Consider the following 56,719-nt stretch of genomic DNA (forward strand, 5'->3'; position numbering starts at 1 on the left):
CGGTGTACGAGCCGATCGGAGTGGTCGGCGCGATCACGCCGTGGAACTCGCCGATCGCCAGCGACGCGCAGAAGATCGCGCCCGCGCTGGCCGCGGGCAACGGCGTGCTGCTCAAACCGGCCGAGGCGACCCCGCTGGTGTCGCTGGCGCTGGCGCGGCTGGTGCTGGAGGCGGGGGTGCCGGCGCCGTTGCTGTCCGTGCTGCCGGGCCCGGGGTCGGTGGTGGGGGATGCGATCGTGCGGCACCCGCTGGTCGGCAAGGTCGCGTTCACTGGCGGCACCTCGACCGGGCGGGCGATCGGGCGGATCGCGGCGGAGAAGGTCATGCCGGTGACCATGGAGCTGGGCGGCAAGTCACCGACGATCGTGTGCCCGGACGCGGCGGTGGAGCAGGCGGTGGCCGGGATCCTGTACGGGATCTTCTCCTCCAGCGGCCAGAGCTGCATCGCCGGGTCGCGGATCTTCCTGCCGGAGTCGCGGTACGCCGAGTTCCGGGACCTGCTGGTGGCGGGGGCGTCCCGGCTGAGGATGGGGCCGGGCACCGCGGCGGACACGCAGGTGGCGCCGCTGGCGACGGTCGCGCACCGCGACCGGGTGGCGTCGCTGGTGGACCGCGCGCGGGAGGAGGGGGCGCGGGTGCTGTGCGGGGGAGAGGTGCCGTCCTCGGTGGGCGCGTACTACCCGCCGACGCTGCTGGAGGGGCTGCCGAACTCGTCGAAGACGTGCCAGGAGGAGATCTTCGGCCCGGTCGGGGTGCTGCTGCCGTACCGGGACGAGGAGGACCTGGTGGCGCAGGCGAACGACACGGTGTACGGCCTGGCGTGCGGCATCTGGACCGCCGACTACCGCCGCGCGTGGCGCCTGGCGCGGCGGATCGAGGCCGGGACGGTGTGGATCAACACGTACAAGCAGTTCAGCATCTCGACGCCGTTCTCAGGCAGGAAGGAGAGCGGGCTGGGCGTCGACAAGGGCCGCGAGGGGATCCTCGGGTACCTGCGGCAGAAGAGCGTGTACTGGGGCCTGGACGAGGAGCCCCTGCCCTGGGCGGGCTAGGGCGTACCGCGCCAGGGACCGCGCCTCAGCCGGCCGGCGGACCGGGGACTGCGGCGGCAGCACCAGATCGACCTGCCGGGCACCCTGGGCACCGAGCTCCAGAGACACGTCACCGACCCCGGGACTGACCGCCCCGGGCCCTGGCGGTTGGACCACCAAAGCTCACCGGCTCGCCGGTGGCGCCGGGGCGGCGCCCACCCCACGCTGCGGGAACCTAGCGCCGCTTCTGGCGGTCGGCCAGGGCCTGGATCCGGGCGATCGCGGCGGCGCGCGCGTCCGTCGCCTCGCCCGCCGGGCCGGTGGGGAGCGGCAGCATCGGCTCGGGGCGGTGGTTGAGCAGCAACGGGTTCCCGAGCAGCTCCAGCCCGTTGCCGCCGCGGAGGTAGCGCTGCGCGAACCGCACACTTTCCGGCCTGCCCTGCTCGTAGGCGTCGACGAACACGGCCTCGGTCCGGTCCTCGTCGAGGGTCAGGAAGCCGTCCCAGGCCAGTGCGACGTGGCGGGGCACCGGGTCGGCCGCGGCGAGGTCCTGCCGGGCCAGCGCGACGCTGCCCTCGACGGTGAAGTTCTCCTCGTCGTCGACGTAACGCTTCGCGACCTTCTCGCCGTCGGGCAGGACGGCGAGCACGAAGGGCACGAACCCGGACGCGGTGTCCTCCGCCTCGTCCACCGCGTGGTCGATCGCGTCGAACAGGGTCGCCGTGGCGTCGTTGCCGAGGTTCGGCACGGGGTCGGTCATCAGGCAGCCTTCCGGGAGGTTGATCTTTGCCGTCCGACTCCCCGGCGGCCCGATCGGTTCCCTCAGCGCTCGGCCCGGTCGGCCATCTCGGCCAGCCGGATCGAGTGCTCCAGACGGCTCAGCAGTTGCGCCAGCTGTGTCCGCTCGGTCTTCGTCAGGCCGGCGAGCATCCGGTTCTCGTTGGCGAAGTGGACTCCGGCGACCTTGTCGGTCAGCGCGAGGCCGTCCTCGGTCAGTCCGATGTAGACGATGCGCCGGTCGGTGGCGTCGCGTTCGCGGTAGACCAGGCCGGCCGCCTCCAGCTTGTCGACCCGCTGCGTGATGCCGCCCGTGGTGAGCAGGTTCGCGTCGGCCAGCTCACCGGCCGTCCGGCGGTACGGCGCGCCCACGCGGCGCAGCGCGGCCAGGATGCCGAAGGCGGAGATGTTGATCCCGTACCGCCCGAACACGCGGTTGAGCTGCACGGTGTAGCCGTCGAAGGCCCGGTGCAGGCGCCCGAACACCGCCAGCGGCGACGCGTCGATCTCCGGCGCCTCGCGACGCCACTCCGCGAGCATCACGTCGACCGCGTCCGGCTGCGGCTTGTCGCGCTTGGGCATCGAACCCCCTCCAAGGTATTTTCAGGGTAAGAATATCACCGCTAAGATAGGTGGGCCGCCTGCCCGGCCTCGTCCCGCCACCCCCGACTCCGTAACCTGTTCCGGTGACTACGGAGGGTCTGACCGTGGACGGCGCCGGCGGGCTCCTGGCCGGCCGCTACCGGCTGCGGAGCCGCCTGGGCGCCGGGGCGATGGGCGTCGTCTGGCTCGCGCTCGACGAGCGCCTCCAGCGCCCGGTCGCGGTGAAACAGCTGTGGCCCGGACCGGCGCAGGGCGAGCAGGCGCGGCAGCGCATCATGCGCGAGGGCAGGATCGCCGCGCGGCTGCGTCACCCGCACGTCGTCACCGTGCACGACGTCGCCGAGCACAACGGCCAGCCGGTGCTGGTGATGGAGTACGTGCCCGCCCGCAGCCTCGCCGCGCTGCTCGCCGAGCAGGGGCCGCTCGCGCCCGAGGCCGTGGCGCGGATCGGGGTGCAGGCCGCGTCCGCGCTGGCGGCCGCGCACGCCGCCGGGATCGTGCACCGCGACGTCAAACCGGGGAACCTGCTGGTGAGCGACGACGGCGCGGTCAAGATCGCCGACTTCGGCATCTCCCGCGCCACCGGCGACGTCGCGCTGACCCAGGCCGGCCTGGTCGCCGGCACCCCGGCCTACCTGGCCCCGGAGATCGCGCGCGGACAGGAACCCAGCCCCGACTCCGACGTGTTCTCCCTCGGCGCCACGCTGTACGCCGCGGTCGAGGGCGTCCCGCCGTTCGGGGAGGACGAGAACTCGATCGCGCTGCTGCACCGCGTTGCCGCCGGCGAGGTCCCGCCGCCGCGGCGGGCCGGCCCGCTCACCCCGGTCCTGACGGCCGTGCTGCACGCCGACCCCGCCCAGCGCCCCAGCACGGTGCAGATCGTGACCGCGCTCCAGGCGGTCGCCGACGGGCAGCCGGTGCCGCCACGCGCGTTGAACCCGGCGCGGGCCCGGACGCAGCCGGTGGTGACGCCGTCCGCGCCGACGGTCCCGGTCGCCCCGGTCGGCGGCGGGACCCTGCTGAACCCGCGGCCCACCGCGCCCCCGAACCGGCGGCGCTTCCTGCTGCCCGTGGCGGGGGCGGTGCTCGCGGCGCTGGCGGTGGTCGTCCTGATCACGCAGCTCACGCCGGACCCACCGGCCCCGGCGCCCGCACCGCCCGCCGCGCTCGACGCCGCCTCGATCACCGCGGCGGTCAGCGAGTACTACGCCCTGCTGCCCGCGCGGCCGGACAACGCCTGGGCGCGTCTCGGGCCGCGGATGCAGGCGCAGGGCCAGGACGCCTACCGCACGTTCTGGTCGCGGATCACCCGGCTGACGATCACCACGCCGCCCGCGGTGGTCGCCGCCAACACGGTGTCGGTCGGCATCGCCTACACCGTCGAGGACGGCCGCACGATCACCGAGACGCACCGCCTGGAGCTCATCCGGTCCACACCGTTCCCCCTGATCGACGCCGACGCCGTGCTGTCCAGCGAGACGAGCACGCCCCCACCGCCGCCCTCCACGCCCGCGCCCACGACCGTGGTGGAACAGAAGCAGAGCGACCCCGGCGACGACGAGGAAGAGGAGCGCAAGGACGACAAGCCCGGCCGCGGACACGGCCGTGACCGCGACCGCGACTAGTCCAGCCGGAACGCGGGGGCGGCCAGAACAAGCCCCACCGCGCCGAGTCCGGCGCCGACCCACGCCGCGGACAGGTAGCCGTGCCCGGCGGCGATCGCGCGGCCGCCCAGGCCGGCTCCGATGCTGTTCGCGGCGTTCGAGGCGGTCTGGTTGAGCGCCGTGCCCCCGCCGGCCGCGGTGACGGTGTTCAACGGCCGGCCGCGCTGGGAGTGCTGGACGTGCTGCGCAGGTCCGGCCTCGCGGTGCCGGGGGACGTCAGCGTCATCGGGTACGACGACAGCAGCCTCGCCGGCTTCAGCCACGTCGACCTGACCACGGTCGCGCAGGACGCCACGGCCCTCACCACGCTCGCGGTGGCCCGCGCGATCGACCGCATCGAGGCGGCCCCGGTGCGGCAGCGCGACGTCGTGTTCACGCCCCGCCTGGTGGTCCGCGGGACGACCGGCCCGCTCGGCGGCTGAGGGCCCGGCTACTGCGGCACCGTCGACCCGCGGGCGACCAGCTTCGCCCGGAGCTGCACGTGCTGGGGGCGCCTCGGGGCGTCGCCGGCGGTGATGCGGTCCAGCAGCTGCCGTCCCGCGCGGGCGCCCAGGTCGTAGGTCGGCTGCTCGACGATCGTCAGCCCGGGGCGCACCAGCGTCGTCCACGGCTCGTCGTCGAAGCCGATCAGCGACAGCTGCGACGGCATCCGCAGCCCGCGGTCCTGCGCCGCCCGGTACGCGCCCGAGGCGAGCACGTTGTCCGTGCACAGCACCGCCGTCGGCGGCTCCGGCAGGTCCAGCAACCGGTTCAGCGCGTCGTAGGCCGACTCGCGGTCGTACCGCGCGGACGCCACCAGCTCGGCGTCCACCGGCAGCCCCGCCGCCTCCAGCGCGCTCACATACCCCCGCAACCGCACCGCGCTCGGGAACAACCCGCGCCGCCGGTTGCCCGTCCGCACGCGCGCCAGCTGGTCCCCGGCCTCGGTGATCACCCCGATCCGCCGGTGCCCCAGCTCCGCCAGGTGCCCGACGGCCTCGGCCGCGGCGTGGTCGTTGTCCACGGTGACGCTGTCGGCCTCCGGCACCCCGCTGACCTGTCGGTCGATGAGCACGACCGGCACCCCGGCGTCCATCGCGCGCCGCAGGTGCGCCCCCTCGCCGGGCCGCGCGGCCGCGACGATCACGCCGTCCACCCGCTTCTCCGACATCACCGTGACCGCCCGCTGCTCGGCCTCCAGCACCCCGCCGGTGTTGGCCAGCAGCACCTCGAACCCGGCCGGGGACGTCACGTCGGTGATCCCGCGCAACGCGGTGGCGAAGAACGGGTTCGCCACGTCGGTCACCACCACGCCGATCGTCTGCGTGCTTCCGGTGACCATGCTGCGGGCCAGCCCGTTCGGCCGGTACCCCAGCTCGGCCGCCGCCGCCAGCACCCGCTCCCGGGTCCGCTCGCTGACCTGCCCGTACCCGCCCAGCGCGCGCCCCGCGGTCGCCGTCGAAACGCCCGCGGCCCGCGCCACGTCGATCAGCGAGGCCGCTCCGTGCGTGGTCACCCGCATGCCTCCCCAGTGCACAAGCCGTTCACAAAAAGAAGTCTTGACTGATGCTACTACCGGCTGAGAAGGTTCTCACCCAACAGGTACTGAGAAGGTTCTCACTCAAGCGAGGCCCAGCACATGACACTTCGGATCGGCGTCGACACCGGTGGCACGTTCACCGACGTCTGCGCCCTCGACGAGCAGACCGGACGCCTGTACGTGCGCAAGGTGTCCAGCACCCCCGACGACCCCGGACGGGCGATCGTGACCGGGGTGTCCCAGCTGCTGGACGAGATCGGCGGACGCGACCTCGGCGACGTCGGCTACTTCGCCCACGGCACCACGGTCGGCACCAACGCGCTGCTCACCGAACGCGGCGCGCGCACCGGCCTGCTCACCACCGCCGGCTTCCGCGACCTGCTGGAACTCGGCCGGGGCCGGCGTCCTTCGCTGTACGACCTGCAGGCCGACAAGCCCGCCGCCCTGGTGCCCCGGGACCTGCGGCTGGAGGTGGACGAGCGGGTCCGCCACGACGGCCGGGTCGAGCGCCCCCTCGACGAGGACCAGGTCCGCGCGCTCGCACGCGAGCTGCGGGAGCAGAACGTGGAAGCCGTCGCGGTCTGCTTCCTCTACAGCTTCGTCGACCCGGCCCACGAGCGGACCGCCGAACGCATCCTCACCGAGGAGCTGCCCGGCGTGCACGTGTCGGTGTCGTCGGCGGTGCTGCCGGAGTTCCGCGAGTACGAGCGTCTGTCCACAGTGGTCGTCAACGCCTACCTCGGCCCGGTGGTCGCCCGCTACCTGGCCCGGCTGCGCACCCGGCTGAGCGAACTCGGCCTGCGCGCCACCCCGCACGTCACCCAGTCCAACGGTGGCATCATCCCGTTCGAGACGGCCGAGCGGATGCCCTCCCGCATGGTCCTCTCCGGCCCCAGCACCGGGGTGGTCGGCGCGGCCGAGATCGCCCGCGCCGCCGGATACCCGGACATCATCACCTTCGACGTGGGCGGCACCTCCTCCGACGTTTCGCTCGTGCAGGACGGTGTGCCCAAGTCGTCCAGCGGCACCGAGATCGACGGCAGGCCGGTGCGCGCGCCGATGCTGGACATCCACACCGTCGGCGCCGGTGGCGGCTCGATCGCGTGGATCGACGCGGGCGGCGCGCTCAAGGTCGGCCCGGGCAGCGCGGGCGCCGACCCGGGACCGGCCTGCTACGGCCGCGGCACCGAGCCGACCGTCACCGACGCCAACGTCGTGCTGCGCGTGCTCAACCCCGAGTACCTGCTGGACGGCCGGATGAAGATCGACGCCGCAGCGGCCCGCGCCGCGGTGTCCACAGTGGCCGGTCCACTGGGGATGGACGTGCTCGACGCGGCGCAGGGGATCGTGCGGGTCATCACCGCCAACATGGCCCGCGCCATCCGCGTCATCTCCGTGCAGCGCGGCTACGACCCGCGCGACTACGTCCTGGTGCCCTTCGGCGGCGCCGGTCCGCTGCACGCCGTGCGCCTGGCCCGCGAGCTGGGCATGCGCACCGTGCTGGTGCCCGAGACGCCCGGCGCGCAGTGCGCCGCCGGTCTGCTGATGACCGACATCCGGGCCGATTTCCTGCGCACCCGCATCTCCCCGCCAGACCACGACGTGGTCGCCGGGGTGTTCGCGGAGCTGGGATCCGAAGCGACGGCCTGGCTGGCGGAGGAGAACGTCCCGGCCGAGCGTCGCCGCGTCGAGCGGTTCGCCGAGATGCGCTACGCCGGCCAGAACCACGAGCTGCCGGTGCCGGTGCCGGAGGGCGAGATCACCGCGGACACGGTCGCGCAGCTGACCAAGCGGTTCGCCGCCGAGCACGAGCGGATGTACGGCTACTCCTCGGCCGAGGACGCGGTGCAGGTGGTCACCTTCCGCCTGCGCGCCATCGGCGAGGTCGCCCGCGCCCAGCTGCACCGCGCGCCGCTCGGCGACCCGGACGCGAGCGCCGCGATCCGCGCCACCCGCGAGGTCTACCTGCCCGAAAGCGGCGGGTTCACCGCCTGCCCGGTGTACGACCGCAGGCTCCTGGCACCCGGCCACCGCATCGACGGCCCCGCGGTCGTCGAGCAGATGGACACCACCACGCTGCTGCTCCCCGGCGACACCGCCGTCGTCGACGAGCTGCGCAACCTCGTCGTGACGGTGGGCCGATGACCCACACGGAAGGGAAGACCATGCAGGACCCCGTGCTGGTCGAGGTGATCGGCTCCGCGCTGTCGTCCATCGTGGAGGAGATGGGCGAGACGCTGGTGCGCGCGGCCTACTCGACCAACATCAAGGAACGCCGTGACTGCACCGCGTCACTGTTCGACGCCGCCGGCCGGATGCTCGCCCAGGACGAGGGCGGTTCGCCGCTGCACCTGGGCTCGCTGATGGGCATCGTCGACGAGATCACCCGCCGCTACCCGGCGGATACGATCGAAGACGGCGACACGTTCATCGGCAACGACCCGTTCACCGGCGGCGGCTCGCACCTGCCCGACATCGTGCTGGTGTCGCCGGTGTTCCTGGACGGAGAGATCACCGCGTGGGTGGCGAACCTGGCCCACCACGCCGACTTCGGCGACCGCGGCCACGCGCACATCTTCCAGGAGGGGCTGCGGATCCCGCCGGTGCGGCTGATGCGCCGCGGCGAGCTGCAGACCGACCTGTTCGAGCTGATCCTGCTCAACTGCCAGGTGCCGCACGAGCGCCGGGCCGACCTGCGTGCCCAGATCGCCGCGAACCGGCTCGCCGTCACCCGGTACACCGAGCTGGCCGGGCGTTACGGCCGCGACACGCTCGTCGCGGCGGCCGCGGCGCTGCTCGACTACACCGAGCGCCGCACCCGCGCGGCGATCGCGAAGGTGCCCGACGGCACGTACACCTTCACCGACCGCTTCGACTGCCCGGAACTCGACGACGAACTCGACCTCGGCGTCACCGTCACCGTGCACGGCGATGAGGTCACCTTCGACTTCACCGCGCCGCCGCAGGTCCGGGCCAGCGTCAACGTCGTGTGGACCGCGCTGTACGCGGCGGTCTACTACTCGCTCAAGACGCTGGTGGACCCGGACATCGTCCCGAACGCCGGGCTGCACCGGCCGGTCACCATCAACGCCCCGCGTGGTTCGGTGCTCAACTGCGTCGAACCCGCCGCGGTCAACGGCCGCAGCGAGACCTGCCAGCGCGTGGTCGACCTGATCCACGGCGCGCTCGCCACCGCCGTGCCGGAGACCGTGACCGCGGCGAGCAACGGCGCCAACACCGGCGTGCACTTCTCCGGGGTGGACAGCCGCACCGGCCGCTACTTCGTCTACCTGGAGACCATCGGCGGCGGGTGCGGCGCGCGGCTGGGCAAGGACGGCATGGACGGCGTGCAGGTGCACATGACCAACACCAGCAACCTGCCGGTCGAGGCGCTGGAGACCGAGTACCCGCTGGTGGTGGAGGAGTACGCGCTCATCGACGACTCCGGCGGCGACGGCCGCACCCGCGGCGGCATGGGCATCCGGCGCACCGTCCGCGTCGAGGAGACCGACGTGCACTTCTGGCTCGACACCTCGCGGCAGCGGTCGCGGCCGTGGGGCCTGTTCGGCGGCGGCCCGGGCGCGAGCGCCGGGGTCGAGCTGTCCGAAGGCGCGCAACCCGTCGAGCACGGCTACACCCGGCTGCAGCCCGGCGACCGGGTGTCGATCCTGACCGCGGGCGCCGGTGGGTTACGGGCCACCGTCCGAACGCGACCCGGACCAGGTCCGCCGCGACGTCGCCGAAGGCCGCATCTCCGCGGAACGCGCCCGCACGACCTACGGGGTGGAAGCATGATCCGCACCGCGGTGATCGGCTTCGGCGTGTCCGGGCGGATCTTCCACGCCCCGTTCCTCGCCGCCGACGAGAACTTCTCGCTCGACTTCATCGTCACCGGGAACCCGGAGCGGGCAGCGCACGCCGAGGCCGAGTATCCACAGGCGACCGTCCTCGCCACACCCGGCGAGCTGTTCACCCGGGACCTCGATCTGGTCGTCATCGGCACCCCGCCGGCCACGCACGCCGAACTCGCGGCCACCGCGCTCGACCACGGCCTGCACGTGGTGGTGGACAAACCGTTCACCGTCACCAGCGCGCAGGGCGAGGCGCTGATCGAGCACGCCCGCCGCGCCGGCCGCGTGCTCACGGTGTTCCAGAACCGCCGCTGGGACGGCGACTTCCGCACCCTGCGGCGGCTGGTCGAGGACGGCGAACTCGGCCGGGTGCACACCTTCGAGTCCCGGTTCGAGTGGTGGAAGCCGCAGGGACCACGCGACTGGAAGGCGCACGCAAGCGCCGCGCAGGGCGGCGGCATCCTCTACGACCTCGGCACCCACCTGATCGACCAGGCCATCCAGTTGTCCGGCCCGGTCGAGCGGGTGCACGCCGACCTCGCCCGCCGCGGCGCGGGTGACGCCGACGACGACACGTTCGTCGTCCTGACCCACGAGAACGGCACCCGGTCGCGGCTGTTCATGTCCGGCCTCGCCGCCCTGCCCGGGCCGCGGTTCCACGTCCTCGGCGACCGGGCCGGCTACACCAAGCACGGCCTGGACCCGCAGGAGGACGCGCTCAAGAGCGGCGCCCGTCCCGGCGACGACGGTTTCGGCCGGGAACCGGAAGACCACTGGGGCACGCTCGGCGTCCGCGGGAACACCCGGCGCGTCGAGCCGGAACCCGGGGACTACGGCGAGTTCTACCGGCTGCTCGCCACCGCGATCGACCGCGGCGGGCAGCCACCGGTCGACCCGCGCGACGCGGTGGACGTTCTTCGCATCATCGAGCGGGCACACGCCCGGAAGGGGGATCTTTCCCGATGACCGCAGCCAAGCACGTCGTCGTGGTGGGCGGGGGCGTTCTCGGCGTCTCCACGGCCACGCACCTGCAGCGCGACGGCGTGGCCGTGACGCTCGTGACCGAGGGCGAACTGGCCGACGGCGCGTCGGGGCGGTCGCTGTCCTGGCTCAACTCGGCCGGGACCCGCTCGGCGGCCTACCACGCGCTGCGGATGGCCGGCATCGACCGCTACCGCACGCTCTTCGCGCAAGACCCGGCCCGCGAGTGGCTCCGCTTCGACGGCGGCCTGCACTGGAGTCTCGACCAGGACGCGATGCGGGAGCGGCACCGCGCCGAGGTCGCGCACGGCTACGACTCGAAACTGGTCTCGGCGCACCCGGGTCTCGCCCCGGACGCGATCCCCGAGGTGGCCGTGCACAACCCCGGCGAGGGCTGGGTTTCGCTGCCGCACCTGATCGAGCACCTCGCCGCGGAGTTCACCGCGCTGGGCGGCGAGATCGTCACCGGCGCCGGGCGCGCGAGCGTCACGACCGCCGGGGGAGTGGCCACCGGGGTGACCACCACCGGCGGGCGGCGGTTCGCGGCCGACGCCGTCGTGGTCGCCTGTGGCGCCGCCACCTCGTCCGTGGTCGCGGAGCTGGGGGTGTCCATTCCGGACGCCTCGCCGCTGTCGATGCTCGTGCTCACCGAACCCGCCGACACCGCGGTGACCGCTGTGCTGAACACCCCGCGCGTCGCGCTGCGGCCCAACCCGGGCGGCACGTTCGCGCTGGACCACCACTGGTACGAGGACCGGATCACCGAGGCGGCCGACGGCACGTGCGTGATCGACGAGTCGGTGGTCAAGGAACTCACCGCCGAGGCTTCCGCGCTCCTGGACGGCGGGGTCACGCTGACCGCCGCGTCCTGGAAGCTCGGCCGCAAGCCCATCCCGGGCGACGGCGAGCCGGTGTTCGGCGAGCTGTCCGCCGTGCCGCGGTGTTTCCTCGCCTTCACCCACTCCGGCGCGACGCTCGGCCTGATCGCCGGGGAGCTGCTGGCCGGCGAGATCCGCACCGGCGAGCCCCACCCGATGCTGGCGCCCTTCCGGCCGGACCGCTTCCGGCCCTGACCCCGCAAGGAGAACCGTGACCGACCACGACACGCGGGCCCCCGCCACCGACCTGCGCTCGCGGCGCAAGGTGATCATGTCCGCGATGCTCGGCAACGTCGTCGAGTACTACGACTTCGGCCTCTACGGCACGCTGGCCGTGATCATCTCCCGCCAGTTCTTCCCCGAGGGCAACGCCACCGCCGCGCTGCTGTCGACCTACGCGGGTGTGGTGCTGTCCTACGCGCTGCGGCCGCTGGCGGCGATCGTGCTGGGCCCGCTGGCCGATATCAAGGGCCGCCGGTTCGTGCTGCTGCTGACGATCGCGGTGATGAGCGTCGGCACCGCCGGGATCGGCCTGCTGCCCACGTACGCGGCGATCGGGATCGCGGCGCCGATGATCCTGTTGTTCTGCCGGGTCCTGCAGGGCATCGGGGCCAGCGTCGAGTACACCACGGCGGCCAACTTCATCTTCGAGCACGAGCGCGGCAACCGGCGCAACTACCTCGCCGGGCTGTCCGTGGCGTCCACTTCGGTCGGTCCGCTGCTCGCGACCCTGGTGTCCTACCTGGTGATCTCCGTGATGCCGGCGCAGGCGTTCAACGACTGGGGCTGGCGCATCCCGTTCCTGCTGTCGATCCCGATGGCGCTGGTCGGCATCTACATCCGCCGTCACGTCGAGGAGACCCCGCAGTTCAAGGAGATGGCCGAGCTGGCCGAGCGCAGCAAGGTCAAGCAGACTCCGTTCCGCACCGCGGTGCGCGAGCACTGGGGCGCGATGCTGCGCGCCATCGGCCTCGGCGCCGGGCAGCGGGTCGGGTCGTTCGTCATCCAGGCCTACTTCGTCACCGCCATGGTCAAGGCCGGGTTCGCCGAGAACAACGCGCTGCTCGCCTCGCTGCTGACCTACGCGATCGGCCCGATCCCGGCGATCTGGGGCGGCAAGCTCGCCGACAAGCACGGCGCGCGGATCCCGCTCGTGGTCGGCTACGGCCTGTTCGTCGTGCTGACCGTGCCGACGTTCCTGGCGATCGGCTCCGGCTCGCTGTGGCTGGCGGTGGTCGCGGTGGTCGCGTTCACCTTCATCAACAACTTCGTCGGCGCGCCGCTGACCACCGCCTACGTGATGAGCTTCCCGGCCGAGGTGCGGGCCAGCGCGTCCGCGCTCAACTACAACATCGGCACCACCGCGCTGGGCTCGACCGCCGGCCTGATCGCGGTGTGGCTGTTCGACCTCACCGGCACCAACGCCGCGTTCGGCTGGTACATGACCGCGATCTGCGCCGTCTCGATCCTGGTGGCGTTGTTCGCGATGCCGGCCGCCGTCGACGAGCAGCGCCGCAAGACGCTGGCGGAGGCCTGATGGACGCCCGCACCGCCGACGCGCTGGCCCGCGCGGCCGCCTACGGTCCGAAGGAGCCGGTCGAGGCCGAGCGCGGCATGGTGGTCACCTCGCACCCGCTCGCGGTGCGGGCCGGGCTCGACGTGCTCCGCGACGGTGGCACGGCCGCCGACGCGGCGCTCGCGGCGGCGGCGACCCAGCTGGTGGCCGAACCGCACATGACGGCGCTGACCGGCGGACTGGAGATGCTGCACTGGGACGGCGCGCGCGGCGAGGCGAGTTACCTCAACGGCAACGTCGCCGCGCCGCTCGCCCCGCTGCCCGGGTTCACCGGCGCCGACCTCACCACCGGCCGGGGCGTTCCGGTCCCCGGCTGGTGGCCGGCCTTCCGCGCCGCGCACGAGCGGTTCGGCAGGCTGCCGCGGGGCCGGTTGCTGCGGGACGGCATCCAGCTGGCGCGGGACGGGTTCGCGGTGAACCCCTACCTGTTCGGCGAGATGTACGCGCACCGCGCCGAACTCGGGTGCCACGAGCAGGCGCGGGAGGTGTTCCTGCCCGGCGGCAGCCTCGTCGCGCCGGGGCAGACGCTGCGGCAGGAGCGGGTCGCGCGCACGCTGGAACGGCTGCGGGACGAGGACCTGGACTACTACCTGGGCGACTTCGCGCGGGCGTTCGCCGCCGAGTGCCGCCGCGGCGGCGGGGTGATCACGACCGACGACTTCGCCGCGTACGAGTCGCAGTGGTCCGAGCCCCTGCGTGGCACCTACCGGGACGTGGAGGTCGTGGCGTCCGCGCCGCCCGACGACGGCGGGTGCCAGCTCATCGAGGCGCTCAACATGCTGGAGCTGGTGGACCTGCCGGGCCCGGCGCACGCTTGCGTGGACACCCTCGACCTGCTGGTGGCCGTGCACAACGAGGTGTACTACGCGCCGCCCCGCACCGCCGCCACCGACGTGGGAACGCTGCTGTCCAAGGACTTCGCGGCCCGGCGGCTGGACCGGCTCGGCGCGCCGCCACCGGCCGGGCCGGTGCCGGTGCCCGGCACGATCCACGTCACGGTCGTGGACGAGCAACGCAACATCGCGTCGGTCACGCACTCGCACATGGCGTCGCCGTGGGTGAACGGGTTGTTCGCCGAGGGGTTCCAGCTCTCCGGCGGCGGGTCGTTCTTCCAGCGCGGCATGCCGTGGCCCGGCGAGCGCGCCACCGTGTACCTCGCACCGAACCTGGTGCTGCGGGACGGGGTGCCGGTGCTGGCGTCCGGGTCGCCGTCGGTGTCGCTGGTCGCGTGCGTGCTGCAGAACCTGGTGAACCTCCTCGACTTCGGGATGTCCATCGAGGAATCGGTGGCGGCCCCGCGGTTCGGCGTGCGGCCGCACGAACCCGCGGCGGGGTGGCTGCCGGGCGTGACGCTGGAGCACGGGTTCGCGCCCGCGGTGGCGGGCGAGTTCCGGCGGCGGTGCGCCGAACGCGGGCTGTGGCTGCGCGATCTCGGGCCGTGGCACTCGCTCACCGGCAACTTCGAGGGCGTGACGCTGGACGGCGGGCTGCTGCGGTCCTGTGCGGACCCTCGCCGGAACGGCGCGGCGGAGGGTTACTGACCGGTCTTGGTCTACGTGGCGCAACGCTGTGGTCGCGACGCAGCAACTTCGCGCCACACGGGTGGTTTCCGGGTTTGCGCCATCACCCGTTCGGGTATCGCTGGCCGGTCCCCATCGGAACAGGACCGGCGGCGCGGCCCGTCCTGCCGGCAGAAAGAGTTGCCATGATCGTTCTTGGCGTCATCCTGCTCATCGTCGGTCTGCTGACCGGCATCAACATCATCTGGACGATCGGAATCGTGCTTCTGGTCGTGGGCGCGGTGCTGGCGATTCTCGGCGGCACCGGCCGGAAGGTCGGTGGCAGGGCGCACTGGTTCTGATCCGGGCTCCATCCGGTGCCGGCCTCCGTCCGGGGGCCGGCACCGGCACGTCGTCAGGCCAGCAGGTGGCCCAGTCCCGCGGCGGCGAGCGCCACCCGGGACGCGTGGCTGGCCGGCCCCACCTGCACCGGGATCCGGGCCGCCGTGTGGGCCAGCTCCGCGGCGCCGGACACCGACAGGAAGTCCACTGCGGACAGGTCGACCTCGATGAGCCGGGGCGACAGCCGCCCGGCCGCCGCGAGCGCCTCGGCCAGCGACGGGACCGTCAGCAGGTCCACCTCGCCGGCGACGCGCACCCGCACCACCTCGTCGTCCAGTACCGCCGTCCGGATGTCCACTTCCGCCCGGCCGGAGTCCGTCACGCGGCCTCACCTCCCCGCACAGTCTGAACACGGTTCAACCTCCGCGGAGGCATCCCGGTGCGGATTCACCGGATCCAGTGATGGGCGGGCGCGTTTAGGCGGTGATCAGTCAGGTGGTCACCGCGCGGAAGCCGGCCCGCCAGGGCGTTTGAAGCGCCCCGGCTTCACCGAGCCGGGAGAGCGGTTCGACCCACGCCGATCAGCGCGCTCGCGTCGAGGGTGCCCAGTCCGGCCTCGCGCAGGCCCTCGGCGAACCGGTCGCGGACCCGGGCCAGGGCGTCGGGGGACAGGCCGGTGACGAAGCCGCGCATCGCCGAGCCGAGGTAGAACGTCCAGGCGTCGTCCGGGTGCAGCGGCTGGACGTAGTGAACCTCCCGCACCTCGACGTCGTGCAGGCCGATGCCCGAGAGCCAGTCGCCGAGCTTGTCCGCGGTGTCGATGCGCAGGCTGTGGTTGGGCCGTTCGGGCGCGTCCGCGAGTCCGGGGTTGTCGGGCAGCGCGGCGGCGCGGCCGATCGGGACGATGCGGGCCATGCCGTCGGCGCGCCAGGCGCTCACCGCGAACCGGCCGCCCGGGCGCAGCAGCCCGGCCAGGTGGCGGCTGCCGGCGTCCATGTCGGGGAAGAAGAACACGCCGAACGAGCTCTGCACGACGTCGTAGCCGTCGTGCGGCCAGGCGAGGACGTCGGCGGCGGTGAACCGCAGCGAGTGCAGGCCGAGGGCGGCCGCTTCCCGGCGGCCCTCGTCGAGCAGGCCCTCGGCGATGTCGACGGCGTCGACGGAGCCCTCGGGTCCCACGGCGCGGGCGGCCGGGATGGCGGAGGCTCCCGCGCCGCAGCAGGCGTCGAGCACCCGCTCGCCGGGCCGCGGCCGCGCCACCGCGGTCAGGATTTCGCCGAGCGGCCGCCACAGGCGGGCCGACCAGGCGGTGAACTCCGATCGGGCGGCGGTGAACACACCCGCGACGGCCTCGGGATTCATGGTTGCTCCTTCTCGGTTCAGTGCCACGCGTCGAACAGATTCTCCCGGCTCAGCGCCTCCGCCGGTGGCCCTTCCGCGACGATGCGCCCCCGGCCCAGGACCACGCAGTGATCCGCGCGCCGCGCCTCGGCGAGGTCGTGGGTCGCGTGCACCACCGTCACGCCGCTGTCGGCGACCTCGCGGAGCGTTGCGGAGATCGTCTCCCGTGCCGGCACGTCGAGGGCTGCCGTGGGTTCGTCCAGCAGGAGAAGGCCCGCCTCCTGCGCGAGGGCCTGCGCGACCAGCACCCGCTGCCGCTGCCCGCCGGACAGCGCGGACAACCGGCGCCCGGCGAGCGACTCCACGCCGAGCCGCGCCAGGCACTGGTCCACCACGGCCCGGTCCTGACGGGACAGCCGCCGCCACGGCCGGCCGGCCCAGCGTCCCATCCGGACGGTCTCCCGCACGGTGATCGGCAGCAGCGCGGGCACCGTGTCGTGCTGCACCACCAGCGCCGGCCGCCCGGCGGGGCGTTCGACCTCACCCGCGACCGGCCGGACGATCCCGGCGAGCACCCCGAGCGCGGTCGACTTCCCGGAGCCGTTGGCGCCGACCACGGCGGTGACCGCGCCGGCCGGGAACCCGGCGGAGACCTCGTGGAGCGCGATCTGCCGCGCGTATCCGGCGGAGATCCGGCTGAGGGTGGCGCCGGTGCGGGTGGTGGTGGTGGTGGTGGAGGTCATGGGAGTTCGCCTTTCCCGGAGACACTGCTCGGGGTCGTGCTGGTGCGGGTCGTGCTGTGAGTCATGGCAGTTCGCCTTTCCCGGAGGTGTTCACGCCGGTCAGGGCCGTCCCGGTGGGGGTTGTGCTCCCGGCCATCGCGGCTCGCCTTTCTTGAGCCGTCCGCCCGAAGCCGCCGGTCGGGGCCGCGCCGGTCCGGATTGTGCTCCGCGTCATGCCACCTCACCTTTGTAACGATAATCGTTTTCACTATAGGGTGACCCACTGTGGAGTGGTTGATCGCCCCGTTCGAGGTGTCCTTCGTTCAGCGGGCTTGGTGGGGAGGGGTCCTGGTGTCGGGCGTGTGCGCGCTCGCCGGGACGTGGATGGTGTTGCGGGGACTGGCTTTCCTCGGCGACGCGATGTCGCACGGCATGCTGCCCGGGGTCGCGATCGCGGCCCTGCTCGGCGGCAGCCCGGTGCTCGGCGCGGCCCTGAGCGCGGGCGCGATCGCGGCCGGGGTCACCGCGCTGGGCCGGTCGCGCCGGATCTCCCAGGACACGAGCATCGGATTGCTGTTCGTGGGCATGCTCGCCCTCGGCGTGATCATCGTCTCGCGCTCGCAGTCGTTCGTGGTGGACCTCACCGGCTTCCTGTTCGGCGACGTCCTCGCCGTCGGCCACCGCGACCTGCTGTTCCTGGCCGGTGCGCTGGCCGTGGCCGCGATCGTCGCGCTGCTGGGGCACCGCTCGTTCGTCGCGCTGACCTTCGACGAACGCACCGCGCACACCCTCGGTCTCCGCCCGCGCCGGGCGCACGCCGCGCTGCTCGGCCTGGTCACGCTCGCGATCGTGGCGTCCTTCCACGTCGTGGGCACGCTGCTGGTGTTCGGCCTGCTGGTCGCGCCGCCGGCGGCCGCGCTGTACTGGGCGCGGCGCGTGCCGGTCGTGATGCTGACGGCCGCGCTGCTCGGCGCCTTCGCCACGACGGCCGGCCTGCTGATCTCCTGGCACTGGGGGACCGCCGCCGGTGCGACCATCGCCGCGGTGGCCGTGGCCCTGTTCGGGCTGTCGGCCCTGGCCGCGCGGCTGCGCGACCGCGTGCCGCGCAGGACGCTGACCCTGCTCGCCGCCTTCCCGCTCGCGGCCTGCGCCGCGGAGCCCGCGCCGCCCGCCGAGCCGCCGCACGGTTATGTCGAAGGCGCCGAGGAAACCGCCGAGGCGCAACCGCGGCTCGTGATCGCCGACCGGAACGGCGCGGTCCACGTGCTCGACCTGATCACCGAGCAGACGACCGAGCTGGCCCCGGCGCCCGGCGTGCAGCGCGTCGCCACCGACGGCCGCTTCGCCTACCTGTCCTCCGGCGGCACGGTGCACGTGGTGGACAGTGGTTCGTGGATGGTCGATCACGGCGACCACGTGCACTACTACCGCACCGCGCCCACCGCCGCGGGCACGCGCCCCGGCGGGCCGGTCGTCGCCGCCCACGCCGACAGCGCCGTCACCGCCCTGGTGTCCGAGGGCCGCACCACGCTGACGGCCGGCGGGGAAACCGCGGGCGCGGCGGTCCCGCTGGGGGAGCGGCTGGTGGTCGCCGACGGCACCCTGGAGGTCCGCGGCCGCGACGGCGCCACCGAATCGGTGCTCGAACCGGCCTGCGCCGATCCGCGGGGCACCGCGCTGACCCGGCGGGGAGCGGTGTTCGGCTGCGCCGGCGGAGCCGTTCTGGTGTCCGAAAAGGACTTCACGGCGACCAAGATCCCGTACCCTGCCGACGTTCCGCCGGAGGAACGCGCGGTGGAGTTCAGCCACCGGCCCGGCAGCACCACCCTCACCGCCCGCGCGGGCGACCGCGGCGTGTGGGTGCTCGACGTGACCGCGAAGACCTGGCGCCGGTTCGACACCGGGCCGGTGGTGGCCGTCAACGCGGTCGGTTCCGGCGGAGCCGTGCTCACCCTGACCGCCGACGGCGTGCTGCACGCGCTGAACCCGGAGACCGGCGCGGAGACCGCGCGCCGCCCGCTGATCAGCGGACCGGTCGACCCGGGCGCCACGATCCAGGTGGACACCAGCCGCGCCTACGTCAACGACGCCGCCGCGCGGGTGGTGCACGAGATCGACTACGCCGACAACCTGCGGATCGCGCGCACCCTGCCGGTCGGCATCGCGCCGGCGCTGCTCGTGGAGACCGGCCGATGAGCCGCCTCGTGGCCGCGGTCCTGGCGGCGGTGCTGGTGCTCGCGGGCTGCGCCGGGGGCGGCGACCGCGCCGGGGTGGTCGTCACGACGAACATCCTCGGCGACGTCACCCGCGCGATCGCCGGGGACCAGGCGGAGGTGACCGTGCTGATGCGGCCCGGCGCCGACCCGCACTCGTTCGCGCTCTCCGCGCAGGAGGCCGCGCTGCTGGCCGACGCCGGACTGGTCGTCCACAACGGACTCGGGCTCGAAGAGGGCGTGGCCCGCAACGTGGCGGCGGCCGCTGAAGCGGGGGTGCCGACCCTCGCCGCGGGGGAGGCCGCCGACCCGATCCCGTACGCGGAGGGCGCGCCCGACCCGCACTTCTGGACCGACCCGGGACGGATGCGCCTGGTCGTGCGGGCGATCGCGGACGAGGTCGCCCGGGTACCCGGGGCCGACGCGGCGATCGTGCGGGCCAACGCCGAGGGGTACCTGCGCGAACTGGACGCGCTCGACGCGTGGATGACCGAGCGCTTCGCCACGATCCCCGCCGAGCGCCGCAAGCTGGTCACCAACCACCACGTGTTCGGATACCTGGCGCAGCGCTACGGCTTCGAGGTGGTCGGCGCCGTGGTGCCCAGCGGCACCACCCTGGCCTCGCCGAGCCCGTCGGATCTCGCCGGGCTGGCCGGCGCGATCCGCGCCGCCGGGGTGCCGGCGATCTTCGCCGACTCCTCGCAGCCCGACCGCCTCGCGCGGGTGCTGGCCGACCAGGCCGGGGTGCACGTGCGGGTCGTCCCGCTGCACTCCGAATCGCTGACCGCGCCGGGCGGGGGAGCGGCGACCTACCTCGAGATGATGCGGTCCAACACGGACGCGATCGTCACCGCACTTGCCGAGAACCGATGAGAAAGGTTGTCCCCATGAGAAAAGCGCCCGTGGCGCTGTCCATTGTGGCCTGTGCCGTGCTGGCCGCGTGCGGCACGAGCCCGTCCGCCGCGCCGGAGGTCACCGACCCGGTCGTGGTCACCTACGACGGCGGGCTCCTGGTGCTCGACGGCACCACGCTCGAGCAGAAGGCGGACCTGCCGCTGTCCGGCTTCAACCGGATCAACCCGGCCGGCGACGACCGGCACGTGATGGTCTCCACCGCGGAGGGCTTCCAGGCGCTGGACGCGGTGTCGGCGGAGCTGACCGACGTGAAGTTCCCCGGCGCGAAGCCCGGCCACGTCGTCCGGCACGCCGGGCGGACCGTGTTGTTCTCCGACGGCACCGGCGAGGTCACCGCGTTCGACCCGGGCACGTTGTCGGGCGGGCAGCCGGCGACCGAGGTGTACCGCGCGGCCGAACCGCACCACGGGGTCGCCATCGAACTGTCCGACGGGCGGCTCGTGGTGACCCTGGGTAATGAGGAGGAGCGGCGGGGCATCGTCGTCCTCGACGACGCGCGGAAGGAGATCGCGCGCAGCGAGGAGTGCCCGGGCGTGCACGGCGAGGCGACCGCGGCCGGCGAGGCGGTGGTGATCGGGTGTGAGAACGGGGTGCTGGTCTACCGGGACGGTGTCATCACGAAGGTGGCCAGCCCGACGGAATACGGTCGTATCGGAAACCAGGCCGGTTCCGACGCGTCGCCGGTCGTGCTGGGTGACTACAAGCAGGACGAGGACGCCGAACTGGAGCGCCCGCGGCAGGTCTCGCTGATCGACACGGCGACCGGCACGCTGCGGCTGGTCGACATCGGCACCAGCTACACGTTCCGCTCGCTGGCGCGCGGCCCGCGGGGTGAGGCGCTGGTGCTCGGCACGGACGGCGGGATCCGGGTGATCGACCCGGCCACCGCGCAGGTCACCCGCACCATCCCGGTGACCGCGGCGTGGGAGGAGCCGCTGGAGTGGCAGCAACCCCGCCCGGCGATCTTCACCCGGGGAGCCGACGTGTACGTGACCGAACCGGCGACGCGGCAGGTGCACCTGGTCGACCTGGGAACGGGCCAGAAGCGGACGAGCGTGACGCTACCCCACGAGCCGAACGAGCTGAGCGGCGTCGCGGGACACTGAGGGAAGGGGCGGTCACTCCGGTGGCCGCCCCTGCGGTGGCGACCCTCCAGGGCAGGGGCGGCCTGCTGGCGGTTCGAGCCCCGCCTTCTCACTCCTCGGCGGCCGCCTTCTTCGGGGGTGGCCTCGCGCTCTGGCTGCGCGGCGGGTCGGTTCACCGCGGGAGTGCCCGGACGGCTGCCCGCGATGCGGTCGCCGGGCGGGCGGGCGGGCCGGGCTTCCCGCGTCCGGCCACCGGGTGGTGGCCGGTCCGCCCACCGGGCGCGCCGCTCGGCGAGCCTTCACTAAGGACGTTCCAGCACCAGGTCCGCGCTGTCCGCCCCTGCCGCGATCGTGGTCACCGCCGGGCGGCCGGTGGTGCTCGTCAGCGTGTACTGGCCCCCGGTCACCCGCTCGAAGCGGTACGTGCCGTCCGCCCCGGTGACCGTCCCGGCCACCCGGCGGCCCGACGCATCCCGCAGCTCCAGCGCCAGACCCGCCACCGGGCGGCCGTCCGCGGTCACCGTTCCCGTCAGGGTGCTGTGCGTGTCCAGCACCAGGTCGGCCACGTGCTCCCGCCCGCCGCCCAGCGGCACCACCGTCGCCGCGGGATCGGCACCCGGCGCGGCCGCCACCAGCGTGATCTCCCCGGCGTCGAGGCCGGTGAGCCGGTAACCACCGTCCGGATCGGACACCGTGCTGGCGATGACGTCCCCGCCCGGCCCGACCGCGGTCACCGCCGCCGTCGCGACCGGCTGCCCGCTGTGCCGGTCCCGCACCACGCCCCGCACGCTGGTCGCTGGTTCGAGCGTGACGTCCAGCGGCGCCGCGGGCCCGGCTTCGAGCGTGACGACCGTCGCGTGCGGCTGGAACCCGGCGCGCGAGACGATCAGCACGTAGGTGCCCGGCGCCAGCCCGCCGAGGCGGAACGAGCCGTCCGCGCCGGTGCGGGCCCGCGACACCTGCGCGCCGACCCGGTCGGTCAGCGTCAGCGTCACCTCCGGCAGCGGTCGCCGCCCGCTGCTCACCCGGCCGGTGAGCGTCACCTCGGCCGTCGTGGTCATGACCGCTCCTTCCGAACCAGGTCGATGTCGTGCCGCCAGGTGAGCCCGGCGCCGACCGAAACCGTCTCGTGCACCGCCGGGTGCTCGACCGCCACCAGGGTCAGCGGCTCCTCCGGCAGCGCCGCCAGCGCGTAGCCGCCGTCCGGGCCGGCCGCCGTGCTCGCCGCGACGCTCCCGTCGGCCCGGTGGGCGGTGACCGTGACCAGGCCCGCGCCGCTCGTGCCGCGGACCGTGCCCGACACCCAGCGCCCGGCCGCACGCGCCTGCTGCCGCGCGGGCAGGAAGGCCGCGACGAACAGCGCCACCAGCGCCGCGCCCGCGCCGATCGCCAGCACCACCCGGAACCCGTTCTGCGACGGCACGGTCACCGGTCCGAACGAGACGGTCATCTGCGCCAGCACCACGCCCGCGACCGCGCTGGAGGTCGAGGTGCCGATCGAGCGCATCAACGTGTTCAGGCTGTTGGCGGACGCGGTCTCCGACACCGGCACCGCGGACATGATCAGCGCGGGCATCGCGCCGTAGGACAGGCCGATCCCGGCGCCGATGACGCACGAGGCGACCAGCAGCTGCCACACCTCGCCCATCAGCACGATGTTGAGCCCGTACCCGGCGGCGACCACGAGCGCGCCGAGCATCAGCGTCACCTTCGGGCCGCTGGTGCGGGAGATCTTCGCCGACACCGGGGCGGTGGCCATCATGACCAGGCCGGACGGCGCCATCACCAGGCCGGCCACCAGCATCGTCTGGCCCAGCCCGAACCCGGTCGCGGTGGGCAGCTGCAGCAGCTGCGGCAGCACCAGCGACATCGCGAACATCGCGAATCCGAACACGACGGACGCCATGTTGGTCAGCAGCACCTGCCGCCGCGCGGTGGTGCGCAGGTCCACCAGCGGTTCCTTCGCACGCAGCTCCCACCAGCCCCACACCAGCAGCACCACGACGGCGGCGACGAACAGCCCGATGGTCAGCCCGTCGCCCCAGCCCCAGTCGGCGCCCTTGGAGATCGCCAGCAGCAGGCACAGCAGCGCGACCGACAGGCCGAGCGCGCCGGGCAGGTCGAACCGCCCGCCGGTGCGCACCGCGGACTCCGGCACGAACGACACGACCAGCAGGAACGCGACCACGCCAAGGCCGGCGGCCGTCCAGAACAGGACGTGCCAGTCGGCGTTCTCGGCGATCAGCGCCGCGGCGGGCAGGCCAAGCGCGCCGCCGACGCCGAGGGAGGCGCTCATCATCGCGGTCGCCGAGCCGAGCCGTTCGGCCGGCAGCTCGTCGCGCATGATGCTGATGCCCAGCGGGATCACGCCCGAGGCCAGGCCCTGCAGCGCGCGGCCGGCGATCATCGGCACCAGGCTGCTGGACAGGCCGCAGGTCACCGACCCCGCCACCAGCAGGACGACGCTGACCAGCAGCATCCGCCGCTTGCCGTACATGTCGCCGAGGCGGCCGACGGTCGGCGTCGCGACCGCGGCGGCCAGCAGCGTGGCGGTGATGGCCCACGCGGTGTCCGCCGAGGAGGCGCCGAGCAGGCCGGGCAGTTCGGGGACCAGCGGGATGATCAGGGTCTGCATCAGCGAGACCACGATGCCGGTGAACGCCAGGACCGGCACCACGCGGCCGGCGCGGGCAGAGGACATTGCGGAAGCCTCCGGAGAGTTTAAATCAATCGATTGACTTACCGTAGCAGACCGGGTTAGGGTATGTCCGGGTGATCGGTAAAATGCCCCGGTGCGGGCCGCGTGGCCTGCCCTGATTCCCGCGGTGGTGACGATGGCGACGAAGACGGCACGAGCCGATCGCGTCACCGCCACGCGCGAGGCGATCCTCACGACGGCCGAACGGCTCTTCGCCGAGCACGGCGTGTACGCGGTGTCCAACCGGCAGATCAGCGAGGCGGCGGGGCAGGGCAACACGGCCGCCGTGGGCTACCACTTCGGCACGAAGGCCGATCTGGTGCGGGCGATCGTGCGCAAGCACACGGCCGAGATGGAGCGGATCCGCGACCGGATGGTGGCCGAGACCGGCGATTCGGACGACCCGCGCGACTGGATCGCGTGCATCGTGCGGCCGGCCACGGAACACCTGGCGGCGCTGGGGAACCCGACGTGGTTCGCGCGGTTCAGCGCGCAGGTCACCACGGACCCGGCGCTACGGGACATCATCGCCGACGACGCGTTGTCGTCGCCGTCGATGGTGCGGACGCTCGACGGGCTGAAGCGCTGCCTGCCGAAGCTGCCGGCCGAGGTGCGCGCCGAGCGGAGCGCCATGATGCGGCAGCTGATGGTGCACATGAACGCCGAGCGGGAACGCGCCCTGGCCGACGGCACCCCGACACCACGAAAGAACTGGCACGACGCGGCGACCGGCCTGATCGACGCCGTGCTGGGGCTGTGGATGGCCCCGGTGACGACGGCGCGCTGACCGTCAGGTGCCCCGCCCCGCCCCGACCCGCCGCGCGGCCGGCCACGCGCTGCACGGCGGGATCGGCAGCCGCGGCCGCGGGGGCGCCGTGGGCGTGGCCTCCCTGGGCGGCTGTCCGACCGGGCCTACACGGGCGGCGTGCCGTGCGTGTGGAACGACTCGATCGTCTTCAGGCCCCACGCCTGGCCCTTCGCCCGCTCGGCCTCGGTCCAGGTGATCGGTTCCCAGTCGGGCGCGAAGATCAGCCGCGCGGCCGGGTTGCACAGCTCGATCCGGTTGCCGCCGGGCTCGTAGACGTACAGGAAGAACGTCTGCTGGATCGCGTGCTTGTGCGGCCCCGTCTCGATGAACACGCCCTTGTCCAGCGCGATGTCCGCCGCCCGCAGGATGTCCTCCCGCGTGTCCGTCGCGAAGGCGATGTGGTGCAGCCGCCCCGACGAGCGGGTCCAGTCATTGGTGTAGACCAGATCGTAGGACTTCTGCGCGAAGTGCGTCCACTGCCCGGAAATCACCCCGCTGTCGAGCCGGATCTGCTCGGTCACCCGCCCGCCCAGTGCGTCGCACACGAAACCGCCGTTCGCCGCGGCGTCCTGGGCCAGGTAGTTGACGTGGTCCAGCCGCCGCACGCACACCCCGCGCGCCGGGTACGCCTGCGCCTGGTTCTTCAGCGACGGCCGCAGGTGCCCGGGCGGGTCGTACTTCTCGGTCTCCCAGTAGATCTCCATCTCGTGCCCGTCCGGGTCCCGGAACGCGTACGTGGGCCCGATCCCCGGATCACCGTCCACCCAGCCGATGCCCAGGCCGCGCTCCTCGATCGCGGCGACCCGCCGCTTCAGGGCCGCCTCGCTGGAGGCGCGCATCGCGGTCCGCCCCACCCCGGAGGTCTTGGCGGCGGTGAGTTTGACGCTGTGGTGCTCGTAGTCGTCCCACGTGCGCAGGTAGACCGAGTCGCCCTGCGCGCCGTTCTCGGTCAGGCCCAGCACGTTCACGAAGAAGTCCAGGCTCTTCTCCGGTTCCGGCGTGAGCAGCTCGACGTGACCGAGGTGAGCGATCTCGTGACGGGGCGAGGGTGCGAGGTGGGGCATCGGTGCCTTCCGGGTTTTCTCAGGGACGGGGAAAAACGGTGCCGTCGAACAACTTCCGCGCGGTGCGGATGACGGTGGAGCGCCGCACGCGAGGCCCGGGCGCCAGTTCGACGCCGACCTCCAGCGTGCCGCTCGGGTGCTCGACACCGACCGGCGAGCCGGGCGGCGGCGCGGCGAACAGTTCGTGCCCGGCCGCGCCGTCCAGCATCAGCGCGGTCACCACGCTCACCGCGCCCAGCACGCCGATCGACGGGTGCGGGCGCAGCGGGATGAACGTCCGGGTGCAGATGGCGCCGCCGTCGCGCGGTGCGGCGACCAGCGTCGTCTTCGGCACCGACGCGTCGCGGACGTCGCCGAGGCCCATCAGCGTCCCGGCCTCCAGGCGCAGCGCCTGGATCTCCCCGGCCAGCCCGGTCAGCTCGTCCACCGGTTCGTAGCCGGTGAGGCCGAAGTCGGCCGCGCGCGCCACGACCACGGGCATCCCGTTGTCCACACAGGTCACCGGGATGCCGCCGATGTGGTCGACGACGTTGCCGGTGGGCAGCAGGGTGCCGCACACCGATCCTTCGGTCCCGGTGAACTCCAGTTCGACCGGGGCGGCGGTGCCGGGCACGCCGGAGATCGCCGTCGTGCCGCGGTAGTCGACCGTCCCGCCGGGAGTGTCGAATGTGGACACCGCGATCGCGTCGGTGTTGGTCATCCGCACGCGCACGCTGGTGCGGTCACCACCGGCCGGCACCAGGCCGCGCTCGACCGCGAACTGGCCGACCGCGGCGAGCAGGTTGCCGCACGTCTGCCGGCCGGACACGGTCGCCTCCCCGATCCCGATCTGCAGGAACAGGTAGTCGACGTCCCGGTCGCCCGCGGCGGGGGAGACGATCGCGACCTTGCTGGTGACCGGCTGCGCGCCGCCGAGCCCGTCGATCTGCCGCGGGTCGGGCGTGCCCATGATCCGCAGCAGCAGGTCGTCGCGCTCGGCGGGATCGGCGGGCAGGTCCGAGGCGAGGAAGTAGGCGCCCTTCGACGTGCCGCCGCGCATCAGCATGCAGCGCACGCTCATCCGCGCTCCAGCTTCGCGTACTCCTCCGCCGTCACGTACCGGACGCCCAGCTCGGCGAGCTTGTCCCGCAACCCGTAGCGGTCCAGGCCCAGCTCACCACGACGGAACGCCTGCCGCGTGGCCTCTTCCTTGTCCGCGCGGGCCCGCGACGCGCGCAGGCCGTCGCCCACCAGCTCGCGCGGCACGCACAGCACGCCGTCGTCGTCGGCCAGGATCGCGTCGCCGGGGCGGATGGCCTGCCCGCCGATCACGATCGGCACGTTGACCGAGCCCGCGGTCGCCTTGACGGTGCCCTGCGCGCTCACCGCGGCCGACCACACCGGGAACCCCATCGCGCGCAGGTCCGCCACGTCCCGCACCCCGGTGTTGATGACCAGGCCGCGGACCCCGCGGTGCTGCAGCGCCGTGGCGAACAGCTCGCCGAACAGGCCGTCCCGCGACGGTGAGGTGGTGGTGACGACCAGGACGTCGCCGGGGCGGCACTGCTCGACGGCGGCGTGGATCATCAGGTTGTCGCCCGGCCAGCACAACGCCGTCACGGCGGTGCCGCCGATCCGCGCGCCGTCCTGGATCGGCCGCAGGTCCGGGCCGAGCAGGCCGGTGCGGCCCAGCGCCTCGTGCACGGTCGCGACGCCGAACTCCGCGAGCGCGTCGACCTCCCCGGCGTCGGCGCGCGGCGGGTCGGTGACGATCACCCCGGTCATGCCAGCGCCCCCGTGACCTGCGGGTACACCCGGACGTAGGCCTCGCCCAGGGTGTGGTGCGGCAGGCCCAGGTTCGGCCCGGCGTTGCGCTTGAGCTGCACGCCCCGGCGCTTGGCGAGATCCGTGTAGTAGTCCCACATGTGCTGCTGCGCGGGCAGGCACTCCATGGCCTTGCGCTTGCGGTCGAACACCGGGGTGATGTCGAGCAGGACGTCCGGCTTGAAGTCGCACTGCTCGGGCTGGTGCGGCTCGAAGAAGAACACCGGGGGAGCGCCGAGCGGATCGCCGGGCGCGTCGTAGCCGATGGCCTGCGCCAGCACCCGCGCCTGCAGCGCCATCCGCGCCGCCGCCGGGTGGTCGCCGTTGTACGGGTCGGACAGGGTGTGCGTGAGGACCACGGTCGGCGCCAGCTCGCGGTAGACGTGCACCAGCCGGTCGACCAGCTCGGGCGACTCCCGCAACGGGTAGTCGCCCGCGTCGAAGAAGCGCACCTCCGCGCCCAGCGCCGCGGCCGCGTTCTCGGCCTCGGCGCGGCGAATGGCCTTGATCTCGTCCAGGTTCTTGCCCTCGCGCCAGGCGCGGGCGGACTCGCCGCGCTCGCCGAAGCTCAGGCAGACGACCGTCGCCCGCTCGCCGCGCTCGGCGGCCAGGGCGATCGCGCCGCCGGCCCGCCACACGAAGTCGCCCGCGTGCGCGCTGACCACCAGCAGGCTTCCTGTCGTCGGGTTTGGCATGGGTTTCTTCTCCTCGGGTCGGCTCGTGCTCCAGCCAGGATGCCTATTTGCAGCCAAAATTGTCAACAATCTTGTGTGCACGATCGGCGCGCAGTACCTTCGCGGTCGTTCGTTCACCCGAACCGAGGACGAGAGGGACGCCGATGTCCGTGTGGGAACAGCGGGATCCGGCGGTCGGCAGGCTGTCGATCCGGGTCATCGCGCTGTGCTGGGTGCTCGTCCTGCTGGACGGGCTGGACCTGTTCGTCTACGGCGCGACCCTGCCCGGCGTGCTCGCCGACGAGGGTTTCGGCCTGACCGCCGTCACCGGCGGGACGATCGGCAGCCTCACCACGTTCGGCATGCTGCTCGGCGCGCTCGGATCCGGCATCGTCACCGACCGGATCGGCCGCCGCAAGATCATCCTGACCGGCGTGGTCGTCTTCTCGCTCGCCTCCGCGGCGTGCGCGATGGCGCCGTCGGCCGAGGTGTTCGGGGCCGCCCGGTTCGTGGCCGGCGTCGGCCTCGGCGGTCTGCTGCCGTCGGCGATCGCGATGGTCATGGAGTACGCGCCGCCGTGGCGCAAGAACCTCAGCGTGACCATCGTGATGACCGCGCACCAGGCCGGCGGCGCGATCGCCGGCGCGCTGGCGATGTCGGTGGTCGAGTCGCTGGGCTGGCGCTCGGTGTACTGGCTCGGCGCGGTGCCGCTGCTCGTGGTGCTGCCGGTGGTCTACCTGATGCTGCCGGAGTCGGTGACCTACCTGCTGGCCCGGGGGAAGCGGGCGCGGGCGCAGGCGATCGCCGGCCGCCACCGGGTCGCGCTCGAGCCGTTCGAACCGGAGCGGACCGAGCAGAAGCCGGGCAGCCTGCGTGCCCTGTTCACCTCGTCGGCCGCGCTCACCACGATCCTGTTCTGGATCGCCTCGTTCGGCGGGCTCCTGCTGGTCTACGGCGTCAACACCTGGCTGCCGACGATGATGCGCGGCAACGGCTACCACCTCGGCTCGGCGGTCAGCTTCCTGCTGGTGATCAACGTCGGCGGGATCGCCGGCATGCTCGTCGCCGGGCGGCTGGCGGACCGGTTCGGGGCGCGCCCGGTGGCGATCCTGTGGTTCGCGCTCACCGCGGTGGGGGTCGGGCTGCTGGCGATCAGGATGCCGCTGCCGCTGACCTACGTCGTGGTGTTCCTGACCGGCGGGTGGCTGTTCAGCGCCCAGACGCTGATCTACTCCAGCGTCGGCGCGTACTACCCGGCCGGCGTGCGGGCCACCGCGCTGGGCTGGGTGTCCGGGATCGGGCGCTTCGGGGCGGTGTTCGGGCCGTGGCTGGGCGGCATCCTCGTGGCGAGCCGGTTGTCCGGGCTGGGCTTCGCGGTGTTCGCCGTGGCGGGCCTGCTCAGCGCCGCGATGGTGGCGCTGGTGCGGCGGCCCGCCGCCGCGGTGGACGCCGTGGAGAGGCGGTCCCCGGGGCACGTGGTCTGAACCGCCGGGGACCTGGTCGGCGTCGCTGCCCGGGCAGGGACGAGACCTGGCACCACTGTCCTCCGGCCCCCGGCCCGGCGGTAGGGCCGGAGGCGTTTTCTCATCGGTAGGCGGCGAGGAACACCTCGACCGCGTCCGTGGCGATCCGGTCCCGCTCGGCCTCGGACGGCGGCGGCGCGTCCGGCGCGAACATGGCCTCGTCCAGGACGGCGCCGAGCACCAGGAACGAGAAGTGCTCCGCCGCCCGCCGCGGGTCGGGCACCCGCAGCGCGCCACGCTCGCCCAGGGCGGCGAAGGCCTCCGCGAGCGCGGTGATCACCCGGCCCGGCGCGCGCCGGTGGTACTCGCGGGCGAGCTCCGGGAAGCGCGCGGCCTCGGCGATGATCAGCCGCCGCAGCCGCACGATCTGCGGGTTCGACACCGCGCCGACGTGCTGGCGGGCCAGGGTGCGCAGCGCGGCCGCCACGTCGGTGGTGTCCCGCAGCGCGCCCACCAGCTTGTCCGCGAACTGCTCCGCGGTCGCGGTCACGCCCAGCACGATCTCGGTGAACAGGTTCTCCTTGTCCCCGAAGTTGTTGTAGACGGTGCGCTTCGAGACGTGCGCGGCCGCGGCGATGTCGTCGACGCTCGTGCCCACGTACCCCTGGGTCAGGAAGAGCGCGGTCGCGGCCTCGACGACCGCGGCGCGCGTGCGCACCGAACGGGGGTCCAGCGCCCGGCCCTCCCGCGGTACGCGCCGGGGACCGTGCGCCGACACGCGGACCAGCAGGGTGTCGTCGGGCACGTCGACGGATTCCGTCATTTCGGACTCCCTTCACTATTGCCCTCAACAGTACCGCAGCGGTACCGTCCAGTGCACTAGCGGTACTACACGGTGAAGGGAAAGAACTCATGGGGACTTCTCCGGACTTCGACCGCGGCGCGGCCATCACCCGCTCGCTGCTCGGCTACGGCGTCCTGGCCGGCCCGTTCTACGTGGTCCTCGGCCTGGTCCAGGCGCTGCTCCGGCCCGGGTTCGACCTGACCCGGCACGACCTGAGCCTGCTCGTCAACGGGCCCTGGGGGTGGGTGCAGATCGGGAACCTGGTGCTCACCGGGCTGATGGTCATCGCGGCCGCCACCGGGGTCGGCCGGGCGCTGCGGGGCAGACCGGCCGGGCGGTGGGGCGCACGGCTCATCGGCGGGTACGGACTCGGCCTGATCGGCGCGGGGGTGTTCGTCGCCGACCCGATGCACGGCTTCCCGGCCGGCACGCCCGACGGCCCACCGGCCGAGGCGACCGTGCACGGCCTGCTGCACCTGGTCACCGCGGGGCTCGGCTTCCTGTCGCTGGTGCTGGCGATGGTCGTGCTGGGCACGCACTTCCGGCGCGCCGGGCGGACCGGCTGGGCCTGGGGCTCGTGGGTCGTGGGGGTCGCGTTCCTGGCCGGGTTCGGCGGGCTGGCGTCCGGCTCGTCCAGTCCCGCGGTGGTGCTCGCGTTCTGGGTGGTCCTCCTGCTCGCCTGGGGCTGGCTGGCCGCGGTGTCGGTCCACCTCTACCGCGCCACGCCGCACCCGGACGGCCCGCGCCGGGCCGCGGTGTCCCAGGAGGCGTGATATCACCCGTACCGGTGGGCCGCGCCGGTTCCTGCTCACGCCGAGCAGTCGCTTCCGGGGGTGGCGGGCGTCCGATCGCACGATCGGAGTGCGCGTGACGCCGGACGGCTACGGTGCGGTGGCCCGCCGGGGGTGCCGTGCCGGACCCGATCTTCAGCCGAACGGGAGTTGCCGTTTGCGGGGCCCGGCAGCGCGATCGAGACTCGGGGCATGGTCAACAGCGGTGGCAATGACATCCTGGCCGAGCGCGACGTCGAGTTCTCGTCCGCTCTGCGTGGTTACGACCGCCGGGAGGTCGACGCCTACATCCGCCGGCTGCGCGCGCGGACCGGGCACCTGGCGAGCGAGCTGGAGGAGAAGGAGCGGCGGCTGTCCGAACTGGGCGGTGATCCGTCGGTGCCCCTGCAGATCGTGGGGTCCGGCAACATCGGCGCCCGGGTGGAGCGCATCATCGCCCAGGCCGAGCTGGAGGCGCGCGAGATCCGCGAACAGGCCGAACAGGACGCCGCAGAGACCCGCAAGGCGTACGAGGACCAGGCCGAGGAGGCCCGCCGCCAGCGCGAGGACCTGGCGAAACAGGCGAACGAGCAGGCGCAGGAGATGATCCGCCGGGCCGAGGAGGAGGTGGACCGCCTGCGCGCCACCCGGCAGACCCTGCTGGCCCAGCTGGTGCGGATCGGCGAGATCATCGACTCCGCGGCCGAGCAGGCCGCGCGCACCCCGGACCTTCAGCCGCCGGCGCTGGACCTGCTGGACACCGGAACGGACACCGAGGAGCCGGAGTCCGATGCGGACGAGACCGTTGAGTCCGCGGAGTCCGCGGAGTCCGCCGAGTCCGATGTGGACGAGACGCCGGCGGAGCCCGCGGACGAGATCCCGGACGCGCCGGAGCCGCGCAAACCCGCCGAGACGGGCAAGATCAGCCCGGCGATGCTCGCGGCCAAGGCGCGCCGCCAGGCCAAGCAGGACGCGGTGGCCGAAGCCTGACGAGCGAACCGGCGGCGCTTTTTCGCTGCCGGCGCGGGAAAATTCGCTCGCGGACGGCGCTATCCGGCCCGGGTGGGTGTAGCGTCGGAGGTGTCGGGAACATCCCGCGCACCGGTGGTCAAGCCGGTGCCTTTCCCGGCCGAAGAGGCCGGCTCATGATGGGCCGGGGGCAGGAGCACCGGCATGTCGTCGGGCCCGCACGTTCGCACCACCACCCCGAAGGCCGCTATGGCCGCCGGGCCGCCGCGGCTGAAACTCCGAGCGAGTCAGAACCCGACGGCGCCCACCCCGGGGTACGTCGACGGGGCTTGGTGGCCCCGGTCGCGAGACCTGTCCGCGGAGCTGCCGGCGCTGCGCGCGGTGCTGGCAGCCCGTCTCGGGCCGATCGACCGGATCGCCTATCACACGACCGCCTGGGATCCCGCCGTGCGCCACTTCGACCAGCGCGGGTCGCTGGCGCCCGTCGTGGGGTACCGGAGGCAGGGTTCGGACACGGTGTCCGTGACGACCACCGCGGGTGACAGCCTCGTCCTCGTGGTGGTGCCGCCGGGCCGCGTCTAGTTCTCCACGTACCGCGCCAGCCGTGCGGCCAGCTCGGTGCGGCCGACGTCCACCGCGAACACCGGCCGCGGCTCGGTGGAGCGCTCCGCGGTGAGGACACCGGTGACGAACCGCGCCACCTCCGCCGGCTCCGGGACCACGTCCTCGCCGGCGAACCAGGCCAGCACCATCGGCGTCTCGCCGGGATCGGTCTCCACCGCGACCGCCCAGCCGTTGCGTTCGCTCCACACGAGCATCAGGTCCTCGCCGGGCCGCGTCGGCCACCGCCGGGTCAGGCCCAGGTACGCGGTGGCCGTGTCGCTGATCTCGAACGAGGTCGCCTCCGCCGGCACCCCGACGGCCTCGGCCACCGCCCGCAGGTATCCGGCGAGCCCGCGGCTCAGTTCGGTCAGGCCGGCAGCGCGAGGATCCATGCGACCAGCCTAGTTGGAGGCACTCAGCGCCTGAGCCGCTCGGTCAGGAAGCGACGCAGCGGCTTCGGCGGGCGGCCGGTCAGCCGGTGCACCGTGCCGGTCACCCGGTCCTCGCTGCCACGGCGGATGCCGTCGTCCAGGGCGGCCAGCGCGGCGGCGAAGTCCGCCGGATAGCCCGCGGCCACGAACCGGTCCGCCAGCTCCACGGCACTGACACTGGTGTGGCGTACCGGCACGCCGGTGACCTCGGTGTAGATCGCGGCCGCTTCGGCGTAGCTGATCGCCTCCGGGCCGGTGATCACGTGCTCCTCGCCGCCGCACTCGTCCGCCAGCAACAGCGCCGCGGCCGAAGCCGCGATGTCCGCCGCGTCGACGAACGCGATCCGCCCCTCGCCGGTCGCGGTCACGATCTCGCCGCGGGTCCGGATGCCGTCGGCCACCGGATGGTCACCGGTGAAGTTCTGCATGAACCACGACGGCCGCAGCACGGCGAACTCCGGCATGATCTCCCGCACCGCCCGGTCCACCCGCCCCAGCCCCGGATCGCCGGACGACACCGCCGACGAGCTGAGCAGCACGACCCGGCGCACGCCCGCGTCCCGCGCACGCTCGAGGAACGGCCGCACGACGGGCTCCGGCTCGGCGACCCCGACCGGCGCGACCAGGTACATCCGCTCCACCCCGTCGAGCACCGCGTCGTGCGTCGCGGGGTCCGACCAGTCGAAACCGGCGCGCCTGCTGGCCGCGCGCACGGTCGCGCCCGCCTCGGCGAGCAGCCGGGTGAGGGGACGGCCGGTGTTCCCGGTCGCGCCCGTGACCAGGACCTTCACCGCGCCCCCTCCTGCATCGCGACCAGCTCGTCGAGCCGGCCCAGCGCGTGCCCGGCGGCCAGGGGGCTCCAGTAGTCGCGCAGCGACTCGATGCCCTCGGCGCCCACCCGGACCACGTTGACGTACCGGATCCGGTACGGCCGCCCCGTCCGCAGCGCCGTGCCGTCGACCTCCCACTCCACGATCAGCACGTCCGGGTCGGCGGTCTCGTGCCGCGTCTGCGCGGAAATCGCCCGGATGTCGACGTGGTCGGTGTAGTCGCGCACGTACTCGCGCACCGCTTCCCGGCCCCGCAGCGTGGGCCAGCCGGGCGGCGCGAACGGGAACTCCATCACGCCGCCGGGCGCGAAGACGTCGGCGAAACCGTTCATGTCGTGCGCCAGCACGCGCTCCTGCAGCCGGTCCACGGCCTCGTGCGCGCGACGGCGCCGGTCCTCGGTCGAGAGGTTCACGAACACTCCTCGAATGGTCGAGACGATACCGTCTCGTCCAGAGTAGCGCGTCCTGTAACGCGTGTTCACGCGCCGGTAACCATCGGCACCTTTCTTGTGGCGACAATCAGTTTCGTGAAACGATAAGCCTCCACAGAACAGGGAGACCGAGATGACGCTCGACCTGCCACCCGCGCCGGCGGCCGCGCCCGACCTCGCCGCGCGTGCCCGTGCCGACGGTGTGCGGTTCCTGTTGGCCCTCTTCGTCGACCTGACCGGCAAGCCCTGCGCGAAGCTCGTGCCGGTCGAGGCCGCGCGCGAGCTGCAGGACGAGGGCGTCGGGTTCGCCGGATACGCGGTCGGCGCGATGGGCCAGCAGCCCTCCGACCCGGACCTGATCGCGATCCCCGACCCGGCCAGCTACACCCTCCTGCCCGCCGTGCGCGAGGGCCTGGCGCTGGTGCACTGCGACCCGCACGTCGAAGGGCGGCCGTGGCCGTTCGCGCCGCGCGTGATCCTCAAGGAACTCCTGCGGCGGGCCGCGGACCGGCAGCTGGAGCTGTTCGCCGGCGCGGAGGTCGAGTACTTCCTGGTCAGCCGCGGCTCCGACGGCCGGCTCGTCCCCGCCGACGCCCACGACAACGCGGCCCGCCCCTGCTACGACGCCCGCGGCCTGACCCGCATGTACGACCACCTCACCGGCGTCTCCTCGGCCATGAACGCCCTCGGCTGGGGCAACTACGCCAACGACCACGAGGACGCCAACGGCCAGTTCGAGCAGAACTTCGCCTACGCCGACGCGCTCACCACCGCCGACCGCGTCATCACCGCCCGGTACCTGATCTCCACGCTGGCCGAGCGGCGCGGCATGACCGCCACGTTCATGCCCAAGCCGTTCGCCGACCAGACCGGCTCCGGCATGCACCTGCACCTGTCGCTGTGGCGCGAGGGCACGCCGCTGTTCCCCGGGGATCAGGCGCACGGACTGTCCACTGTGGCCCGCCGCTTCCTGGCCGGAATCCTCGCGCACGCACCCGCTCTGCAGGCGGTGCTCGCGCCGACCGTCAACTCCTACAAGCGCACCGGTGCGACCTCGACCCGCTCGGGCGCCACCTGGTCACCGCGGCGCGCGACCTACGGCGGCAACGACCGCACCCACTACGTGCGCATCCCGGACGGCAACCGCGTCGAGCTGCGTGGCGGCGACGGCTCGGCCAACCCCTACCTCGCCCTGGCCGCGGCGCTGGCGGCTGGCCTGGACGGCATCGAGCGAGCGCTCGACCCGGACACCGCCGGACACCCGGAGCTGCCCCCGACGCTGCTGCACGCGGTCGACGCGCTGGGCGCGGACCAGGTGGTCACCGCCGCGCTGGACGCCGCCGGGCCGGGCGTGGCCGAGTACTTCGCCGGGCTCAAGCGCGAGGAGTTCTTCGACTGGCACGGCACGGTCGGCTCCTGGGAGCACGACCGCTACCTGACCGCGTTCTAGGAAGGAGACCCGCCATGTGCGGAATCGTGGGGCTGCACCTGCGCGACCCCGGGCTCTACCCCCGGCTCGGGCGGCTGCTGGAGGGGATGCTGTGCCAGGTGGTCGAGCGCGGCCCGGACTCGGCGGGCGTCGCCGTCTACGGGGACCGCCGCCGCTGCCCCGAGGGCTACGCCGCGGTGTCGTTGCTGTCCGCCGACGCCGCGGAGCTGCGCAAGCGCTTTCCCGACGCCCTGGTGACCGAGGCCGGGGACACCACCGTGCTCGCCGCGCCCATGTCCGTCGACGACCTGGTGGCCGCGCTGCCGGGGGAGCGGATCGTCGGCGCGGGCACGGATCTGACCGTCTACAAGGGAATCGGCCACCCCCGGGAGCTGGCCGGCACCTACGACCTGGCGAACGCGCAGGGCTGGCAGGGCCTCGCGCACACCCGGATGGCCACCGAGTCCGCGGTCACGCCCGAGGGCTGCCACCCGTTCTCCGTCGGGCCCGGCCAGTGCCTGGTCCACAACGGATCGTTCGCCAACCACGCCACCATCCGCCGCGAGCTGCGGGCGCAGGGCGTGTCGTTCGACTCCGAGAACGACTCCGAGGTGGGCGCCCGGTTCGTCGCCCAGCGGCTGGCGCAGGGCGAGGACCTGGACAAGGCGCTGCGTGCGTTGTGCGAGCGCTTCGACGGCTTCTACACCCTGCTGGTGACCAGCGCCGACGGGTTCGCCGTGGTGCGCGACGCGATCGCCTGCAAGCCCGCGATCATCGCCGAGACACCGGCCTGGGTCGCGATGGCCTCGGAGTTCCGCGCGCTGGCGGACCTGCCGGGCATCGAGACCGCCCGCATCTACGAGCCCGAGCCGGAAAGGGTCTACGCATGGCAGCGCTGATCGACCTCACCCGCACCACCGTGCGGGAGCTGAACGCCGAGCTGCACGCCCCGGCCGCGCGCGCGTACGAAGTGTTGCACCCGCAGGGCGCGCACGCGCTGGCCGCCGGGATCCGCGACGACATCACCGTCGACGTCCGCGGCCACGCCGGCTACTACTGCGCGGGCATGAACGACGGCGGCACCGTCACCGTGCACGGCAACGCCGGTACCGGGGTGGCCGAGAACATGATGTCCGGGCTGGTCCGGGTCACCGGCGACGCGTCCCAGTCGGCCGGGGCCACCGGGCACGGCGGGCTGCTGGTGATCGAGGGCTCGGCGTCGATGCGCTGCGGCATCTCGATGAAGGGCATCGACATCGTGGTGGGCGGCGACATCGGCCCGATGAGCGCGTTCATGGCGCAGGCCGGGCGGCTCGTCGTGTGCGGCGACGCCGGGGACGGCCTCGGCGACTCGATCTACGAGGCCCGGATCTACGTGCGCGGCGCGGTCGGTGGGCTCGGCGCGGACTGCGTCGAAAAGCCGATGCGGGAGGAGCACCTCGGCGAGCTGAAGGACCTGCTCGCCGCCGCCGGCCTGGCGCACGACCCGTCCGAGTTCCGCCGCTACGGCTCCGCCCGCAAGCTCTACCACTTCGCCGCGCACAACTCGTACTGACCAGGAGCAGCACATGACCGACCCCGCCCTGCGCGAGTCCGCGACGTTCGACCGCGCCACCATCGCCGCCATCCAGCGCGCCGCCGAGACCGGCGTCTACGACATCCGCGGCTGGGGCGCGAAACGCCCGCTGCCGCACTTCGACGACCTGCTGTTCCTGGGCGCGTCGATGTCCCGCTACCCCCTGGAGGGCTACCGCGAGCGCTGCGGCACCGACGTCGTCCTCGGCGACCGCCACGCCAGGTACCCGCTGCACCTGGACATCCCGGTCACCATCGCCGGGATGAGCTTCGGCGCGCTGTCCGCGCAGGCGAAGGAGGCGCTCGGGCGCGGCGCGTCCGAGGCCGGCACGTCCACCACCACCGGCGACGGCGGCATGACGCCCGAGGAGCGCGGCCAGTCCAAGCACCTCGTCTACCAGTACCTGCCTTCGCGGTACGGGATGAACCCGGCCGACCTGCGCAAGGCCGACGCCATCGAGATCGTGCTCGGCCAGGGGGCGAAACCGGGCGGCGGCGGGATGCTGCTCGGGCAGAAGATCTCCGAGCGCGTCGCCGGGATGCGTACGCTGCCCGCCGGGATCGACCAGCGCTCGGCCTGCCGCCACCCGGACTGGACCGGTCCGGACGACCTCGCCATCAAGATCCTGGAGCTGCGCGAGATCACCGACTGGGAGAAGCCGGTCTACGTCAAGGTCGGCGCCACCCGCACCTACTACGACGTGAAGCTGGCCGTCGCCGCGGGCGCCGACGTCGTGGTGGTGGACGGCATGCAGGGCGGCACCGCCGCGACGCAGGACGTGTTCATCGAGCACGTCGGCATCCCCACGCTGGCCGCGATCCCGCAGGCCGTGCAGGCGCTGCGCGAGCTGGGGCTGCACCGGAAGGTCCAGCTGATCGTCTCCGGCGGCATCCGCACCGGCGCCGACGTCGCCAAGGCCATGGCCCTGGGGGCGGACGCGGTCGCGATCGGCACCGCCGCGCTCATCGCGCTGGGCGACAACCACCCGCGCTACGCGGCGGAGTACGCGAAGATCGGGTCGGCGGCCGGGTTCTACGACGATTTCCAGGACGGCCGCGATCCGGCCGGCATCACGACCCAGGACGAGGAGCTGGCCGCGCGCCTGGACCCGGTCGAGGGCGGCCGCCGGATCGCCAACTACCTGCGGGTGCTCACGATGGAGGCGCAGACGCTCGCGCGCGCGTGCGGGAAGGCGCACCTGCGCAACCTCGAGCCCGAGGACCTGGTCGCGCTCACGATCGAGGCCGCCGCGATGGCCCGCGTGCCGCTGGCCGGCACCGACTGGATTCCGGGGATGTCGCGGTGAACGCCGAGGTGGTGATCGTCGGCGGCGGTCTGGAGGGCACGGCCGCGGCGTGGGCGCTGGCGCAGCGCGGGGTGACGGACGTGGTGGTGTGCGAACGGGACACCGTCGGGTCGGGTGGGACGGGCAAGTCCAGCGGTGTGGTGCGTTGTCACTACGGGGTGTCGTCGCTGGCGGCGATGGCACGCACGGGGCTGGAGCTGTTCGAGAACGCTTCCGACGTCCTGGGCACGGAGATCGGGTTCCACCAGACCGGGTACGTCGTGGGGGTCGGCGAGTCCAATGTGGAGGCGCTGCGGGCGAGCCTGGCCGACCAGCGCGCGGTCGGGGTGGAGACGGAGGAGATCGGCCGGGACGAGGTCGCGAAGCTGTGGCCGGCCGCGGATCTGGACGACTTCGCCGCGTTCGCCTGGGAGCCGCGCGGCGGGTACGGGGATGCGTACTCGACGGCGCAAGCGTTTGCCGCGGCGGCTCGTGCCGCCGGTGCGCGGATCCGGCAGGGCGCGGCGGTGGCCGAGGTGCTGGTGTCCCGGGAGCGGGTGACGGGGGTGCGGCTGGCCGACGGGTCGGTGATCGGGGCGTCCACTGTGGTCGTTGCGGCCGGGCCGTGGTCGGTGCCGCTGCTGGCCGCGCACGGGATCGAGCTGCCGATCACCGTGCACCGGGAGCAGATCGTGCTGGTCGACCCGGGGGTGGACCTGGGGGCGGTGCCGGTGTTCTCCGATCTGGTGTCGTTGCAGTACGTGCGGCCCGAGGTGTCCGGGGAGATCCTGTTCGGCAACAGCGATCTGGCCCGGCTGCACCCGGCCGACCCGGACAGCTACGCCAACCGGGCCGACGCGGACTTCCTGGAGCTGGCGGTGGAGAAGATGGCACGGCGGTTCCCGGGACTGGCGGACGCGTCGATCGCGAGCACCTACGCGGGGTGTTACGACGTGACGCCGGACTTCAACCCGGTGATCTCCCTGACGCCGGTCGGCGGGCTGGTGGTGGCGGCGGGGTTCAGCGGGCACGGGTTCAAGATCTCGCCCGCGGTGGGGGCGCTGGTCGCGGACCTGGTGGTGGACGGGAAGAGCGGGGACCCGGACGTGCCGGAGACGGATTTCCGGTTGTCGCGGTTCGCCGAGGGCGCGTTGCTGACCAGCCCGCACCCGTATGTGGGGGCGGGGGAGATGCGCTGAGTATCATCGGTGGATGGGCGGGCAGTCGTGAGCAAGGACGAGGCACCGGCCGGGCCGGCCGCGCGCGAGGTCGACAAGCCGGCGCCGCGGCAGGGCAGGCTGGAGCGGGCGATCGCCGGGCAGGTGCGCCAGCTGCGGCACGCCCACGGCCACACGCTGGCCGAGCTGGCGGCGCGCACGGGCATCTCGGTGGCGATGCTGTCCAAAATCGAGAACGCGACGATTTCTTGTAGCCTGACGACGCTCGACCGCCTGGCCGACGCGTTCGACGTGCCGGTCACCGCGCTGTTCCGGGCAGCCGACACCCAACGCGAGGCGGTCTACACCCCGGCGGGCGCCGGAGCGCGAATCGTGCAACGCGGAACGCGGGTGGGCCACGACTACACGTTGCTCGGTGCGCTGCGGGGGCCGCACAAGCGGATGGAAGCGCACATCGTCACGCTGACCGAACGGAGTGAGGAGTTCCCGCTCTTCCAGCACCCCGGAACGGAGCTGCTGTACATGCTGGAGGGGGAGATGGTGTACGGCCACGGAGAGGCCAGCTACACCATGCGCCCCGGCGATGCGCTGCAACTGGACGGTGAAGGGGTGCACGGACCGCGGGAGCTGGTGAAGCTGCCGATCAGGTTCCTGTCGGTGGTGGCGTATGGGGAGGTGGCACCGGAGGGGTGAGCCCGGTCCGGTGGTGACACACAACCGGCGGGCGGGAACGGGAGTGGCACGGCAGTCGGCTGGCCGTGCGGCAGCCGAGTGCCGGCGGCCGGCAACGGTAGTGGTCCGGCAGTCGGCCGGCCGTGCGGCAGCCCTGCGAACCGGCGGCCGGCAACACAAGCGGCCCGACTACGCCCCGGGGCCGCGCGGCAGCCTTGCGAACCGCAAGCCGGCAACGCAACAGCACCGACTACCCCAACCAGACCTCCCCCGCCCCCGATCCACAGCCGGTCTTTGGTCGCCGATCAGGCGTGTCAAGGTACTCTTTCCCGCCTTGACACGCCTGCTCGGCGACTGAAACACAATCAGGCATCGGGGGCGGGGGTGGTCGGAAGGTGACCGTTCGGCGCCGTGAGGCGCTTCCCGCCCGCAGGGCGGACTCCCCGCCTGCCCAAAAGCAAGACTAAAGATCAAAAGATGTCCTCGCCGGACGGGCAGGCTCCGGGATGACGGGGGACCGTTGTTGTCTCACCTCGGGCAGGTGGTCGCCGGGTGGTCATCCCGTCGCCTTCCGGTTTGTGCATATCACCTTGAGCCAGGGCCGCAAGGTTGGCATGGTCGGCCGCCGGTTGGCGGCCCGGGTTGCGGCCCTGGCTCAAGGTGATCGTCACGTGTCAGGCGACGGGATGACCACCCAGCTTCGTGGGTGCACTGCACGGCGCTGGCGCGCCGTCAGCGCCGGGCGCAGCTGAAGCTGCTCGCTGTGGCTGGATCACCGCCTCGGTAGCGGGGCCAGGCCGGGTACTCGCACAGTGGGCGGGTCCGGCCCGTTGCCGCGTCGGTCACCACTGGGGTCACCGGCGCCGCCTGGTGTTCGGTCCAGGTTTCCAACGCGGTCAGCGAGTCCCAGGCGGCTGGGAACGCGGCTCCCACATTGGCGTGGTTCGCGCCGGGGACGAGGTAGAACCGCGCGAAGGAATCCGTTGCCCGCTTGCCCAGCGTGCGTTCCACGCGCTGGAAGTAGTCTACTGTGGACCGATGGCTCACCAGCTCGTCCGCCGTGCCGTGCAGCAGCAGGAGTTTGCCGCCGGCCCGGGCGAACGGGCCCAGGTCCGCGTTGTTCACGTCCTGCAGCGCGGTCAGCTCGCTGATCCGCTCCCGCCACGGGCCCGGGCGGCGCGGGTCCAGCGTCAGCGCGTCGAAACCGGGGTTCCGCGTCACGAAGTACCGTGCCCACTGGTCCCAGAATTGCACCCCGTACCCCGCGGCCGCCGGCATCGGGGTGGCCGGGGCGACCGTGCCCATGCCGAGCAGTGGTGTCGTCATCGCGGCGCCGGACAGGAACGGGAAACCGGGGTAGCCGCGCTCGCCGCTCGCCACGCGGTACTTCCACCGCAGCGGCTCCGAAAGCGCCTTCACCGCCCCGATCTGCACGTCCGACAAACACGCGTCACCCGTGTCCGCCCCGCCGGGGCAACGCAGCACCCGCGGGTCGAACCGGCACCCCGCCTCGTCCGAGACCACGCCGTCGCGCAGGCCATCCTGGCCGTCACAAGCCCGGATCACGCTGCGGTACAACAGAGCCTGCTTCGCCGGGTTCGGGAACGCGCCCGGCTGGGACAACACCTGCGCCTGGTAGCCGAAGAACAAATCCAGGCTCGCCGCGTTCCACGCCGGGTACACCGAGATCACGCCGTCGAAATCGGCCGGCCACCGTTGCGCCACGGCCAGCGCCTCCCGGCCACCGGTCGACCCGCCCGCGAAATAACTGTACGACGGGCGCGCCGAATACCGCTGCGCGATCACGAACACGGCCGCGTCCCGGGTCTTCTTGAGCGCGTCGCCGGAGAAGTTGCGCACCGCCTCGTCGTTCACCCCGAACGAGCCGTCGAGCGAAGGAGCCGGGACGTGCGTGGGCGAGGCCTGGTGGCCCGAATCGCTCGCGAAGGTCGCGTAGCCGCGGGCCAGCGGAGTGGCCCCGCCCACCGGTCCAAAGGGGACGTTCCCGGCCACGTTCGGGATCGTGCCGTTGTACCCGCCGCCCCCGAACATCAGCGCCTTGCCGTTCCACTCCGCCGGCAACGCGACCCGCATCCGGATGTCCGGCGCCGCCGGATCCACCGGGTGCAGCGCCGCGTCCACCTGGCAGTACCCGCCGGTGACCTGCGCCGCGGTCACCGTGCCGCCGCTGGTCGGCAGGCCGATCGCGGCGGCCGGGATCGCCAGCCCGGCCAGCTCCGTGCACCGGGCCACCGGATCCGCGTGCGCCGGTGCGGCCAGTGCCGCGGCCGCCAGCGCCGGAACGAGCACGGCAACAGACCTTCTCATCGACGATCCCTCCCACCGTTGCGAGATCGCCAGGGTAGGCAGCGGGCGGGACGACTCACCATGTCGGCGCACCACACCGTCGGTCAGGGCGTCATGTGCTTGATCGACACGACGGGCCCACGAGCTGGTAGCTCCGCGTCAGGCCGGATCCGTGAAGCGCGGCGCCCGCTTCTCGAACGACGCCGTCACCGCCTCGACCTGGTTGGGGCTGCCGATCAGCGCCGTGATCTCCCGCTGCTCGGCCGCGAAGCCGGCCTCGGGGTCGCGCGGCAGGTCCAGCAGGCGCTTGGCCGCGCGGATGGCGTCCGGGCTGCGTCCGGCGATCGACCGGGCCAGCTCCAGCGCCTCCGCCCGGGGATCGCCGGCCACGCGCGTCGCCAGGCCCAGCGCGACCGCCTCCTCCCCGCTCACCACGCGGCCGGTGAACGTCAGCTCCTTCGCCACGTCCCGGCCGACCAGCTCGGGCAGCACCTGCGTGCCGGTCATGTCCGGGATCAGCCCCCACTTGATCTCCAGGACCGACAGCTTCGCGTCCGGCGCGACGATCCGGATGTCCGCGCCCAGCGCGACCTGCAGCCCGCCGCCCAGCGCGTGCCCGGTGATCGCGGCGATCACCGGCACCGGCAGCTCGGTCCACACGTGGGCCGCCCGCTGCCCGGTCGCCTTGGCCGGCCCGTCCGACGGCGGCAGGTCGACGTCCGCGCTGATCCGGTCGCCGGAGCGCATCGCCTGGAACGCGGCGAAGTCCAGGCCCGCGCAGAAGTCCGGCCCCTCGCCGGACAGTACGACAGCCCGCAGCCCCGGCTCGGACTTCAGCCGCTCCCCGGCGCGCGCCAGGGCCGCGAACATGGCGGGGTCCAGGGCGTTGCGCTTGTCGGCACGGTTGAGCCGCACATCGGCGACGCCCTGGCTGATCTCGATGCTGACGCGGTCCATGGCGCCAGTCTCACCCGGAGGGGGTGGCGGGGACAAGATCACCCCGCCACCCCACCGCGGTCAGCGGCCCGCGATCAGCGCGAGGTCCGCCAGCAGGATCCGCTCCAGCTCCGGCGCGAACCCGGCCCGGCGCACCGCGTCCGCGGCCTGGTCGAAGTGCCCGGCGTCCAGGTGCCGCAGGATCGTCGCCGTTTGCTCGGGGCGCGCCCCGGCCTCCGCGACCAGCACCCGCACCCCCGTCACGTCGACCACGACCTCGAACTTCGCCGACGCCGACGCCGTCCCACCCGGACCGGTCGCCGTCGCCACGAGTTCGTGCGTGCCCGCGGCCAGCGACCGCGGGTCCAGCGGCGCCGCCGGGTCGATCCGCGCGCCGTCCAGCGTCACCGAGACGGCCGAAGCGTCCCGCGCCGACACCGCGACCGGCGCCGGCACGTACCGCCGCAGCTGGCCCGGCACCGAGACCGTCACCGAGGGCGCGGCCTGGCCCGAGCGCCACCCGGCCAGCTCCCCGGCCCGGTCGGTGATGATGGCGTCCACCCCGGCGTCGGCCAGCTTCCGCCGGGTCGCCGCGTCGTTCACGGTGTAGGGCATGACGGCGATTCCCGCCGCGTTCAACCGGGACACCGCGTCCGGCCGGGTCAGGAGCGCCGCGGCGGACGGGTTGTAGGTCACCACGCCGAACGCCTTCGCCGTCGCCACCGGATCGGCGTCCACCGCACCCCGCAGCAGGCCCAGCGGGATCTCCGGCGCGATCGCGCGAGCGTCCCGCAGGACCTGCTCGTCGAAGCTCTGCACCAGCACCTGCCGCGTCATGCCGCGGCTGCGCACCTCGTCCAGGATCCGCGCGGTTTCCGCGCGGGTCTCCGGGCCCTTGATCTCCAGCAGCAGCGTCGATCCGCTGGTGCGGATCAGGTCCAGCACCTGCCCGAGCGTGGGCACCTTCTGCCCGGCGAACGCCGGTGAGAACCACGCCCCGGCGTCCAGCGCGGTCACCTGCGCGGCGGTGAGCGTCGAGATGTCGCCGGTGCCCTCGGTGGTCCGGTCGACGGTGTTGTCGTGCATGACCACCGGCACGCCGTCGCGCGTGGTCTGCGCGTCGATCTCCACGTACTCGGCGCCCGCGCGGACCCCGGCCTCGACCGCGGCGAGCGTGTTCTCCGGCGCCACCGCGGAGTAGCCGCGGTGGGCGACCGTGAGCGGCAGCGCGCCGTCCGGCTGGGTCACCGGCAGCGGGTCGAGCTGGGTGACCACGACGTCGTCCACGCTGATCTTCGCGCCGTCGGCGATGAACCCGAACACGCCCGACGCGCTGCGCCGCAGCTTCGTCGTGCTCAACACGGTCGTGCCGTCGAAGCTCCAGGTGGCGCGGCTGCCGTGCACCTCGATCGCGACGCGGATGTCGCGCCCGGTGCCGGCGTCGTGCGGCGCGGCGGCGGTGTCGGTGACGTTCCAGGTGCTGGCCTCGGTGCGCTGCGCGAACTCGATGCCGTTGGTGGCGGTGGAGGCCGACCGCATGATCGCCTGGCTCCACGGCACGGCCCCGTCCGGCGCGGTGTCGAGGACGAGGCCGGCCCAGCGGCTGGAGTTGGTGATCGCGTCGAACCGGATGGTGGCCTCGGCGCGGAAGTCCTCCAGGTGGGTGCCGAAGGTGATCCGGGACAGCGTGCCGGGCGCGGTGTTGGTCAGCTTCCCGCCGCTGACCTGCCAGGTGCCGGCGACCGGGGTCCACCCGGCGGGCAGCGCGGCGCCATCGAAGGACTCGCGGACGACGACGTCGCCGGGCGCGGCGGCGGCGAGTGTGGGGACCAGCGCGGCGGCGAGGCCGAGGGCCAGCGCGGCCGCCACCGGACGGTGGGGAGTGCGTCTCATGCGCCGGACGCTATGTCCGGATTGTGGCCGGATGGTTGATCTTTGCTGGCCGTCCGGCGACGATCAGCGCACGACCCGGGCCGAGCCGCGCTCGATGAGTTCCGCGCTCAACCGCACGGTTTCCCGGGGCCGGTCCGGGTCCGCGATCCGCCGCAGCAGCAGCTCCACCCCGGCCGTGCCGACGTCGTCGGCGGGCAGCCGGATCGTGGTCAGGCCCGGCTCCAGGTAGGCGGCGAACGGGTGGTCGCCGTAGCCGAGCACGCGCACGTCCTCGCCGACGGTCAGCCCGCACTCCCGGACCGCCTTGTAGACCCCGAGCGCGAAGTAGTCGTTGCCGGTGACCACCAGGTCCGGGTGGTGCTCGCGGGTGATCAGCCCGGCCGCGAGCCGGTGGGCGTCGTCCGGGCGCCACGGCAGCGCCGCGTCCCGCGTCCGGTGCCCGGGCACCTTCAGCACCAGCGAATCACCGCCGAGCGCCCGCCGGAACCCGGCGATGCGCGCGGCCACCGTGCTGATCTCCAGGTCCTCCTCGAACAGCCACGCCGGCCCCGGCCCGGCCACCCGGGACACCGCGTCCGCCACCGCCTGCTCGACGTCGATGCCCACGAAGTCGAACCCCAGCTCCGGGATGTCGCGGCTGAGCAGCACCACCGGCAGCCCGGCCGCGGACAGCTCCGCCCACACCCCGGGCCGGTGCTGGATCGGCACCGCCAGCACCCCGTCCACGCCGAAGCGCAGCAGCTGCTGCACCGCGCGTTCCTCGTTGTCCTCGTTCTCCTCGGTGACCAGCAGCAGCACCGAGTACCCGGCCACCCGGCACTGCCGCTCCACCGCGGAGATCAGCGCGGCGTAGAACGGGTTCGACGGGTTGGTGATCACCAGCGCGAGCACCATCGTGGTGCCCGAGACCAGCGACCGGGCGTGGCTGTTCGGCACGTACCCCAGCCGACGGGCCTCGGCCACGATCATCTCCCGGGTGGCCTCGCTGACCTGGTCCTTGCCCGACAGCGCGCGCGACACCGTGTTCGCGGACAGACCGACCCTGTCCGCGACGTCACGCAACGTGACCCGCCGAGCGCGCACCACCAGCCGACCTCCGGATCAACCCTTGCCAACAAGATAGATGCGCAGTTTCCCGGTCGCGCCGGGACCCACGGTGCAGCTCACCCGCAGCCACTGGCCGAACCCGCTCACCGGCCAGGTGATCAGGCCGGGGGAGTCGATGCGGTGCTCGGCCTCGTCCAGCGGGCACCAGTGCAGCCCGTCGGGGGAGATCTCGGTGCGGAAGACCAGCGGGCCGTCCGCCTCCAGCGCCTGCACGAAGAACCGGGCCTCGGCCGCCCACGGGAGTTCGTACGGTTCGGTCGCGAAGTCCTCGCGCACCACGGTGTTGCGTTCCAGCACAGCCGTCATCGTCGAGCGCATGTCGTGCCTCACCACTCCACCGAGATCAGGACCGAGTCCAGGAACAGGAAGTTGCGCACGCCGCAGTGCGTGCGGACCGAGAAGTAGAAGTTGAGCAGGTTGTCCAGCGTGCCGTAGCGGTCCGGGTACGGCGGCACCGGCACGTCGCGCATGTCCATCACGCGGTCGTTGAGCTGGAGCTCCACATTGGACCGCGTGCTGGTGTCGATGTCCCACCGCAGGTAGTGCCAGTTGATCTTGGTCGGCACCTCGTTGACGCACATCTCCAGCGGCTCGCCGAAGGTGCGCCAGTCGTCCGGGTCCGGCGCGGTGAAGTCGGCGGCGTAGGGCAGGGCGAACTTGCCCTCCTGGTGGTCGCGCGGCGTCGGCTCCGGCACCACCGGGTACATCCAGCGGTTCGTCATCTCGCCGTCCAGGTTGGTGTTCTGGTAGCGGATGACGTTGTGGTAGCGCAGGCCGCCGTCCGAGCAGATGTCGGTGGCGACGGTGAACGCGCCGAACTGCGACTCCGACGGGTGCCGGTTGCCGTCCCAGTGCACCGACGCGGGCGCCTCGTGCCCCACGGTGGCCTCGGCCTTGAACGCGAAGTGGGTCTCGATCCGCACGCGGCCGCGGCCGGCCATCGTCAGGCGGCGGATGCCGGTCGCGGTGTGGCCGGGGTAGGGGCGGGTCGCGAGCTTGAGCGCGTAGTTGCCGCTCAGCGTCCCGTGCGTGCCCACGTCGAAGAACGTGCACGAGGACAGCTGCGGCGGGCGGAAGTCGCGCATGTGGTCGTCCACGGTGTCCAGGTCGCCGCGCCCGTCGTAGTTGCCGAGCAGCTCGGTCCAGCCGTGCGTGGTGGAGTCGAACCGGTCGAAGCACAGCACCCGGGACAGCGGGTTGTACTTCGCCAGCGCCGTCTCATTAACGTTCATGGAAGTCAAAGCGGTTCCTTGTCTCTTGACCGCAGGGAAAGCGAACTCGTAGCCTGTCGCCACCATGAACGTTAATGTAGACGTTCGCGAGACGCAACGAAGGGTCGGCGATGAGACTCCGGATCAGCCGGGCCACGGTGGGCTCGACCGTGGGCACGGCACTCGAGTGGTACGACTTCTCCCTCTACGGCACGGCCGCCGCCCTCGTGCTGCCGCAGGTGTTCTTCCCCTCCGGTGATCCGGTCGTCGCGACCCTGTCGTCGCTGGCCACGTTCGCCGTCGGCTTCTTCGCCCGCCCGGTCGGCGGCGTGATCATCGGCATCCTCGGCGACCGCGTCGGGCGCCGCACGATGCTGTTCGTGACCCTGATGGTGATGGCCGTGGCGTCCACGCTGATCGGCCTGCTGCCCAGCTACGCCACCGCCGGCGTGTTCGCGCCGGTCGCGCTGGTGCTGCTGCGGGTGGTGCAGGGCCTGGGCGCCGGTGGCGAGTACGCGGGGGCGATGCTGCTGTCCGCCGAGCACGCCGAGACCAGGGCACGCGGCATCAACGCCAGCGCGCCGACGCTGGGCAACGCGGTCGGCTCGCTGGTGGCGACCGGCGTGTTCTTCCTGACCTCGGCGCTGATGTCCGATGCGGACTTCACCGGCTGGGGCTGGCGGATCCCGTTCCTGCTCAGCTGCCTGGTCGGCGTCGCGGGCGTGATCGTGCGGCTCAAGGTGCCGGACAGCCCCGAGTTCGAGCGCGCCAAGAAGGAGGGCCACAGCACGCGGGCGCCGCTGCGGGCGCTGTTCGCCACGTCCGGGCGGAAGATCCTGCCCGGCATGCTGATCTCCGTCGCGCCCAACGTGATCAGCTACCTGCCCTCGGTGTACGCGCTGAGCTACCTGTCGAAGGAGGTCGGCACCGCGGCGTGGGTGGGGCTGCTCGGCATCGTCATCGCCAACGCGCTCAAGGTGGTCACCGTGCCCACCGCGGGCTGGCTGTGCGACCGGTTCGGGCGGCGGCCGGTGATGATGACCGGCGCGACCGCGGCGGCGCTGCTGTTCTACCCGTTCTTCTTCCTGCTCGACACCGGCACGCCGGTGGTGATCTGGGCGGCGCTGGTGATGCTCTACACCCTGTGCAACGACCTGACGCTGGCCTCGCAGGCGACGATGATGTCCGAGCTGTTCCCGGTCGGCTACCGCTACACCGGCGTGACGTTCACGCGCGAGATCGCGGGCGCGCTCGTCGGCGGGTGCATCCCGTTCGTGGCGGCCGCGCTGACCTCGGCGTCCGGCGGGCAGACCTGGCCGATCGCGCTGGTGTGCGGGCTGTTGTGCCTGCTGTCGGTGCTGGGCGCGCGGTTCATCGCCGAGCCGGAGCACCTGCGCCGCCGCGACGCCTCGCCGGTGCCGACTGCGGCGGGAGGGTGACGCCCGGCACGCCGGCACGTACCATGACGCCAACCCGACCGGACGTTCGGTAATTCGAGGCGAGGAGGCCGAGGTGGGCGCGTTCCCGATGACGCTGGACGCCGGCACCACGACGAGCCTGGAGTCCTGGCGCGACCTGCTGGCCCGCGCGTTCGTGCCGCTGGACGTCGTTTCGATCGGGAACCGGTTCCACGGGCGGGTGGCCGCCCGCCCGATGGCCGACCTGCAGGTGTCCGTCGTCAGCTCGACGCGCCAGGTCACCCGCCGGACCCGGAGCCTGATCCGGCGCGGGGCCGGCGACCTCTACAAGGTGGGGCTGCAGCTGCGCGGGCACGGCGTCGTCCAGCAGGACGGCCGCACCGCGCGGCTGGCGCCCGGCGATCTGACGGTGTACGACACGAACCGGCCCTACGACCTGGTCTTCGACGACGACTTCGAGATGCTGGTGCTGGTCGTGCCGCGGCGCCGGCTGAAGCCGCGGGCGCCCCGGGTGGACGATCTGACCGCCGTGACGATCCCCGGCTCGGGTGGCAGTGGCGCGCTGACGTCGGCGTTGCTGCGGGGGCTGGATCCGCGGGTGGCCCAGCCCGGGCCGGAGGCGGCTTTCCTGTCCGATGCCGCGGTGGACATGCTGGCCGCGTGTTTCGCCGCGCAGGGCGAGCCGCCGGCGGACACGGTGGTGACGGCCGCGCAGCGCTACATCGAGGAGCACCTGTCCGACCCGGGGCTGTGCCCGGCCGAGGTGGCCGCCGCGGTGCACGTGTCGCTGCGCCAGCTGCAGAAGCTGTTCGAACGCCGCGGCGCGACGATCACCGGCTGGATCCGGGACCGCCGGCTGGAGCGGTGCTGGCACGACCTGGCCGACCCGGCCCTGGCGACCCGCCCGGTGGCGGCGATCGCGGCGTCGTGGGGCCTGGTCGACGCGGCGCAGTTCAGCCGCACCTTCCGCGCCCGGTACGGCCGCACGCCGCGGGAGCACCGGGCGCAGCTGGTGGCGGGGTAGCGGACGCCGGTGTTCGTGCAGCGGGTCCGGCTGGCCCCGGACGCGGACGGCGGGCGCTACCCGTTCACCCTGCCCGCGGTGGCGCACCTGTCCCGCTCCGGCGGCCTGCCGCTGGCACCCGGGGTGACCTTCCTGGTCGGCGAGAACGGCAGCGGCAAGTCCACCCTGGTCGAGGCGCTGGCGGTGGCCGCGGGCTTCAACCCCGAGGGCGGCAGCCGGAGCTTCCGGTTCGCGACCCGCGCGAGCGAGTCCACCCTGGGCGACCACCTGGTCCTGACCTGGGGCGCCGTCAAGCCGCGCACCGGGTTCTTCCTGCGCGCCGAGTCGTACTACAACGTGGCCTCCGAGATCGAGCGCCTCGACCGCGACCCGGGATCGCCGCCCCTGCTGCCCGCCTACGGGGGCGTTTCGCCGCACGAACGCTCGCACGGGGAGTCGTTCCTGGACCTGGTGACGCACCGGTTCGGTCCGCACGGCCTGTACCTGCTGGACGAGCCGGAGGCGGCGCTGTCGGTGCGCGGGTGCCTGGCGGTGCTGGCGCGGCTGGCGGAACTCGCCGAGCAGGGCAGCCAGATCGTGGCGGCCACGCATTCCCCGATCCTGCTCGCGCTGCCCGGTGCCACGATCTACGAGATCGGCGACAGCGGGGAGATCGAGCAGGTCGATTACGAGGACGCCCTGCCGGTGCGCCTGACGCGGGATTTCCTCGCCGCGCCGCAGCGGTACCTGCGGTATCTCCTCGCCGGGGAGTGAGCCGGTGCGCGCAGGCACAAGAGCCGTGCGCGCAGACGCAAGACCGGCCGGTGTGACGTGCCGCATCCTCGGGGCAGGCGACCCGTCCGGGTCGTGATCGACGCCGATCGCCGAGGAGCACCGCCCGTGACCACCACCGAGACCTTCCCCAGCCAGCTCTTCCTAGCCGGCCAGTGGCGCGACGGCACCGGGGGCACGTTCGCCGACCTCAACCCGGCGACCGAGGAGAAGCTGGCCGACGTCGCCGCCGCGTCGCCGCAGGACGTGGATGCCGCCGTCGCCGCCGCCCGCGCCCAGCTGTCGGGGGAGTGGGCCGCCCTGCCCGGCTCGCAGCGCGGCCGGATCCTCAACCGCGTCGCCGACCTGATCGACCGCGACGCCGAGCTGCTGGCCCGCCTCGAAGCCCTCGACATCGGCAAGCCCCTCGGCCAGCCGGCCGTGCTCGACATGCCCAACGCCGCCCGCACGTTCCGCCACTTCGCCGGCTGGGCCGACAAGATCACCGGCCAGGTCATCCCCACCGACGGCTACCTGGGCCGCCCCACCCACTCCTACACCCGCCGCGAACCCGTCGGCGTGATCGCCGCGATCATCCCGTGGAACACCCCGCTGATGATCACCGCGTGGAAGCTCGCGCCCGCGCTGGCCGCCGGCAACACCGTCGTGGTCAAGCCGCCGGAGGACGCGCCGCTGTCGATCCTGCACCTGGCCAAGCTGCTGAAGGAGGCCGGCCTGCCCGACGGCGTGGTCAGCGTCCTGCCCGGCCTGGGCGAGGTCACCGGCCAGGCGCTCGTCGACCACCCGGACGTCGACAAGATCAGCTTCACCGGCAGCCCCGAGGTCGGCCGGCACGTCGGCGTCGCCGCGGCCCGGTCGTTCAAGCGCATCACCCTGGAGCTGGGCGGCAAGTCACCGCAGATCATCCTCGCCGACGCCGACCTCGAAGCGGCCATCGGCGGCACCGCGATGGGCCTGTTCTTCAACCAGGGCCAGGTCTGCGCGGCCGGCACCCGCGTGCTCGTGCACCGCTCGCTGTACTCCGACGTGGTCGACGCCCTCGCCGGCGCCGCCAACCAGCAGGTCCTCGGCGACCCGCTCGACCCGGCCACCACGATGGGCGCGCTGGTCAACAAGAAGCAGCAGGAGCGCGTCCTCGGCTACATCGAGAAGGGCCGCGCCGAGGGCGCCCGGCTCGTCGCCGGCGGCGGCCGCCCCGAGCGGCCCGGCTTCTTCGTCCAGCCGACCATCTTCGCCGACGTGCACAACGACATGACGATCGCGCGCGAGGAGATCTTCGGCCCGGTCGGCTCGGTGATCCCGTTCGACGACCCGGAAGAGGCCGTCCGCATCGCCAACACCACCACCTACGGCCTCGCCGCCACCATCTGGACGCGTGACGTCAGCGCCGCGCACACCCTGGCCGGGCAGGTCCGCGCCGGTGCGGTCGGCGTGAACGGCTGGGCGCCGATCGACGCGGCCCTGCCGTGGGGCGGCATGAAGTCCAGTGGCGTCGGCCGCGAGCTGGGCTGGAGCGGAATCCTCGCCAACACCGAGGAAAAGGTCGTCACCGTAGTCCTTTGAGGACACTTCGGCTCGAGGAGGAGCGAAGCATGCCCATCACCACCAAGGTGTCCCTGGTCCGCCAGGCCCCCGGCACCTACGAGACCGCCACCGTGGAGCTGGACGACCCGCGCCAGGGCGAGGTCACCGTCAAGCTCGCCGCGTCCGGCCTGTGCCACTCCGACGACCACGTCGCCACCGGTGACGTGCCGGTCGCCGTCTACCCGTACGTCGGCGGGCACGAGGGCGCCGGTGTCGTCACCGCGGTCGGGCCGAACACGCCCGGCTACGAGGTCGGCGACCACGTCGTGTTCTCGTTCCTGCCCGCGTGCGGCAAGTGCGAGTTCTGTGCGCAGGGGCTGTCCAACCTGTGCGACCTGGGCGCGTCGCTGCTGACCGGGGCGCGCGCGGACGACCCGGCGAGCTTCCGGATGACCGAGAACGGCAACCCGGTCGGGCAGCAGTGCGGCATCTCGACGTTCGCCGAGTACACCACCGCGTCGGTCGACTCGGTGGTCAAGATCGGCAAGGACATCCCGCTCAAGGCCGCCGCGCTGGTCGGCTGCGGCGTGCCGACCGGGTGGGGTTCGGCGGTGAACTCGGCGAACATCAAGCCCGGCGCGACGGTGATCGTGATGGGCATCGGCGGGATCGGCGCGAACGCCCTGCAGGGCGCGGCGCACGCCGGCGCGAAGACGATCATCGCCGTGGACCCGGTGCAGTTCAAGCGCGACAAGGCGAAGGTGTTCGGCGCGACGCACGCGTTCGCCACGATCGAGGAGGCGGCCGACTTCGCTCGGTCGCTGACCAACGGGCAGGGCGCGGACGCCACCATCGTCACCATCGGTGTCGTGCAGGGTGATCACGTGGGCCAGGCGCTGGCGTCGATCCGCAAGGCCGGGACGGTCGTGCTGACCGGGCTGGGCAACATCACCGAGGCCGGGGCGCCGATCGCGCTGGGCGACCTGACGCTCATGCAGAAGCGGCTGCAGGGCTCGCTGTTCGGCGAGTCCAACCCGCGCCGCGACATCCCCAACCTGCTGCGCATGTACCAGGCGGGCCAGCTCAAGCTCGACGAGCTGATCACGACGGAGTACCGCCTCGACGAGGTGGCGCAGGCGTACGAGGACATGCACGCCGGCCGCAACATCCGCGGCCTGGTGGTCTTCGACTGAGACGGCGGACGGCCCGGCGCCCGACGGGGGCGCCGGGCCGTCCGTGTTCACCCGTTGACTTCGGCGATCAGTTTCGCCAGCGCTTCCGCGGTCAGCGGGCTGCCCGGGAAGGCGGACATCCGGCTCAGGGGCAGGCTGCCCACCAGCGAGATCGTCGCGGGGTCGGCCACCAGCCGTCCGATCGGGCCGCTGCCCGCGGCCGCGGCGAAGGCCTGTCCCAGCAGTTCGGCGCCGCGTGGGTCGGCGAACCATTCGGCCACTGTGGACTCCCCGGTCAGCGGTACCCGCACGTCGTCGCCGGTCACCTCGGCCATCGCCGTCGTGTGCAGGTCGCGTGAGGACGAACCGACCGCGCAGTGGTACTCGCCGCCCTCGACGATCCACCGGTGCAGGCGCGTGTCCCAGTAGGCCAGGTCCTCGCGGGCGATGTGCAGCACCACCTCGGCCGTCTCACCCGCCGCGATCGGCACGCTGGCGAACGCTTTCAGCTCCCGCGGTGCGCGGCGCACGCGCGAGCCCGGCACGCTCACGTACACCTGCACCACTTCACGCCCGTCCCGGTCGCCGGTGTTGGTCACCGGCACCCGCACCTCGATGCCCGCGTCCGTCGCGGTCGCGCGCGCCTCGCCGTACTCGAACGTGGTGTACGACAGCCCGAAACCGAACGGGTAGGCCACCTCCAGCTCGCGGGCGTCGAAGCCGCGGTAGCCGACGTGGATCCCCTCGCCGTAACGCACGTGCCCGTTCTCGCCGGGGAAGTCCAGGAAGGACGGATGGTCGGCGAGCCGGACCGGGATGGTCTCGGCGAGCCGTCCGGACGGATTGACGCGTCCGAAGAGGACGTCCGCGATCGCGCTGCCGCCGGCCTGGCCGAGCAGCCAGCCCTCCACGATCGCCGGCACCGCGGCCTCCCACGGGCGGGTCAGCACCACGGTGCCGTTGGACAGCACCACGACCGTGCGGGGATTCACCGCCGCGACGCGCTCGATCAGTTCGCGGTGCGTCGCGGGCAGGTCCAGGCTTTCCCGGTCGGCGCCCTCGGTTTCGTGCTCGCTGCCCACGAAGACCAGCGCGACATCGCTGTCCGCGGCGAGCGCGACCGCCTCGTCCACGTCGTCGTAGCCGGGGGCGAAGCGCACCGGCGCCGATCCGGCGAGCGCGGTGAGGGCGCCGTCGAGCCGCGTCGGCGTGATCTGCGAGCTGCCACCGCCCTGGTAGCGCGGGGTGCGGGCGAACTCGCCGAGCACCGCGAGCGACTGGCCCGCCCGCAGCGGCAGCACCCCGCCCTCGTTCTTGAGCAGCACGATCGCGCGTCCGGCGATCTCGCGGGCGAGCGCGTGGTGGGCGTCGGCGTCGTACCCGGCCGGCTCCCGCTCGCCGGCGCGCTCGACCAGCGCGCGCACCCGGTCCGCGGCCGTCCGCAGGGCCGCGGGGTCGAGCCGCCCGTCCGCGACGGCCTCGGCCAGGGCGCGGTCGCCGGTGTCGTCGGGGCCGGGCATGGTCAGGTCCAGCCCCGCGGCGACGGCGGCCACCCGGTCCGCGACCGCGCCCCAGTCCGACACCACGACACCCTCGAACCCCCACTCGTCGCGCAGGACCTCGGTCAGCAGCCAGCGGTTCTGGCTCGCGTGGACGCCGTTGATCCGGTTGTACGAGCACATCACGGTCCACGGCCGCGCCTGCGTCACCACCCGCTGGAACGCGCGCAGGTACATCTCGCGCAGCGTGCGCTCGTCGACGTCGGCGCTGATCCGCATGCGGTCGGTTTCCTGGCTGTTGACCGCGAAGTGCTTCAGCGACGCGCCCACGCCGCGGCTCTGCAGACCGCGCACCCACTCGGTGGCGAGCACGCCGGTCAGCAGCGGGTCCTCGGCGAAGTACTCGAAGTTGCGGCCGCCCAGCGGGGTGCGCTTGAGGTTGATGCCCGGGCCGAGCAGCACGGCGACGTCCATCGCGCGGCACTCGTCGCCGAGCGCCTCGCCCATGCGGCGCAGCAGATCCGGGTCCCAGGTGGAGGCCGTCGCGACGGCGGGCGGGAAGCAGGTGGCCGGGCGCCCGGTGACCACGTCGTGCTCGCTCGCCTGCAGGCGCACGCCGTGCGGGCCGTCGGTGACGGTGATCGACGGCAGGCCGGCGGCGGGGGTGGTGTGCCAGAAGTCGTTGCCGCTGGTGAGGGCCGCCTGGTCGGCGACGGTGGGATCAGGCTCCACGTGGCGTCCTTACCTAGTACCTAGTAGGTACTCGGTAACCTAGGATGCCGGCATGGCGGCAGTCAACACACGGCGGGAGCGGACGCGCCTGCCCGCGGCGCAGCGGCGCCGGCAGATCCTCGACGTGGCGACGCGGCTGATCGGGGAGGGCGGGTTCTGGGCGCTGTCGATGCAGGACGTGGCCGACGCGTGCGGGCTGACCGTGCCCGGGCTGCTGCACCACGTCGGGTCGAAGGACGGGCTGCTGCTGGCCGTGCTGGACCACCGGGACGCCGAGGACTTCCGGTCGCTGGCCGGGCAGCTGGGCCTGTCCGAGGGGGCCGGGGGCTGGCCGCGGGGGATCTCGCTGGCCGAGGCGTGCGAGGCGCTGGTCCGGCGCAACGCCACGCAGCCGGAGATCGTGCGGCTGTTCTCGGTGCTGCAGGCCGAGTCGCTGGCGCCCGGCCACCCCGCGGCGGCCTACTTCGCCGCCCGGCAGGAGCGGGTGCTGGCCGAGTTCACGGCGATGGTGACCGGCCGCGTGCCCGATCCGGAGTCGCTGGCGCGCCAGGTGATGGCGGTGATGGACGGGCTGCAGATCCAGTGGCTGCGCGATCCGGC

General features: G+C 73.1%; 52 protein-coding genes and 2 pseudogenes (2 of these 54 cut by a window edge). 30 read left to right on the forward strand and 24 right to left on the reverse strand.

Going from position 1 to position 56,719, the window contains the following annotated elements; translation table 11 throughout:
- On the forward strand, nt 1–1,052 hold the 3' portion of the coding sequence (locus L1857_RS13675) for an aldehyde dehydrogenase (RefSeq protein ID WP_249465240.1). The gene continues 397 nt to the left of window position 1, outside the view; the window shows 1,052 of its 1,449 coding nt (coding positions 398–1,449); the start codon falls outside the window, past its left edge; the stop codon is at nt 1,050–1,052.
- A gap of 214 nt (nt 1,053–1,266) precedes the next feature.
- Here the strand turns inward: L1857_RS13675 and L1857_RS13680 are convergent, their stop codons facing one another.
- Entirely contained in the window at nt 1,267–1,791 is a 525-nt protein-coding gene (locus L1857_RS13680; protein WP_116114309.1) for a hypothetical protein, read from the reverse strand.
- Between the two features lie 62 nt (nt 1,792–1,853).
- The gene (locus L1857_RS13685; protein WP_094005237.1) at nt 1,854–2,390 is read right to left on the reverse strand and encodes a MarR family winged helix-turn-helix transcriptional regulator; all 537 of its coding nucleotides are present in this window, start codon (nt 2,388–2,390) and stop codon (nt 1,854–1,856) included.
- A gap of 104 nt (nt 2,391–2,494) precedes the next feature.
- On the opposite strand from L1857_RS13685, the gene L1857_RS13690 reads away from it, so the two are divergent.
- The gene (locus tag L1857_RS13690; RefSeq protein WP_240323413.1) at nt 2,495–4,036 is read left to right on the forward strand and encodes a serine/threonine-protein kinase; all 1,542 of its coding nucleotides are present in this window, start codon (nt 2,495–2,497) and stop codon (nt 4,034–4,036) included.
- Here L1857_RS13690 and L1857_RS13695 read toward each other — a convergent pair.
- Nucleotides 4,033–4,227: a hypothetical protein gene (locus tag L1857_RS13695; protein WP_240323412.1), complete on the reverse strand. Its 195-nt coding sequence runs from the start codon at nt 4,225–4,227 to the stop codon at nt 4,033–4,035. The genes L1857_RS13690 and L1857_RS13695 overlap by 4 nt on opposite strands.
- 12 nt (nt 4,228–4,239) lie before the next feature.
- Between L1857_RS13695 and L1857_RS13700 the strand changes: the two genes are divergently transcribed.
- Nucleotides 4,240–4,497 carry a substrate-binding domain-containing protein gene (locus tag L1857_RS13700; RefSeq protein ID WP_283258033.1) on the forward strand — a complete coding sequence of 86 codons (258 nt, stop codon included), beginning with the start codon at nt 4,240–4,242 and terminating at the stop codon, nt 4,495–4,497.
- An 8-nt stretch (nt 4,498–4,505) separates the two neighbouring features.
- Here L1857_RS13700 and L1857_RS13705 read toward each other — a convergent pair whose 3' ends face one another.
- A complete protein-coding gene (locus L1857_RS13705; protein ID WP_249465241.1) occupies nt 4,506–5,570 on the reverse strand; it encodes a LacI family DNA-binding transcriptional regulator in 1,065 nt (354 codons plus the stop codon).
- Nucleotides 5,571–5,693: 123 nt separating this feature from the next.
- On the opposite strand from L1857_RS13705, the gene L1857_RS13710 reads away from it, so the two are divergent.
- The 7 genes and pseudogenes from L1857_RS13710 to L1857_RS13740 all read left to right on the forward strand — a co-directional run bounded on the left by L1857_RS13710 (nt 5,694) and on the right by L1857_RS13740 (nt 14,741).
- Nucleotides 5,694–7,739, forward strand: a complete 2,046-nt coding sequence (locus L1857_RS13710) for a hydantoinase/oxoprolinase family protein (RefSeq protein ID WP_249465243.1) — start codon at nt 5,694–5,696, stop codon at nt 7,737–7,739.
- A gap of 80 nt (nt 7,740–7,819) precedes the next feature.
- Nucleotides 7,820–9,223 (forward strand): annotated as a pseudogene (locus tag L1857_RS13715) (hydantoinase B/oxoprolinase family protein); the annotation flags it as partial.
- 162 nt (nt 9,224–9,385) lie between these two features.
- Nucleotides 9,386–10,411, forward strand: coding sequence for a Gfo/Idh/MocA family protein (locus L1857_RS13720; RefSeq protein ID WP_116114302.1), 1,026 nt, complete (start codon nt 9,386–9,388; stop codon nt 10,409–10,411).
- On the forward strand, nt 10,408–11,499 hold the full coding sequence (locus tag L1857_RS13725; protein WP_116114300.1) for an NAD(P)/FAD-dependent oxidoreductase: 1,092 nt from the start codon (nt 10,408–10,410) through the stop codon (nt 11,497–11,499). The genes L1857_RS13720 and L1857_RS13725 overlap by 4 nt, the downstream gene beginning before the upstream one ends.
- Nucleotides 11,500–11,515: 16 nt before the next feature.
- Nucleotides 11,516–12,841, forward strand: a complete 1,326-nt coding sequence (locus L1857_RS13730) for an MFS transporter (RefSeq protein ID WP_094005231.1) — start codon at nt 11,516–11,518, stop codon at nt 12,839–12,841.
- Nucleotides 12,841–14,421 carry a gamma-glutamyltransferase gene (locus L1857_RS13735; protein ID WP_249465245.1) on the forward strand — a complete coding sequence of 527 codons (1,581 nt, stop codon included), beginning with the start codon at nt 12,841–12,843 and terminating at the stop codon, nt 14,419–14,421. The genes L1857_RS13730 and L1857_RS13735 overlap by 1 nt, the downstream gene beginning before the upstream one ends.
- A 164-nt stretch (nt 14,422–14,585) precedes the next feature.
- Nucleotides 14,586–14,741, forward strand: coding sequence for a DUF6131 family protein (locus tag L1857_RS13740; RefSeq protein ID WP_094005229.1), 156 nt, complete (start codon nt 14,586–14,588; stop codon nt 14,739–14,741).
- A gap of 53 nt (nt 14,742–14,794) precedes the next feature.
- On the opposite strand, the gene L1857_RS13745 is transcribed toward L1857_RS13740, so the two are convergent.
- The 3 genes from L1857_RS13745 to aztA form a co-directional block, all read right to left on the reverse strand.
- Complete coding sequence (locus L1857_RS13745) at nt 14,795–15,103, reverse strand: STAS domain-containing protein (protein WP_094005228.1); 309 nt, start codon at nt 15,101–15,103, stop codon at nt 14,795–14,797.
- 164 nt (nt 15,104–15,267) lie between these two features.
- Entirely contained in the window at nt 15,268–16,083 is an 816-nt protein-coding gene (locus tag L1857_RS13750) for a class I SAM-dependent methyltransferase (protein WP_094005227.1), read from the reverse strand.
- A 17-nt stretch (nt 16,084–16,100) separates the two neighbouring features.
- A complete protein-coding gene (aztA, locus tag L1857_RS13755) occupies nt 16,101–16,805 on the reverse strand; it encodes a zinc ABC transporter ATP-binding protein AztA (RefSeq protein WP_249465246.1) in 705 nt (234 codons plus the stop codon).
- Nucleotides 16,806–17,069: 264 nt separating this feature from the next.
- On the opposite strand from aztA, the pseudogene aztB reads away from it, so the two are divergent.
- The 3 genes and pseudogenes from aztB to aztD form a co-directional block, all read left to right on the forward strand.
- Nucleotides 17,070–17,897, forward strand: a pseudogene (aztB, locus tag L1857_RS13760) (zinc ABC transporter permease AztB); the annotation flags it as partial.
- Between the two features lie 1,079 nt (nt 17,898–18,976).
- Nucleotides 18,977–19,870 (forward strand): zinc ABC transporter substrate-binding protein AztC, encoded by an 894-nt coding sequence (gene aztC / locus L1857_RS13765; protein ID WP_249465248.1) that lies wholly within the window; start codon nt 18,977–18,979, stop codon nt 19,868–19,870.
- A gap of 14 nt (nt 19,871–19,884) precedes the next feature.
- A complete protein-coding gene (aztD, locus tag L1857_RS13770) occupies nt 19,885–21,018 on the forward strand; it encodes a zinc metallochaperone AztD (RefSeq protein ID WP_240323409.1) in 1,134 nt (377 codons plus the stop codon).
- 281 nt (nt 21,019–21,299) lie between these two features.
- On the opposite strand, the gene L1857_RS13775 is transcribed toward aztD, so the two are convergent.
- Entirely contained in the window at nt 21,300–22,058 is a 759-nt protein-coding gene (locus L1857_RS13775; RefSeq protein WP_116109610.1) for an MSCRAMM family protein, read from the reverse strand.
- A complete protein-coding gene (locus tag L1857_RS13780) occupies nt 22,055–23,698 on the reverse strand; it encodes an MFS transporter (RefSeq protein WP_116109609.1) in 1,644 nt (547 codons plus the stop codon). The genes L1857_RS13775 and L1857_RS13780 overlap by 4 nt, the downstream gene beginning before the upstream one ends.
- Nucleotides 23,699–23,831: 133 nt before the next feature.
- Here L1857_RS13780 and L1857_RS13785 point away from each other — a divergent pair, with 133 nt between their 5' ends.
- On the forward strand, nt 23,832–24,482 hold the full coding sequence (locus L1857_RS13785; RefSeq protein WP_094005282.1) for a TetR/AcrR family transcriptional regulator: 651 nt from the start codon (nt 23,832–23,834) through the stop codon (nt 24,480–24,482).
- A 125-nt stretch (nt 24,483–24,607) separates the two neighbouring features.
- On the opposite strand, the gene L1857_RS13790 is transcribed toward L1857_RS13785, so the two are convergent.
- Genes L1857_RS13790 through L1857_RS13805 form a run of 4 tightly spaced genes read right to left on the reverse strand, consistent with a single transcriptional unit; the run spans nt 24,608 to nt 28,065 of the window.
- Nucleotides 24,608–25,567 carry a catechol 2,3-dioxygenase gene (locus L1857_RS13790; RefSeq protein ID WP_116109608.1) on the reverse strand — a complete coding sequence of 320 codons (960 nt, stop codon included), beginning with the start codon at nt 25,565–25,567 and terminating at the stop codon, nt 24,608–24,610.
- A 19-nt stretch (nt 25,568–25,586) separates the two neighbouring features.
- Nucleotides 25,587–26,627: a 4-oxalomesaconate tautomerase gene (locus tag L1857_RS13795; protein WP_094005219.1), complete on the reverse strand. Its 1,041-nt coding sequence runs from the start codon at nt 26,625–26,627 to the stop codon at nt 25,587–25,589.
- A complete protein-coding gene (locus L1857_RS13800; protein WP_094005218.1) occupies nt 26,624–27,331 on the reverse strand; it encodes a 4-carboxy-4-hydroxy-2-oxoadipate aldolase/oxaloacetate decarboxylase in 708 nt (235 codons plus the stop codon). The genes L1857_RS13795 and L1857_RS13800 overlap by 4 nt, the downstream gene beginning before the upstream one ends.
- On the reverse strand, nt 27,328–28,065 hold the full coding sequence (locus L1857_RS13805) for a PIG-L deacetylase family protein (protein ID WP_094005217.1): 738 nt from the start codon (nt 28,063–28,065) through the stop codon (nt 27,328–27,330). The genes L1857_RS13800 and L1857_RS13805 overlap by 4 nt, the downstream gene beginning before the upstream one ends.
- Nucleotides 28,066–28,208: 143 nt before the next feature.
- On the opposite strand from L1857_RS13805, the gene L1857_RS13810 reads away from it, so the two are divergent.
- Nucleotides 28,209–29,528 carry an MFS transporter gene (locus tag L1857_RS13810; protein ID WP_249465250.1) on the forward strand — a complete coding sequence of 440 codons (1,320 nt, stop codon included), beginning with the start codon at nt 28,209–28,211 and terminating at the stop codon, nt 29,526–29,528.
- 100 nt (nt 29,529–29,628) lie between these two features.
- On the opposite strand, the gene L1857_RS13815 is transcribed toward L1857_RS13810, so the two are convergent.
- Nucleotides 29,629–30,330 (reverse strand): TetR/AcrR family transcriptional regulator, encoded by a 702-nt coding sequence (locus L1857_RS13815; protein WP_116109605.1) that lies wholly within the window; start codon nt 30,328–30,330, stop codon nt 29,629–29,631.
- Nucleotides 30,331–30,419: 89 nt separating this feature from the next.
- Here L1857_RS13815 and L1857_RS13820 point away from each other — a divergent pair, with 89 nt between their 5' ends.
- From L1857_RS13820 to L1857_RS13830, 3 genes are all read left to right on the forward strand, one after another.
- A complete protein-coding gene (locus L1857_RS13820) occupies nt 30,420–31,124 on the forward strand; it encodes a DUF998 domain-containing protein (protein ID WP_116109604.1) in 705 nt (234 codons plus the stop codon).
- Between the two features lie 210 nt (nt 31,125–31,334).
- The gene (locus tag L1857_RS13825; RefSeq protein ID WP_116109603.1) at nt 31,335–32,111 is read left to right on the forward strand and encodes a DivIVA domain-containing protein; all 777 of its coding nucleotides are present in this window, start codon (nt 31,335–31,337) and stop codon (nt 32,109–32,111) included.
- A gap of 183 nt (nt 32,112–32,294) precedes the next feature.
- Nucleotides 32,295–32,672, forward strand: coding sequence for a DUF5994 family protein (locus L1857_RS13830; protein ID WP_116109602.1), 378 nt, complete (start codon nt 32,295–32,297; stop codon nt 32,670–32,672).
- On the opposite strand, the gene L1857_RS13835 is transcribed toward L1857_RS13830, so the two are convergent.
- From L1857_RS13835 to L1857_RS13845, 3 genes are read right to left on the reverse strand one after another with little or no spacing between them, the layout of a single operon-like run.
- Nucleotides 32,669–33,085 carry a DUF6292 family protein gene (locus L1857_RS13835; RefSeq protein ID WP_116109601.1) on the reverse strand — a complete coding sequence of 139 codons (417 nt, stop codon included), beginning with the start codon at nt 33,083–33,085 and terminating at the stop codon, nt 32,669–32,671. The genes L1857_RS13830 and L1857_RS13835 overlap by 4 nt on opposite strands.
- Before the next feature lie 23 nt (nt 33,086–33,108).
- Complete coding sequence (locus L1857_RS13840) at nt 33,109–33,915, reverse strand: Rossmann-fold NAD(P)-binding domain-containing protein (protein ID WP_116109600.1); 807 nt, start codon at nt 33,913–33,915, stop codon at nt 33,109–33,111.
- Nucleotides 33,912–34,367 (reverse strand): nuclear transport factor 2 family protein, encoded by a 456-nt coding sequence (locus L1857_RS13845; RefSeq protein ID WP_094005281.1) that lies wholly within the window; start codon nt 34,365–34,367, stop codon nt 33,912–33,914. Before L1857_RS13845 ends, L1857_RS13840 begins: the two co-directional genes overlap by 4 nt.
- Nucleotides 34,368–34,518: 151 nt before the next feature.
- Between L1857_RS13845 and glnT the strand changes: the two genes are divergently transcribed.
- The 6 genes from glnT to L1857_RS13875 are packed head-to-tail and all read left to right on the forward strand — an operon-like array spanning nt 34,519 to nt 40,546.
- Nucleotides 34,519–35,835 (forward strand): type III glutamate--ammonia ligase, encoded by a 1,317-nt coding sequence (glnT, locus tag L1857_RS13850; RefSeq protein ID WP_249465252.1) that lies wholly within the window; start codon nt 34,519–34,521, stop codon nt 35,833–35,835.
- 14 nt (nt 35,836–35,849) lie between these two features.
- On the forward strand, nt 35,850–36,713 hold the full coding sequence (locus tag L1857_RS13855) for a class II glutamine amidotransferase domain-containing protein (RefSeq protein WP_094005209.1): 864 nt from the start codon (nt 35,850–35,852) through the stop codon (nt 36,711–36,713).
- Nucleotides 36,701–37,369 (forward strand): GltB/FmdC/FwdC-like GXGXG domain-containing protein, encoded by a 669-nt coding sequence (locus tag L1857_RS13860; protein ID WP_094005208.1) that lies wholly within the window; start codon nt 36,701–36,703, stop codon nt 37,367–37,369. Before L1857_RS13855 ends, L1857_RS13860 begins: the two co-directional genes overlap by 13 nt.
- Before the next feature lie 13 nt (nt 37,370–37,382).
- Entirely contained in the window at nt 37,383–38,696 is a 1,314-nt protein-coding gene (locus tag L1857_RS13865; protein ID WP_116109597.1) for an FMN-binding glutamate synthase family protein, read from the forward strand.
- Nucleotides 38,693–39,874 carry an NAD(P)/FAD-dependent oxidoreductase gene (locus L1857_RS13870; protein ID WP_240323064.1) on the forward strand — a complete coding sequence of 394 codons (1,182 nt, stop codon included), beginning with the start codon at nt 38,693–38,695 and terminating at the stop codon, nt 39,872–39,874. The genes L1857_RS13865 and L1857_RS13870 overlap by 4 nt, the downstream gene beginning before the upstream one ends.
- A gap of 27 nt (nt 39,875–39,901) precedes the next feature.
- The gene (locus L1857_RS13875; RefSeq protein ID WP_249465254.1) at nt 39,902–40,546 is read left to right on the forward strand and encodes a helix-turn-helix domain-containing protein; all 645 of its coding nucleotides are present in this window, start codon (nt 39,902–39,904) and stop codon (nt 40,544–40,546) included.
- Nucleotides 40,547–41,257: 711 nt separating this feature from the next.
- On the opposite strand, the gene L1857_RS13880 is transcribed toward L1857_RS13875, so the two are convergent.
- The 6 genes from L1857_RS13880 to L1857_RS13905 form a co-directional block, all read right to left on the reverse strand.
- Complete coding sequence (locus tag L1857_RS13880) at nt 41,258–42,853, reverse strand: tannase/feruloyl esterase family alpha/beta hydrolase (protein ID WP_205413172.1); 1,596 nt, start codon at nt 42,851–42,853, stop codon at nt 41,258–41,260.
- A gap of 138 nt (nt 42,854–42,991) precedes the next feature.
- Entirely contained in the window at nt 42,992–43,789 is a 798-nt protein-coding gene (locus L1857_RS13885) for a crotonase/enoyl-CoA hydratase family protein (RefSeq protein WP_116109594.1), read from the reverse strand.
- Between the two features lie 60 nt (nt 43,790–43,849).
- Nucleotides 43,850–45,661, reverse strand: a complete 1,812-nt coding sequence (locus L1857_RS13890; RefSeq protein ID WP_249465256.1) for a glycerophosphodiester phosphodiesterase — start codon at nt 45,659–45,661, stop codon at nt 43,850–43,852.
- 63 nt (nt 45,662–45,724) lie between these two features.
- Nucleotides 45,725–46,747 carry a LacI family DNA-binding transcriptional regulator gene (locus tag L1857_RS13895; protein ID WP_094005184.1) on the reverse strand — a complete coding sequence of 341 codons (1,023 nt, stop codon included), beginning with the start codon at nt 46,745–46,747 and terminating at the stop codon, nt 45,725–45,727.
- 15 nt (nt 46,748–46,762) lie between these two features.
- The gene (locus tag L1857_RS13900; RefSeq protein ID WP_233157227.1) at nt 46,763–47,074 is read right to left on the reverse strand and encodes a hypothetical protein; all 312 of its coding nucleotides are present in this window, start codon (nt 47,072–47,074) and stop codon (nt 46,763–46,765) included.
- Nucleotides 47,075–47,094: 20 nt separating this feature from the next.
- Entirely contained in the window at nt 47,095–48,000 is a 906-nt protein-coding gene (locus L1857_RS13905) for a DUF6772 family protein (protein WP_094005182.1), read from the reverse strand.
- A gap of 110 nt (nt 48,001–48,110) precedes the next feature.
- On the opposite strand from L1857_RS13905, the gene L1857_RS13910 reads away from it, so the two are divergent.
- From L1857_RS13910 to L1857_RS13930, 5 genes are all read left to right on the forward strand, one after another.
- On the forward strand, nt 48,111–49,418 hold the full coding sequence (locus L1857_RS13910) for an MFS transporter (protein WP_094005181.1): 1,308 nt from the start codon (nt 48,111–48,113) through the stop codon (nt 49,416–49,418).
- A gap of 73 nt (nt 49,419–49,491) precedes the next feature.
- Nucleotides 49,492–50,421 carry an AraC-like ligand-binding domain-containing protein gene (locus L1857_RS13915; protein WP_249465261.1) on the forward strand — a complete coding sequence of 310 codons (930 nt, stop codon included), beginning with the start codon at nt 49,492–49,494 and terminating at the stop codon, nt 50,419–50,421.
- Nucleotides 50,422–50,430: 9 nt separating this feature from the next.
- Entirely contained in the window at nt 50,431–51,174 is a 744-nt protein-coding gene (locus tag L1857_RS13920) for an AAA family ATPase (protein ID WP_116109591.1), read from the forward strand.
- Nucleotides 51,175–51,300: 126 nt separating this feature from the next.
- Nucleotides 51,301–52,755, forward strand: coding sequence for a phenylacetaldehyde dehydrogenase StyD (styD, locus tag L1857_RS13925; protein WP_094005178.1), 1,455 nt, complete (start codon nt 51,301–51,303; stop codon nt 52,753–52,755).
- A gap of 29 nt (nt 52,756–52,784) precedes the next feature.
- A complete protein-coding gene (locus L1857_RS13930) occupies nt 52,785–53,909 on the forward strand; it encodes an NDMA-dependent alcohol dehydrogenase (protein WP_094005177.1) in 1,125 nt (374 codons plus the stop codon).
- Between the two features lie 47 nt (nt 53,910–53,956).
- Here the strand turns inward: L1857_RS13930 and L1857_RS13935 are convergent, their stop codons facing one another.
- Nucleotides 53,957–56,119 (reverse strand): glycoside hydrolase family 3 C-terminal domain-containing protein, encoded by a 2,163-nt coding sequence (locus L1857_RS13935; protein ID WP_116109589.1) that lies wholly within the window; start codon nt 56,117–56,119, stop codon nt 53,957–53,959.
- A 52-nt stretch (nt 56,120–56,171) separates the two neighbouring features.
- Here L1857_RS13935 and L1857_RS13940 point away from each other — a divergent pair, with 52 nt between their 5' ends.
- On the forward strand, nt 56,172–56,719 hold the 5' portion of the coding sequence (locus tag L1857_RS13940) for a TetR/AcrR family transcriptional regulator (protein ID WP_116109588.1). 61 nt of this gene lie beyond the right edge of the window; 548 of the gene's 609 nt are visible here — the first part of the coding sequence; its start codon is at nt 56,172–56,174; its stop codon lies beyond the right edge, outside the window.

Origin of the sequence: Amycolatopsis thermalba, assembly GCF_023376025.1 — a bacterium.
GTDB classification, from domain to species: domain Bacteria; phylum Actinomycetota; class Actinomycetes; order Mycobacteriales; family Pseudonocardiaceae; genus Amycolatopsis_E; species Amycolatopsis_E thermalba.

Coding starts and splice junctions, on each gene's coding strand:
- L1857_RS13790 (WP_116109608.1), bottom strand. CDS start 25,567: ATGCCCCACCTCGCACCCTCGCCCCGTCACGAGATCGCTCACCTCGGT.
- L1857_RS13865 (WP_116109597.1), top strand. CDS start 37,383: ATGACCGACCCCGCCCTGCGCGAGTCCGCGACGTTCGACCGCGCCACC.
- L1857_RS13880 (WP_205413172.1), bottom strand. CDS start 42,853: ATGAGAAGGTCTGTTGCCGTGCTCGTTCCGGCGCTGGCGGCCGCGGCA.
- glnT (WP_249465252.1), top strand. CDS start 34,519: ATGACGCTCGACCTGCCACCCGCGCCGGCGGCCGCGCCCGACCTCGCC.
- aztD (WP_240323409.1), top strand. CDS start 19,885: ATGAGAAAAGCGCCCGTGGCGCTGTCCATTGTGGCCTGTGCCGTGCTG.
- L1857_RS13680 (WP_116114309.1), bottom strand. CDS start 1,791: ATGACCGACCCCGTGCCGAACCTCGGCAACGACGCCACGGCGACCCTG.
- L1857_RS13780 (WP_116109609.1), bottom strand. CDS start 23,698: ATGTCCTCTGCCCGCGCCGGCCGCGTGGTGCCGGTCCTGGCGTTCACC.
- L1857_RS13930 (WP_094005177.1), top strand. CDS start 52,785: ATGCCCATCACCACCAAGGTGTCCCTGGTCCGCCAGGCCCCCGGCACC.
- L1857_RS13810 (WP_249465250.1), top strand. CDS start 28,209: ATGTCCGTGTGGGAACAGCGGGATCCGGCGGTCGGCAGGCTGTCGATC.
- L1857_RS13890 (WP_249465256.1), bottom strand. CDS start 45,661: ATGAGACGCACTCCCCACCGTCCGGTGGCGGCCGCGCTGGCCCTCGGC.
- L1857_RS13855 (WP_094005209.1), top strand. CDS start 35,850: ATGTGCGGAATCGTGGGGCTGCACCTGCGCGACCCCGGGCTCTACCCC.
- L1857_RS13775 (WP_116109610.1), bottom strand. CDS start 22,058: ATGACCACGACGGCCGAGGTGACGCTCACCGGCCGGGTGAGCAGCGGG.
- L1857_RS13740 (WP_094005229.1), top strand. CDS start 14,586: ATGATCGTTCTTGGCGTCATCCTGCTCATCGTCGGTCTGCTGACCGGC.
- aztC (WP_249465248.1), top strand. CDS start 18,977: ATGAGCCGCCTCGTGGCCGCGGTCCTGGCGGCGGTGCTGGTGCTCGCG.
- L1857_RS13725 (WP_116114300.1), top strand. CDS start 10,408: ATGACCGCAGCCAAGCACGTCGTCGTGGTGGGCGGGGGCGTTCTCGGC.
- L1857_RS13835 (WP_116109601.1), bottom strand. CDS start 33,085: ATGGATCCTCGCGCTGCCGGCCTGACCGAACTGAGCCGCGGGCTCGCC.
- L1857_RS13825 (WP_116109603.1), top strand. CDS start 31,335: ATGGTCAACAGCGGTGGCAATGACATCCTGGCCGAGCGCGACGTCGAG.
- L1857_RS13800 (WP_094005218.1), bottom strand. CDS start 27,331: ATGACCGGGGTGATCGTCACCGACCCGCCGCGCGCCGACGCCGGGGAG.
- L1857_RS13905 (WP_094005182.1), bottom strand. CDS start 48,000: ATGAACGTTAATGAGACGGCGCTGGCGAAGTACAACCCGCTGTCCCGG.
- L1857_RS13795 (WP_094005219.1), bottom strand. CDS start 26,627: ATGAGCGTGCGCTGCATGCTGATGCGCGGCGGCACGTCGAAGGGCGCC.
- aztA (WP_249465246.1), bottom strand. CDS start 16,805: ATGACCTCCACCACCACCACCACCACCCGCACCGGCGCCACCCTCAGC.
- L1857_RS13830 (WP_116109602.1), top strand. CDS start 32,295: ATGTCGTCGGGCCCGCACGTTCGCACCACCACCCCGAAGGCCGCTATG.
- L1857_RS13900 (WP_233157227.1), bottom strand. CDS start 47,074: ATGACGGCTGTGCTGGAACGCAACACCGTGGTGCGCGAGGACTTCGCG.
- L1857_RS13820 (WP_116109604.1), top strand. CDS start 30,420: ATGGGGACTTCTCCGGACTTCGACCGCGGCGCGGCCATCACCCGCTCG.
- L1857_RS13815 (WP_116109605.1), bottom strand. CDS start 30,330: ATGACGGAATCCGTCGACGTGCCCGACGACACCCTGCTGGTCCGCGTG.
- L1857_RS13910 (WP_094005181.1), top strand. CDS start 48,111: ATGAGACTCCGGATCAGCCGGGCCACGGTGGGCTCGACCGTGGGCACG.
- L1857_RS13750 (WP_094005227.1), bottom strand. CDS start 16,083: ATGAATCCCGAGGCCGTCGCGGGTGTGTTCACCGCCGCCCGATCGGAG.
- L1857_RS13805 (WP_094005217.1), bottom strand. CDS start 28,065: ATGCCAAACCCGACGACAGGAAGCCTGCTGGTGGTCAGCGCGCACGCG.
- L1857_RS13885 (WP_116109594.1), bottom strand. CDS start 43,789: ATGGACCGCGTCAGCATCGAGATCAGCCAGGGCGTCGCCGATGTGCGG.
- L1857_RS13685 (WP_094005237.1), bottom strand. CDS start 2,390: ATGCCCAAGCGCGACAAGCCGCAGCCGGACGCGGTCGACGTGATGCTC.
- L1857_RS13860 (WP_094005208.1), top strand. CDS start 36,701: ATGGCAGCGCTGATCGACCTCACCCGCACCACCGTGCGGGAGCTGAAC.
- L1857_RS13735 (WP_249465245.1), top strand. CDS start 12,841: ATGGACGCCCGCACCGCCGACGCGCTGGCCCGCGCGGCCGCCTACGGT.
- L1857_RS13785 (WP_094005282.1), top strand. CDS start 23,832: ATGGCGACGAAGACGGCACGAGCCGATCGCGTCACCGCCACGCGCGAG.
- L1857_RS13710 (WP_249465243.1), top strand. CDS start 5,694: ATGACACTTCGGATCGGCGTCGACACCGGTGGCACGTTCACCGACGTC.
- L1857_RS13720 (WP_116114302.1), top strand. CDS start 9,386: ATGATCCGCACCGCGGTGATCGGCTTCGGCGTGTCCGGGCGGATCTTC.